Here is a 57671-nt window from a genome sequence, read left to right on the forward strand (position 1 = left end):
TAGTTGCGCTCGGGTGCGTCCGCTGCCATCCCTGCGGCATTTTCCTTCGCGAAACCGTCCCTGGCTTGCTGTAGGCGAGGGTGGACCTGCAAGGACAGGGGCTTGTCCGCTGCAAGGAGCTTGGTGAGGAACGGCAAGCGGGGACCGAATTCGGCCACGCTCGTTTCACCAAGGAAGTGCACCGGATCCACGCTGATCAGGGCGTCCAGGGCGACGGAGGACCCATCCGGACGGGTGGCTACGGACGGCGAATCCGGATGCGCTCCGATCCACAACTCCGCCTCCGGACCACCCGAGGCGGGCCTTCCCAGCAGAGCGGCGATCGCCGTCGTCGATCCCCATGCATAGGGGCGGAGAACATTCTCAAGCTGGTACACGGCAGGGGATCCTTGTCATTGCGGGACGGTTCATTCGAAAATGCCGGGGATGACCTCTTAGCGGCTGCCCGGGCTCCTAGCGGCTGCTCCGGGCGGAGACGTTCGCCGTGGAGAAGACTTCGGCGACCTTGTCGCGGAGCCTGGCGCCTTTTTCGGTGGCGGTGTTGTTGAGCTCCTGGGCGAATTCGAGCAGCTCGCCGCGAAGCCGGACGGCCAGCTCATCGGTTCCGGACGCCAGAATGCGCACCGCCAGGAGGCCTGCGTTGCGGGCGCCGCCGATGGAAACCGTGGCTACGGGAACGCCGGCGGGCATCTGCACGATGGACAATAGGGAATCCATGCCGTCCAGGGTCTTCAACGGGACCGGGACGCCGATGACGGGCAGCGGGGTGACGGAGGCGAGCATGCCCGGCAAGTGGGCTGCGCCGCCTGCTCCGGCGATGATGACGCGGAGGCCGCGCTCGTGGGCAGTCTGGCCGTAGCGGATCATTTCCGTGGGCATGCGGTGCGCGGAGACGACGTCGGCTTCGAAGGGGATGCCGAATTCGGCCAGGGCGTCCGCTGCGGCTTCCATGACGGGCCAGTCGGAGTCGGAGCCCATGACGAGGCCCACGATCGGGGCTGCGACAGCCGCGCCCGCGTTGTCGGCATCCATCGTTTCTGCGCTCATGCGGTCTCCTCGGAGGTGGTCTCGGCCGGCATGCGGCCGTCACGGATGATGTCGGCCACTACGGTGGCACGGTGTCGGATGGAATCGACGTCCGCCGTCGAGTTGCCGACGAGGTTGACGTGCCCGATCTTGCGGCCGGCCCGCACGGACTTGCCGTAGCAGTGGACCTTTGCGGCCGGTTCGTAGGCGAGGGCCTTCGGGTAGGCGCTGAAGAGATCCTCGTTGTCGCCGCCCAGGAAGTTCTTCATGACAACCACCGCGCCCAGGGCGTCGGTGGCACCGAGCGGGAGGTTGAGGACGGCGCGCAGGTGCTGTTCAAACTGGCTCGTGACGGAGCCGTCTTGCGTCCAGTGGCCGGTGTTGTGTGGCCGCATGGCGAGCTCGTTGACCAGGAACCCGACTCCGACGCCGGGCGTTTCGAAGAGTTCGGCCGCCATGACGCCCGTGACTCCGAGTTCATTGGCGATCCGCAGCGCAGCCTCTTCGGCCGCCGCAGCGACCTCCACGGGAATGTCTTGGGCCGGCGCAATCACTTCGTCGCAGACACCGTCCACCTGGACGGTGTGGACGACCGGCCAGGCGCGGGATTCGCCGTCGGGGGTCCTTGCAACGAGCGCGGAAAGCTCGCGGCTGAACTCAACCTTCTCTTCGGCCAATAGCGGGCTCATGGCTTCGAACCAATCCGAGGTGGTACGGGCTTCGTCGGCGGAGTGAATGATGCGCACACCCTTGCCGTCGTAGCCCCCACGGGGGGTCTTCAAGACGACCGGCCATCCGGTCTGCTCGCCGAAAGCGACCAGGTCTTCGACGCCGTGGACTGCAGCCCACGCTGGATTGGGGAGTCCCAGGCGGTCGATCGCGGCGCGCATCACGAGTTTGTCCTGCGCGTGCACCAAGGCATCAGGGCCAGGCTGGACGTTGACTCCGGCCTCGATCAGTGCCCTCAGGTGCCCGGTGGGGACGTGCTCGTGGTCGAACGTCATGACGTCCAAGCCTTCCGAGAACTCAAGGAGGGCAGCGAGGTCCTTGTAGTCGCCAACGGGAGCTGTTGCCACGGCCTGGACCGCGGAAACGTCCTCACCTTCGGCAAGGACGCGGAGTTCAAAGCCAAGGGCGGTTGCGGCCGGGGCCATCATTCGTGCGAGCTGGCCGCCGCCCACCACGCCAATTACAGGAAAAGTCACAAGGATCAGCCTACCGAACCAGCAGCTGGTTCTTAGATTCTGCTCCCTGCCCGGTCCCGTGCAGCGTCGGTGGGAGGCTGTCAGCGCGGAATGATTCGGCAAGCTCCTAGGAATCGGAGCTAAAATGGAACCTTCGGCCCATCGGCCCCCTAGAACAACGGCCATGGAGGGTCATGATCAACACACTTGCAGATCGCATGCGCGGGCTTGCCTCGCTCTTTTGGCGCGAAGTAGCGAAGTTCGGCGCTGTAGGCGGTGTTGCGTTCGTCATAGATAACGGCTTGACCTACTACCTCATGCACGGCCCGATGTCGGACAGTGAGGCCAAGGCCCGTTTCGTCGGCGCCACCGTAGCCACCGTGTTCTCTTGGATCGCCAACCGCTTCTGGACCTTCCGCCACCGCCGCCAGGCGAACGTGGTGCGTGAGTTCGTGATGTTCATCATCATCAACGGCATTGGCATCGGAATCTCCACGGGTCTGACCGCCATCGCGAAATACGGTATGAACATCCAGGACAAGAACGTCCTCTTCGCTGCCGGAGTCGTCGGCATCCTCGTGGCCACCGTGGTGCGCTTCTTCGCCTACCGCTTCCTGGTGTTCAACAAGGAGCTCGACGAAGAGCCGGCCTTCTCGCATGACCACGAGATCATCGAAGCCCACCACAGGGCCAAGGCCAAAGCCATGCATGCAGCCAGCGTTGAGACTGACTCAGATCAAGGCGAAGACGCGGTCAAGCGCCGCTGACGCGCTCGTTGTCCAGCAGGTGCCGGGTGACGTCGACGTCCGGGTGCACCAGGACTACTGAACCGTCTTTGTTCCACGCGCCCAGTGCGTCCGCGAGGGCCAACTCCAAACCGTCGGCCGCGCGGACCAGAAGGCGTACGCCGGCATCATGTTCCTTGGCAAAGCCGTCCAGCAGTTCGCCGTGCGAGTGTCCGGCTTCAGGGCGGCGCAGGGCCGGCAGCGCGGCGTCCGGTTCGGCGTGCGCCATGAACACGTCGCCGTGGGAGCGGACCTCAGCCGCGTAGTCCACGACGCCGACCGGCAGTTCTCCCGGCCAGCGCATCGCGAGTGCCGCGAGCGGCACGGCGACGACGGCGTCAAAGCCGGCTCCCGCACCGACGTCGGGGGTGTCTGTGACAAGCAGGTCGGCGCTTCCGCCGTCGAGCACCAACTCCATGCCCAGTTGCCATCCCGCCAGCGCCCACACGAGGGACTTCCAATGGGCCGGCAGGTCCAGGCGAAGGCTCATGCCTGGTTCAGCGTCGAACTCGTCCTGAAGCAGGTTGCTGGTCTTGGCCACCCAATTGTCCAGGACCCGGCCCGAGAGCTCCACCCGTTCGGCGTCCGGCCCGTACCAGGTCAGCCGGGGGGACGTGGCGTGTCCGGAACGCAGGGCTGCCATCAGGTTCATCGCTGGGGTGTTCATGGCTACATCTTGCCACGGGGCGCCCCGCCCGGCATTGGTCCGCATAAAACGTGTGAATTGCACCACATTGGGCTGTGGGGCGGCACTGCCGCGGTTCTTGAAGGGCTGGGCGATTTCCCTGAAATTCAATGAAAATGCATCTTAAGTGATGTCAGGCTTCCGTTTTTCGCGGTGTCGCGCGGGCGGGGCGAAAAAATCCCGGGCGTGGCGCGGCGGGAGTTAGTGCGGAAAGTTGATTATTATCCCGGCGCGGCTTGACGGCTTGGTAGTTACACGCGTGTAATTAGATATCGAACGCCGCTGCGGGAGTATCGGGTACATAACCGAGTACCGAATGAGCACGGCAGCAGCTGCAAACATCAGGAGGGACGCCATGGGGCAAGCGTTGCGTATCCAGGAAGATGCAGTCGTCGCGGAATATGCGTCGGTGAAGTACCGCTCGCGCGAAGTTCCGGGGGATTGGTATGTGGACCCGGCAGATCCGCAGGCGGCGGACCGCTATATCGAGACCACTCGGGAGTCGCTGGAAGATCAGGCAACAGCCTTTCTTGCTGCACACGAGGCTCTTGCGGGGGACACACCGGCAGATCCGGAGGACGATCTCGACGATCCTCCCATGGAGCTGCGCCGTCCGCTCGACAACCCGGCCCAGCCGGTGTGGATCGGGCTTCCGGGCCAAAGCGACTTCGATGACGAAGGCGAACTTGGTTGGCAGACGGACGCCTTGTGCGCCCAGACGGACCCGGAGGCGTTCTTCCCCGAGAAGGGCGGCTCCACGCGGGATGCCAAGAAGGTTTGCGGTGCGTGCAATGTCCGTTCGCAGTGCCTTGAATACGCACTCGCCAACGATGAACGTTTTGGTATCTGGGGCGGGCTCTCCGAGCGTGAACGCCGCAGGCTGAGGAAGCGAGCGGTCTGATTCTCAAGGCAGTACACGTTACCGCCGTCGTCGTCTCGCACGACGGCGGTAGCTATCTCCCCAGAACCCTGGCGGCTCTGCTGGACCAGACGCGTCCGGCAGATGCCGCCATTGGCATTGATACGGGCTCCCGCGACAAGTCAGCAGCGTTGCTGCAGCGGGCTCTTGGTAAGGCCAATGTCACCAGCACAGGCGAACACAAAATGGGTTTCGGCGCGGCCGTCATGGCTGGCCTGGCCCGTTCGACCCCCTCGCAGGAGCCGGGCACGGTCGAATGGATCTGGTTGTTGCACGACGACGCCGCTCCCGCCCCGGATGCCCTCGCCGAGTTGCTTCTGGCAGTCGAGCGCGCTCCTTCGGTCACTGTGGCCGGTTGCAAGCAGCTGGCCTGGGATGCGGAACGCAGGCTCATCGACGCCGGTCTGTCCACGAGCCGCTGGGCCGAACGGCTGACCCTCATTGAAGCCGACGAACTGGACCAGGGCCAGTACGACGGGCGCACAGACACTTTCGCGGTGAATTCCGCGGGCATGCTCATCCGCCGCGACGCCTGGGAACAGCTGGGCGGTTTCGACCCGGCGCTTCCCGGCGTGGGAGACGACGTCGATTTCTGCTGGCGCAACTGGCTCGCGGGCAACCGGGTTGTGGTGGTTCCGGCGGCGCGCATGTTCCACGTAGAGCACCGTCCCAACGGCTTGGCGACACCCGCCGCCGCACGCAAGAGCCAAATCCACTTGAGGCTCACACACGCTTCGCCGTGGAAGGTTCCGCTGCACGCGCTCGGCGCGTTGCTCGGGAGCACGGTCAGGCTCGTCTTGAGCATCCTCGTTAAGGAGCCGGGTTACGGGATCTCCCAACTTGGCGCCACCCTTGCGGCGATTGGCCGTCCCCGCGCGATCTGGCGTTCCAGGGAGAACGCCGCCCGGACGCGGCGCGTGCGACGTTCGATGGTCAAGGGCCTGCAGACTCCGCGGCGCGAGGTCTGGGCCCACCGCCGCTCCCTCGTCGAGGCGATTGGCGCGGACGAATTCCAGGAGACCGATTCCCTGGCTCCGGAACCGAGCGGTGACGCCGGTGACGATTTCGTGGCCCTCGAAACGAATGAACGAGGCTGGATAGGGACGGGCGCAGTCGCCGCCGGATTTGTTGCGCTAGCCGCTTCCATCGTCGGGTTGCTGGGGCTCCTGGGGGCAAGCGGGGTGACGGGCGGAGGCCTGTTGCCGTTGTCCGCCGCCGGGGACATTTGGCGGTCCGCGTCCAGTTGGTGGATCAGCTTAGGCGCTGGCTTGCCCGGACACGGGGATCCATTCGCCTACCTCCTGTGGCTTGTGTCATTGCTCGGGGGAGGCGACTCCAGCACAGCCGTCGTTTGGCTGTTGTTGCTGGCCATGCCACTGTCTGGCCTGGGCGCCTGGTTCGCCGCTGGCGCGATGACCACGCTGCGCCGTTACCGTTTTATTGCGGCCTTGGTCTGGGCCGGAGCACCAGCCCTCCAAGTCGCCTTGAACCAAGGAAGGGCCGGCGCCCTTCTCGCCCACGTCGCGATGCCCTTGCTGGTGCTGGCCCTCTTTCGAGCCACGGGATCGGCGCTGGGGCGGGGCACTACCTTGGACCAGATCCAGCCGTCCGGCCACGCCGCAGCCAAGCCGTTGCCGGGCAAGCCGGGCGTCAACGGCACTCCGTCGTGGACGGCTGCTGCCGCGGCGGGCCTGGCGCTGGCAGTCGTAGCGGCCTCTGCGCCATCCCTGCTTCCTCCCTTTGCCGTCCTCATTGTTTTTTGCGGCATCGCCTTGGGGCGGCGGGGGCGGACCATTTGGTGGTCACTGCTTCCGAGCGCTGCGCTCTTTGCGCCATATGTCCTCTCCGTCCTGGAACGGCCCCGCGCCATGCTGGCCGATCCGGGCCTGCCGCTGGGTTTCGAAGCCGCACCGTTGTGGCAGCAACTGCTTGGCCAACCCTTGAAATTCGATGCCAACGGCGGTTTGGCCGGCTTGGCGCTATTCGGCCCGTCGGGTATTCCGTGGGCGCTGGCGCTTGCCCTGCTGCTCGGCGCGCCGGTCCTGCTCCTGTCCATTGCCGCACTCTTTGTGCCCGGACGGCGGTCCCGCGTCACGCGTTTCCTCTGGGCCGGGGCCCTCTTGTTCCTCGCATGGGCATGGCTTGCCGGACACGTGGCAACCGGCGTCGACGGCAACGTGCTCGTCGCACCCTTCACCGGGCCGGCTGTTTCCGCCGCCGGGTTCGCCTTCCTGGGAGCGGCGATGATCGGCGCCGACAACCTCCTCCAGCTGAAGGCCAAGGCAGAAGACGGCCGCCCGGTCCAGCGCGCGGCAGTGCGGATCGTCTCCGCAGTAGCGACGCTTCTCCTCATTGCCGGACCCCTTGCAAGCATGGGCCTCTGGGCAACCCAGAATGTCCTGGCCAGCGCAGACACCTCGACTTCGAGCAGCGGCGCGCTTGGCACGCCGCGCCTGGTCCAGCCCTCAGGGCCGGGCACATTGCCGGCCACCGCCGTCGACCACGGCCAGGGGCCGGAACAGACCCGTACGCTGGTCATCACCGCCGGTGAGAACGGTGGCTACACGTCATCCCTCATGCGCGGAGCCGGAACTACATTGGACTCGCTCTCCACTGTCGCTGCGGGACGTTCCATCGTGGGATCACCCGGACAGGAACGCCTTGTGGCCGACGACGACGCCACCGCCTCCATCCGGAACGCCGTGGCCACGATTGTCGCGGGATCAGGCGTAGACCCCCGGCCCGGCCTTGAGCAGCTCGGCGCCGGATTCGTGGTTCTGAAGTCGGCCGACACCGCTGCCCAGTTGACGGCCAACCGGATCGATTCCGTTCCCGGCCTGGTGGCAGTGGGCAAGACCGATTCCGGGTGGCTGTGGCGGGTCACTCCGCTCAACCAGGCCGCCGCAGCCGACGCCGAGACGGCGCACCGTGTCAGGGTGGTGGATGCCAAGGGTGCCGTTGTTGCCCTCTTGCCCTCCCTTGGAACCACTGCCGCCGGCAACATCCCGGCAGGCGGGGACGGACGCCTTGTAGTGCTCGCCGAGCGGGCAGACGCCGGCTGGAGCGCTTGGTTGGATGGCCGCCCACTGAGCCCGACGACGTCCGGATGGGCCCAGGCATTCACGTTGCCTTCCGCAGGCGGCCAGATCGAGATCCGCTACACCACCGTCTGGGAGCCTTGGCTCAGCATCCTGCAGGCCGTCGTCATCGGATTGACCGCGGTGCTGGCCATCCCCATGCCCGCCCGCAGGCCGAAGGCCGGCCTCCTGAAGGAACAAAACTCTCTCCGTAAGGAGTACAGCAGTGTCTGACAACCAAGACCCGGCACCCAAGGTCAGCGCGGGGTCAAGGAAGCGCAGCCAGCGCAAAGCCGGAAACAAGAACAAGGCCGTCGTGTTGGGAGCACTTTCCGCAACGTTGCTCCTTGCTGCCGGGGCCGGGATGGTGTCGGCAGCATCGATCGTGCCGTCCCCGTCGGGAAGCAAAACGGTGGACATGTCCCTTGCGGATGTCCCCGCAGGCAGGACAACCGCGGTGTGTCCGGCTCCTCCCCGCCTCCCCGAAGGAATCGCCGCGGGCACCGACACCCAGTTCAACCCGGTTTCACGTTCGGCAAAGAGCTTCCTGGATGCCGTGGTGCTCAGCGACGCTAGCGGATCCGTTCCGGGGAGCAACCTGGCCTCGCTCGGTGGCTCCGCTATCGCAGACATTGCCAAGCCTCCCGCGACCACCCAAGCCCCTGCGTCCGGGCCGCCGGTGCTTAACGCCGGCGTCGTGGCCCAGAGGCCCGCGGGCGAGGTCACCGTCGTGGGCGCCGATCCCATCAGCGGCCAGAAGGCGGCGGTAGCGGGCTTGATGAGCTACACCGCCAGCGACGGCGATCTCCGCGGACTGGCGGCGGCACCCTGCCAGCAGCCGGTCAACGATGCATGGCTCCTGGGAGCGAACACCGCACTGGGGCGGACAGCGGTTTTGAACATCAGCAACGCCTCAGGCACGCCGGCCACCGTCAACCTTGAGCTGTTCGGTGCCCGTGGACAGATCCAAGCCCCGGACAGCCGTGGCTTGCTCGTTTCGCCGGGAGCGACGCGGTCCATCAACTTGGCCGGACTGGCCCCGAACGAGGGCCAGCTCTCGGTGCATCTGCGCAGCAGCGGCGGCCCGGTCGCGGCAACCATCCAGCAGAGCGTTCTCCGGGGCCTCACCGCAGGTGGCGTCGAGCTCATTACTCCCGGTGCCGGCGCCGCTGATTCCCAGGTCATGACCGGGGTGGACGTCCAGGATCCGGCCGCCGTGAAGTCACTCGCGGACAAGCCCGGGTTTGCCGACGTCGTTCCGGCCTTGCAGATTACCGTCCCCGGTCCTGTTGACGCCGTGGTGGATGTGCGCTTGTACGGGCCGAACGGCCAGCGCGCCTTGCCCGGTGGGGGAGCGGTGACTGCCAAAGCGGGTTCGGTTACCGAAGTGCCGCTCACCGGCATCCCGGCCGGCATGTATACCGTCAGTGCTACTTCGGATGTTTCCTTCGCCGCGTCCTCCCGCGTAACGCGTGGGCTCAAAGCCGGGGATCCTGTTGATTTCGCCTGGTCTCCGGCCGCGGTCCGTTTGGGCAGCCAGCATGTGATGGCGGTGCCCCAAGGCGGCACCCGTTTCCTGAGCTTCGGCGTGCCGACGGGCCGGGCCACGGTCAGTTACACGCCGGTCACTTCGGACGGCAAGGTCCACAAGACGGAAACCGTCGACATCGCCGGGGGGACCACCTCGGTCATCGGCGTGCCGGATAAGTCCGACGGCGCCACAGTCTCCGGCTACATCGTGTCGGCGGCAGGGGACGCGGCCTACGGCGCGCTCGTGCTTGGCGAGGCCGATCAGCCCGGGGTTTCGGTCCTGACCATCCAGGATGGCGCTGCGGGGCATGAAAAAGTACAGGTCACGCTGGGTTACTGATAACGACGGCGGTAAACGGGGTCCAGGGTCTCCGGAGGCACTCCAAGCATTTCGGCGGTGTACTCGACGACGACGTCGTGCACCAGGTCCTGGAGGTCCTCGCGTCCGCCGGTGGTGTGCTCGACGACGCGCCGATAGATGGTGATGACGGGTCCTGCGCCGCGGGCCGCCGGAGTGTATGAGCCCAGCGGGGCCGCGGTTCCCTCAGCCACCAGTTGCTCAAGGTTCGGCGGGATCTCGTCGACGGCGAACGCTACGCCGTCGAGCCGTTTGCCCCACATATCCTGCAGCCGTTCCGCGGAATCGAGCACGAGGTCGTCGAACCTTTCGGCGCGCGTCCGGTAGCCGGGAAGGTTGGGAAGGATGATTTCACCGCGCAAGCCCCGCCCGTGGCGGTTCCTGCGGCGCTCCCTGAAGCCGCGTGCGGACGTGCCCGCCGTCGTCGTTTCCGGGCTGTCCCCGGTGTCGGACAAATGGACTGTGAAGCCCGGAACGTGGTGCTGTGACTGCATATATCGACTCTAGACCCGTGATTCCGCCAACGCGACATAATGCCCGTAAAGAGGCAATGCACCGCGTCGCGGCCAAGTGCGGCTAATCTGGGATGTTGTGGGTGCCATTCGTCAGTGTTCCAGATCAGCCTGCCGCCAATCCGCGGTAGCTACTTTGACGTACGTCTACGCCGAATCCACGGCGGTGCTTGGTCCGTTGGCTACGTACGCCGAGCCGCATTCCTACGATCTGTGCGCCCAGCATGCCGAGTCGCTGACCGTACCGCGGGGCTGGGAAGTCATGCGGCTCGCCATGCCGTCCTCGCCCCCACAGCCCGGACCGGACGATCTCCTTGCCCTGGCCAACGCCGTGCGCGAAGCCGCGTCCGCCCCGGCCGCACCGGAACAGCGCACTGTCCGCGCACCCTTTGACGGACCGGCCCCCGTAGAAGGAACCAGGCGCCACCTGCGCATCCTGCGCGATCCCTCCTGACTCCCGGGGCAACGGGAACCGCGTCGTCTGACGCCGTGTGTCGACGCTCCCTGTGTGACAAGCTGTGTGACACCGTTCCCTGCGCCGCCGGGTTGTACTCTGGAAGCTGCCATATCTGTCCAAAGCGGCGTCCGCGAGATGCCATCCAGGGAGCTTCAACCATGCCAAAGGTCAGTCCTGAATTGTTGTCCATCCTGCGGTGCCCCGTCACCGGGTCCCCGCTGGAGCAGGACGGCGAGGAACTTGTCTCGACGGCCGCGGCTGCCTCGGGCGAAAAGCTCCGCTATGCCATCCAGGACGGAATCCCCTTGCTCCTGCCCCCGGAGCTGCTGGCCGCCGCCAACGCCGCTGCCCCAGACCAACATGACGGAGCCCAGCACGACGGCCCCCTCCACGCCTGAGCCCCACCTGACTTGACCATTCGGTACTTCCAAAGGACTTCCATGACTTTCGACTACAAGGTTGCAGACATCTCCCTGGCTGAAGCCGGCCGCCACCAGATTCGCCTGGCCGAGCACGAAATGCCGGGACTCATGTCGTTGCGCGCCGAGTTCGGTCCGAGCCAGCCGCTCAAGGGCGCGCGCATTGCGGGATCCCTGCACATGACCGTACAGACCGCGGTGCTCATCGAGACGCTGACAGCCCTCGGCGCCGAGGTGCGCTGGGCCTCGTGCAACATCTTCTCCACGCAGGACGAGGCCGCTGCCGCCGTCGTGGTCGGCAAGGGTACTGTCGAGGATCCCCAAGGCGTTCCGGTGTTCGCTTGGAAGGGCGAGACCCTCGACGAATACTGGTGGACTGCCGAGCAGATCCTCAGCTGGCCGGGCGCTGACGCCAACCCGGAGTTGGGTCCCAACATGATCCTCGACGACGGCGGCGACGCCACGCTGCTGGTCCACAAGGGCGTCGAGTTCGAAGCTGCGGGCGCGGTGCCGGCCGCCGCGGAAAACGATCCCGAAGAGTATGCACTCGTCCTTGACGTGCTGCGCAAGAGCCTTGCCGCCGATCCGAAGAAGTGGACCCGCATCGCCGCCGGCATCCGTGGCGTGAGCGAGGAAACCACCACGGGCGTGCACCGTCTCTACCAGCTCGCCGAACAGGGCAAGCTCCTTTTCCCGGCCATCAACGTCAACGACTCGGTGACCAAGAGCAAATTCGACAACAAGTACGGCATCCGCCACTCCCTGCCGGACGGCATCAACCGCGCGACGGATGTCCTCATGGGCGGCAAGGTTGCGGTCGTCTGCGGCTACGGCGACGTCGGCAAGGGCGCCGCCGAGGCGCTCCGCGGCCAGGGTTCGCGCGTGATCGTGACGGAGATCGACCCCATCTGCGCACTCCAGGCAGCCATGGACGGCTACCAGGTGGCCAAGCTGGAATCGGTGTTGGAACAGGGCGACATCTTCATCACCACTACGGGCAACAAGGACGTCATCATGGCCTCCGACATGCTCCGCATGAAGAACAAAGCGATCGTGGGCAATATCGGCCACTTCGACAATGAGATCGACATGGCCGGACTGGCAAAGATTCCCGGCGTTCGGAAGGTCGAAATCAAGCCGCAAGTGCACGAGTGGGTGTTCGCCGCAGCCGACGGCCGCGAAGAGCGATCGATCATCGTGCTTTCCGAAGGCCGCCTCCTGAACCTGGGCAACGCGACAGGCCACCCTTCGTTCGTCATGAGCAACTCCTTCGCCAACCAGACGATCGCCCAGATCGAGCTGTGGACCAAGAAGGACCAGCCCGAGGCCGAGCGCGAATACTCGAACCAGGTTTACGTGCTGCCCAAGATCCTCGACGAGAAGGTCGCCCGGCTGCACCTGGATGCTTTGGGCGTGGAATTGACCGAGCTCAGCAAGGAACAGGCGGAATACCTGGACCTTGACGTGGCCGGTCCATACAAGCCGGAACACTACCGGTACTGAGAGCACCGGCTGGGAGCACGCCTGCAGGCGTGCTCCCAGCCAATATCAAGCCGCACCCTCTAGGATGCGGCTGTGACATGAGTTTTTTGGGGGGCGTGGGTTTCTTGGGGGGCGTGAGTTTTGGAGAAAACAGGAATGGGTCTTAATCCCGACGGCGAGCAAGCGGACACTTTCGAGCATGTGGATGGTGCGCCGACGAAGCGAAGCAGGTTCCGCAAGGTCGCCTGGATCGTGGTTGTCTGCCTCATTGCCGCGCTCAGTGGCACGTTCGCCGCAGTGGCTCCGCATGCGGCCAGTGCGGCCATCGAGTCCGAGGGATCCTCAGGTGAACGCAGCGAGGCCGCAGCCGTGCTGCCCGTCGTGAAGCCCGCCACGGTGGTTGCCTCGCCTGCTAGCGGGGCCAAGCAAGTGAACCCGGCTGCGCCCGTCACCATCAGCGTCAAGGACGGAACCCTGGACAGGGTCTCCTTGACGAGTTCCCAAGGCAAGACTGTTGACGGTGCGTTGACCCCGGATGGGCTGAGCTGGACCGCGTCCACGCCCCTCGAATTCAACTCCTCCTACACCTTCAATTACACCGTCGCGGATGCTGCCGGCCGCGCAACGTCGAAGACCGGATCCTTCACGACGGTTTCCACCCAGAACGAGGCAGACGCCGCCATGTACCCCCTGGACGGGTCCAAGGTAGGCGTGGCGCAGCCCCTCCAGCTCACGTTCAGTGAACCCGTGGTCAACAAAGCAGCCGTCGAGAAGGCCATCAAGGTCACGTCCACCTCGGGCCAGGCCGGGGCCTTCCACTGGTTCAGCGACACCATGGTGCGCTACCGTCCGGAAAACTTCTGGGCAGCGAACAGCACTGTGACAGTGGACCTCAAGCTGTTCGGGGTGGACTTCGGCAACGGCCAGATCGGCAACTTCAACAAGACGAACACCTTCAAGATCGGCGATAAGAAGGTGGCGGTGGCCGACGCGGTTGCCCACACGTTCACGGTCAGTGTCAACGACCAGCAAGTGGGCCAGTGGCCGGACACTATGGGCGACACCAGGTTCCCTTCCGCGCGCGGCTACTTGGTGCTCATGGAAAAGTACCGGGTAGAACACATGGATGCCTCCACCATTGGCCTCAAGCCGGGGGATCCGGCCTACTACGGACAGCTTGATGTCAACTACGCCACGCGCCTGACGCCGAGCGGCGAGTTCATCCACCAGGCCACGGACACGGCTATGCCATACGTCGGTGTCACGAACCTCTCGCATGGTTGCATCGGTTTGGGAGCGGACGGGGCGAAATGGGTGTACGACAACATGACAACCGGAGACGTCGTCCAAGTGGTCAACACCGAGGGTGACTACGCCAACTACGACGACGGTTTTGGCGACTGGAACATCCCCTGGGCGCAATACGCCAACTGATAGGGCGCGCCTAGCCGCACGGCCCGGGACGCATCAGTACCCCGGTAGACTTGGCGGGTCAGTCTTGGGGGCTGGCGTTTTGCCGGGGGATGTGGAGTTGCACTATGGCGTCGCAAAGGAAACGCAAGACCGGGAAGATTCTCGGAATCATGGGGATGTTTACCGGCGTTGCGGCCGGAGGAATCGGTGTTGCAACCGCCCCGAATTGGCTGGGCACAGCTGTGGAGTCCGAATCGCGATCGCCGCAGCGCACCGACGCCGGGCTGGCGTCCGCGGTTGTGAAGGCAGTGGAACTGGGAATCACGCCCCTTGACGGTGCGCGCGAAGTGAATCCGGCCGTCGGGCCTTCCGTGAAAGCCGTACACGGCACGCTGAAGGACGTCGAACTCGTCCCGGCCAAGGGCGGCCAGGCCATCAGGGGAACCATGAGCGCTGACGGCAGCACCTGGTCCACGCTGGGTCCCTTGGCTTTCAACACTGAGTACCGTTACGGGTTTTCCGTTGTTGACGGCGCGGGCCGGGTAACCCGGAAGACACAATCCTTCACCACGGTGTCCACGCCCAATGAGGCCAATGCCGTAGTGTTCCCCAACGACGGTTCCATCATGGGTTCGGGGCAACCCATCGAAATCAACTTCAGCGAGCCTGTGGCGGATAAAGCCGCCATGGAACAGGCGGTGAAGATCAGTGTTTCCTCGGGCCAGGAAGTGGCCTGGCGCTGGTACTCGGACCGGAAAGTGCGGATCCGCCCGCAGGCATTCTGGGCCGCCGGCACGAGCGTCACAGTGGACATGCCCTTGTTCGGCAGGGACTTCGGCAACGGAATGATCGGCAACTCCAACACCAAGGCCACGTTCAAGACCGGTCCGCGGCGGATAGCCGTGGTGGACGACGCCACCAAGACCATGAACGTGTATTTCGACGGCGCACTCGTCAAGACCGCTCCTGTCACACTCGGCAGCCTGGACTGGCTCTCGCCCACCGGCTACGCCGTGATCATGGAGCAGGAACGCCACTCCAAGTTCAACGCCGGCAGCATCGGCCTCAAACCCGGTGACAAGGGCTACTACGCGCCGCTCGTCGTCGAGCACGCGAACCGGCTCACGAACTCCGGGGTGTATGTGCACCAAGCGCTTCCATCTGCCTATGGGGCCGTTGGCGTAGACAACGTCTCGCACGGCTGCGTTGGCTTGCTCCCGGCCGACGCCGCCTGGTTCTTCAACAACATGCGGACGGGGGATGTGGTCCAGGTCCTGAACACCGGAGCCCCCGCGGTGGAACCGCTTGAAGGCTTCGGCGACTGGAACATTGCCTGGGCCAGCTACGCGAAGCGCTGAGCGCTGCCGGGACTTGCCGCAGTGGTGCCCGATGGCGGCGCGCACCTCGCGTGCCGGCTGCTTGGCTAGCGGGTGAACGGGAGCCTGTTGAGTCGATCCCCGACGACGGCGCTGCGTTGTTCTGCGCGGCGCAGCCGTTCCAGGTCCCGGTTTCGCCGCTCACCCAATACTGCGTGCAGGTAGCCTTCCGGCGTCGTTCCCGGCGGCGGTGGTGGGGCGACGTAAGCCGCCAGTTCGGTCGCGAGGGCCGCGGCCAAGTGGGCGCGCGAGTCGGGAGCCATCCGCGAGGCCTGCTGGATGAACTGTGATGCCCGCCGCGCCGTGCCGTCCGGAACCCTGCCGATATCCGCGAGCCCCACCCACACCTGCAAATGCGGGGGCGCGAAGGGGAGGATTTTGGGTTCAGCAGGAACCCGCTGTCTGAGCGAATACGTTCCGGCCACGACGTCTCCGAGCCTCTTCGCCTTGTCGTTGAACAGCGCCACGGCGATCGCCAATCCGCCGAACGTCGCGTAGATCTCCAGGAAGCCGATCAACCCGCGGATCACCGCGTGCCGGAAACGGATGGATCCGCCGTCGTCGCGCACGATCCTGAGCCCGGTAGCCAGCTTGCCCAGCGAGCGGCCGCGGCTCAGCGTCTCCACCGCCACGGGGACCACCACGAGGCACAACACCACGCTGGACAAGGCCATGGCACGGCCCGCCGCCGGGTCCACATCCGGAGCCACCGCACTGAGCAGGAACAACAGACCCAACAGCAAAACAATCTGAACCAGGACGTCGAGCATGAGCCCAAGGGCCCTCGCCCCGAACGATGCCGGCCGCAGTTCAAGGACCACGGCCTCGCCGGTAATGATCGAACTCAAGCCCGCCCCCAAGCATTGCCACGATGTCTGCAGGACCGGACGGCTCCCGCTGGATCGAGTCTAGCCGCGGCCACGGATGCGGAGCAGGGGTTGCCCGGATGTCGGGACTGTTGGGGAGGGTTGGGATTAGGGTAGAGCCGTGGACATGGATGCCTTCTCTGTCGTGAACGGGACCAAATGGTCCCGCTTGCACGAGCTCGCGCACAAACGACGCCTTGACGGCGGCGAAGCCGACGAGCTTCTGCGTTTGTACCAAGTGGTGTCATCACACTTGTCCCTCATCCGCTCCGTGGCCCCGGAGAGCGCACTCTCCGCCTCGTTGTCGGCGGCCCTCGCCCAGGCCCGTACCCGCTTCACCGGGGCACGGTCGAATTTCATGGAAGACCTCGCCCGCTTTTTTGTGGTGTCCCTGCCGGCCGCGTTCTACCGCTTGCGGTGGCTCACGGTCTGCTGCGGGGTTTTCTTCTGCCTTGTGGCGGCGGCTTATACGCTCTGGATCGGATCGTCCCCGGACGCCCTGAGGGCCTTGGGAAGCAACGATGCCGTGAAGCAGTACGTCGAGCATGACTTCGTCGGCTACTACTCCGAGAACCCTGCTGCGTCCTTCGCAGGTGCTGTCTGGACCAACAATGCCTGGATCGGGGCGCAGGCCGTAGCCTTGGGCATCACCGGCTTCTGGGTGCCGTACATGCTGTTCTCGAATGCACAGGGCGTGGGAGTCGCTGCGGGAGTCTTTGCCGCCACCGGCAAGATGGATGTGTTTTTCAGCTACATCCTCCCGCACGGCCTCATGGAGCTGACGGCCGTCTTCATCGCCTCCGCCGGCGGTCTCCGCATTTTCTGGGCCCTGGTTTCCCCAGGCCCGCGCCGCAGGATGCAGGCAGTGGCGGACGAGGGGCGTTCGCTGATCACGGTGGCCCTCGGCCTGGTGCTTGTCCTGTTCGTTTCCGGACTCGTCGAGGCCTTTGTGACGCCCAGCCCGCTTCCGGTTTGGGCCAAGATCCTGATCGGTTCGCTCGTTCTCGCGGCATACTGGGTCTATGCCTTGGTGCTGGGCGGGCGGGCATTCCGTGCCGGCGCTACAGGCGACCTGGACGCAAACGACGCCGGTTATCGGGAGATCGCCGCCTGACGGCTCCCGGGTCCGGCCGCAATCCGGCGTTCGCCGGGGTGGCTCATCGTCTGTCTGCGAGGGCTGACGGTAGGCTCGAAGGCAGAGAAGATTGCCAGCGGACCGTTCCTGCTCAGGCATGTGAATCCTACGGAAGTGAAATCCAAGTGACCGAGAAGAGCCCCATCCCCAAAGACCCGGACGCGGATATCCACGACGACGGCGATGAGCCGGCCTTCGAATGGATGAAGCCTGCTCCCAAGTCCACGGCCGCTGACGCTCGCCCGGCACGGGCTGCTGACGGAGACCAGGACACTTCGGCGAAGCGGATGCCCCAAGAGGGCAGGCCGGGAGCCGGGTCCGCGTCAGGGGCAGTTGCAGGCGGGGCCGCACGGCCCCTGGCCGGACGGCCCGTGGATGGACAGCCTGCGGGAGGACAACAGCCGGAGAGCCGGGCAGACCGCAAAGCCGCTGAAGCAGCGGAGGCCGGGCCGGAACCGGCCCTCTTCGCGGAACCTCTGCCGACGTCGGCCCTTCAGGTCCGCCCGCCGGAGGCCGAGGTGGAACGTCGAAACCATGAGCGGGAGCAGGCCGCCAACGCCAAGCCTGTGGCGCCGCGTATTTTCCAAGTCCTGCTGGCCGTTTTCTACCCGGTGGTCCTCCTGGTGCTGGCAATCCGCGCCGTGGCTAGTCCGCTGTTTTTGTGGGTCGAGTATTACCGGCCGGGATTCCCCGGCGACGGCTATGGTTTCAACGCCGACGACCGGATGACCTATGGTTCCTATGCCCTGGACTATCTCAGCAACTGGTCCGGGCCACGCTACTTGGGGGACCTTGTCAACCAGAACGGCGAGAAGCTGTTCAAGGAGGGCGAAGTTTCGCACATGGCCGACGTCAAGACCGTGATGCTCTCCGCGTTCGGTGCCGGGGCCCTCATGATCATCATCGGCATCATCGCAATGATCTATCTGCGCAAGCGAAGCACGGGCGGGATCCGCCGCGGCCTGTTTGCCGGTTCGATCGTCACCTTGGTGCTCATCCTGGGACTGGGCACGCTTGCCGCACTGGGCTGGCAGCAGTTCTTCACGGACTTTCACCACATCTTCTTCGCCAACGGCACCTGGACATTCGCGCTCGACGACACGTTGATCCGATTGTTCCCGGGACAGTACTGGATGGACTCCGGGATTGCGATCGGTGCCCTGGTCTTCATCACTGCCCTGCTGACGCTCATCTTCACCTGGCCTACCCGCCGTCGTCGCGGACTTTCTCCGAAGAACGAGGCCGCAGCGGAAGGCGCCGCGAAGGCTGAGGATGCAGACGCAGAGGCCCGCGCGGAGGCCGGTGCGCCCGAGAAGTAACGCTTCGCCTACAACGGAAAAAGCGGCCCGTCTGGGAATTTCCAATTCCGAGGCGGGCCGCTTTTTGTGTGGGTGCTGTCCCGACCTTCCGGGCAGGCGCCTTAGATCCAGGACGGCATCCACATGCGCATGCGCCAGTCCTGGTAGCTGATCACTTCCGCTGTCCACACCGGATAGAAGAACGCCGACAGCAGGACGGCAAGGACCACCACAAGGCCGACCAGGTACAGGCCGGAGCGGCGGCGCCACGGCGGAGCGTCGCTCCTACCGAGCACTAGTCCCAATCCATAGACGAGAGCCAAGATCAGGAAGGGCTCGAAGGAAAGCGCATAGAAGTAGAACATGGTGCGTTCCGGATACATGAACCACGGCAAATACCCGGCGGCGACCCCGGCCAAGATTGCTCCTGCCCGCCAGTCGCGCCGTCCTGCCCACCAGAACAGCACCACGAAGAGCGCAATCGTGGCACCCCACCAGACCACCGGGTTGCCGACCGACAGGATCGCCGAAGTGCAGTTGGGCAGATCGCAGCCGGAAGTTCCCTGCTTGGGGGACTCATAGTAGAACGACGTGGGCCGCCCCATGATGAGCCAGGTCCACGGACTCGCCGAATACGGGTGCGGAGAGCTGAGGCCCTGATGGAAGTTGTAGGCCTGCACGTGGTAGTACGCCAGGGAGCGCAACGGCCCGGGAATCCATCCCCACGCGGCAGAGGGATTCGTATCGGCCCAATGCCGGTAATAGGCGTCCTTGGAAAGGAACCAGCCCGTCCACGTGGACAGATACACGGCACTTGCCACAGGGATCATGGTGAAGAACGCCGGAATGCCGTCCTTGATGACCGCGGCGCTGGGCCAACTCCGGATGCCCGCAATGCGCCTCGCGCTCATGTCCCAGAACACCGTCATAAGGCCGAAACCTGCCACGAAGAACAGTGCCGACCACTTGGTTCCAACCGCCAGGCCAAGGCAGACACCGGCCGCCAGCCGCCACCACCGGAATCCGAGCCACGGCCCTGAGGCGAGGTGCAACGCCGTCGGTCGGCCGTCCTTGGAGGCGCCAGCCAGGGCGGCAAGCCGTGCCGCCAGACGGCGCCGTCCGTCGTCGCGGTCCATCAGCAGGGCACCAAAGGCTGCGAGCAGCCAAAACATCAGGAAGATGTCCAGCAGGGAGGTCCGCGACAGGACCAAGTGGTGGCCGTCGACGGCGAGCAACAGACCCGCGGCCGCGCCCAGGATGTGGGAACGGAACAGCTTCAGGGCGATCAAGGCGATCAGGAAGATGGAAAGAGTGCCCGTCAGGGCCGCGGAAAACCTCCAGCCGAAGGAGTTGTCCGAACCGAAGAGCCACATCCCGAAGGCGATCATCCATTTCCCGACCGGGGGATGCACCACGTACTCGGGAGAGTTGAGCAGGACGTTGGGGTTGCCTGCATTGAAGGCATCGTTGGCCTTGTCCGGCCAGGCCCGCTCGTATCCGCTGACCAGGAACGAGTAGGCATCCTTGACGTAATACGTCTCGTCGAAGACGAGGCCATGAGGGTCATCGAGGCGGACAAAACGCAGGATCCCGCCGATGACCGCCGTGACGGTGGGGATCAGCCAGAACCACAGCCTCAAGGACGGCGGATAATCGCGCCAGCTTTGGATGCTGCCAATGAGCCGCGTCCGCAGGGCCTCGGCCGTGAAAGCCTCCCGGGGCCGTATCAGCCAGGTTTGCGGGGCGGGGCGCACGGAGGTATCGGTCACTCAGCCCATGCTACCTTTTGCCTCCGGGAGCTCCCTGAAAGCCCTAGCGGGGGCATTAGGCTTGTTGGGTGACTGAACAGCTGAGCTCCCCGGATGAAACCACCGTTACTGACTCGGCGGAGGCCCTTGAGGCGCAGGCGCTTCCTGCCCTGCCCGATGGCGTAGGCCGGATAGTGCTGGCTGCCACTCCCATCGGGAACGTAGGCGATGCCTCCAGCCGGCTCATCGAGTTGTTGCAGACAGCCGACATTGTTGCCGCGGAGGACACCCGGCGCCTGCATCGGCTGGTCCAGTCGCTCGGCATCACCGTGTCGGGCCGGGTCATCAGCTACCACGAGCACAACGAAGCCGCCAAGACCGAGGAACTGCTGGATCACGTCCGGGCCGGCAAGACCATCATCATGGTGAGCGACGCCGGCATGCCCGCAGTGTCCGACCCCGGCTTCCGCCTCGTGGAGGGAGCCGTGGCAGCAGGGCTCTTCGTCACCGCCTTCCCCGGCCCGTCCGCCGTGTTGACTGCCTTGGCGCTATCCGGGCTGCCCACGGACCGGTTCTGCTTCGAAGGATTCCTGCCCCGCAAGGCCGGAGAACGCAGCTCCCGGCTTGCGGATCTTGCCAATGAACGCCGGACGATGGTGTTCTTCGAGGCCCCGCACAGGCTTGAGCCAATGCTCCGTGCCTTGCACGAGCGGTTCGGCCCGGACCGCCGCATCGCCGTTTGCCGCGAATTGACGAAGACCTACGAGGAAGTCATCCGGGGAACCGTCCGGGAACTGCTCGAGTGGGCTGAAAACAACGAGGTTCGCGGCGAGATTGCCGTCGTCGTGGCGGGCGCCCCCGAGCAGGCGCCGGGCAAGCCCGAAGACCACGTTGCCGCTGTCAATGAACTCATCGCCAAGGGCGTCAGGCTCAAGGAAGCGGTGGCCGCAGTGGCCGAAGACGCCCGCATCAGCAAGCGCGAACTGTACTCTGCCGTGCTCGCGGCGCGGTAGGGCGGTGCCCTCCGCGCGGTAGGGCTGTGCTCGCATCGCGGTAGCTTCAGGCCCAACCCGGGGGCTGTGCAACTGCACAAACTCTTGCTCCCGCGGCAGTGCGTGAAGGCGTAGACACTGCTTCGCGGCGGGCAGTACCGTGACAGTAATTCCACAAAAATCAAGTGTTGGTGCATCTCTACAACGTGCACCGACTGACGAAGGAGTCACTGTGACTGTTACCGCCGATCGCGAAAGCGAACTTCTCGCCTCCGTTCCCACGGGGCTGCTCATCAACGGCCAGTGGCTGCCTGCGGCATCCGGCAAGACCTTCGACGTCGAGGACCCCGCCACGGGCAAGGTGCTAATGAGTATCGCCGACGCCGGAGCAGAGGACGGCGCCGCGGCACTGGACGCTGCTGCCGCCGCCCAGGCCTCCTGGGCCCGTACCGCTCCGCGCGAGCGTGGCGAAATCCTGCGCCGCGCGTTCGAACTCGTCACGGCACGCGCCGAAGACTTCGCGCTGCTCATGACCTTGGAAATGGGCAAGCCCCTGGCCGAAGCCCGCGGCGAAGTAGCCTACGGCGCCGAGTTCCTGCGTTGGTTCTCCGAGGAAGCCGTCCGCGTCAGCGGCCGCTACTCCGCAGCCCCGGACGGCAAGAACCGCATCCTGGTCCAGAAGAAGCCGGTTGGTCCGTGCCTTCTGATCACCCCGTGGAACTTCCCGCTGGCCATGGCTACCCGCAAGATTGCCCCCGCGGTTGCCGCCGGCTGCACCATGGTGCTCAAGCCCGCCAACCTGACCCCGCTGACCAGCTTGCTCTTCGCCCAGGTCATGCAGGAAGCCGGCCTGCCCGCGGGCGTGCTCAACGTCATCCAGACCTCCACGGCCGGAGCCGTCACCGGGCCCCTCATCAAGGACGACCGGCTGCGCAAGATCTCCTTCACGGGCTCCACCGCCGTCGGGCAGGCCCTCATGCGCGAAGCCGCGGACAAGGTCCTGCGCAGCTCCATGGAACTCGGCGGCAACGCACCGTTCGTGGTCTTCGAAGACGCCGATCTGGACAAAGCCGTCGAAGGCGCCGTCGCCGCCAAGATGCGCAACATGGGCGAGGCTTGCACCGCAGCCAACCGCTTCATCGTGCACGACTCCATCGCAGACGCCTTCGCAGACAAGTTCGCTGCCAAGATCTCGGCACTGAACACCGCGCGCGGCACCGAGCCGGACTCCACGGTCGGCCCGCTGATCGATGGCAAGGCCCGCAACGGCGTGCACGCCCTGGTGTCCGACGCCGTTGCCAACGGCGCGGTTGCCGTCACCGGCGGTGCCCCGGTGGACGGCCCGGGCTACTTCTACCAGCCCACCGTGCTCAAGAACGTATCCGCGGACGCCCGCATCCTGAAGGAAGAAATCTTCGGACCTGTGGCACCGATCATCACATTCAAGAGCGAAGATGAGGCCATTAACCTCGCCAACAACACCGAATACGGGCTGGTTGCCTATGTCTACACCAGGGACCTGAACCGCGGACTGCGCGTCAGCGAACGGATCGAGACCGGCATGCTCGGCCTCAACGCCGGCGTCATCTCCAACGCCGCAGCACCTTTCGGTGGGGTAAAGCAGTCCGGCCTGGGCCGTGAAGGCGGTTTCGAAGGCATCGAGGAATACCTCACCACGCAGTACGTCGGCATCGCGGACCCCTACGCCGACTAGCAGGACTTCGGCGGACCTCTCGCAACGGGGAACTGCCGTTGAGTGAAAGGCAGGGCACCGAACCTTCGGGTTCCGGTGCCCTGCCTTTGCCGTTCCAAGCCCAACTGATCCCCACCGCCACCCTCGCCTCGCGAGCTCGGCCAGGGAACCCTGGCGGCGTGGCCCCTCACTGTCGTTTTAGGCGCCCATAACGACAACAACTGCTAGTGAGTTGGGTCAGCGCCGCCAGCGGATGGCTTCGAAGAGTCTCTGGACGGATGTTGCCGCCCGGCGTGCTGCCGCCGCGAAAATGCCACCCAGCCGGCGGAAGGGCGACCATAGCAGCTGGAACCACCTGGACATCAAGGACGGCGGGAACCACTCAGCACGGAAGACCGCGAACCACGAGGCATTGTGCCGGAACGCGGCACGGACTGCGGCGATCCGGACTGAGGCCGCGTGCGTTTGCTCCGCCGCAGTATTTGCCGGGACTCCCGCCGGGGGACCATAACGCTGCCGTTCGAAGTCGCCGGTGAGTGAGGCGACCGCGCGCTGCCCGGCGTCGTCGTCGGCTCCCGACGGCGACGCTGCCGCCACCGGCGCTCCGAGTACAGCCGAGTTGCTCAACCGGCCCGCGAAATGCCGCGGGGTTTCGCTGGGCACGGGCGGTACACCGTAATCCGTGGCGAGGTCCTGGAGCTCAGCCCATGCAAGGACGGGACCACCCGGCCTCAGTCGCCGCGCCCGGATGCCGGAGCGGACCAGCCGCGGAGAGGCCGCCAACACTGCCAAAAGAAGCGCGGCTGCGGTGACGTAGAGAACGGTTGCGGAGACGGTGCCCGTGCCCGATCCAGCCCCCGGACCGGCAAGCGGAGGCACTGCAGCCGTGCTCGGTGCGGGAGTCGAGGAGCCCGGGACCAGGTTCTCGTCATGCAGGTTGGTGCTCGGGCCGCCCGCTGCAACAGGCTCGGCAGCATAGGGCGGAACCACACCGCGGGAAGGGGTTGGCTCGAAGGCGACCCAACCGACTCCCTCGAAATAGAGTTCGGGCCAGGCATGGGCGTCACGGGCATCCACCTGGTACTCCGGCAGGGGTTCTTGTCCCGCCACGGCAACTGTCGCCCCTGTGGCGTGACCCGGCGCGTAGCCGACGGCGATGCGGCTCGGGATTCCCTCGAGCCGCGCCATGACGGCCATCGCGGAGGCGAAGTGCACGCAATAGCCGCTCTTCTGCTGTAGGAAATCCGCCAGCACGGACATGCCGTTGCCGTCATAACCGCCCTGGACGGGAGCCTGCAGTGAGTAGCTGAACTGGGACGAGCGCAGGTAGTCCTGGATTGCCATCGCCTTGGCATAGTTTCCGTTGGCGCCGGCCGTCACTGTCTTGGCGGTGTTCTTCACGATGTCCGGAACATTGCTCGGCAGCTGGATGAAATCCTGCGAGATGGAGGTGGGCTTGGCGTTGTCCTGGCTCAACGTTGCGGTCGTCAGGGCGGGCAGCGCGGAATACACGGTGTACTGCTGGTTCCTCGTGGTGCCGTCCTCGCCGCGGATGCTAAGCGTCTCGGGATCCCACGACCAGCGTCCGCTCAGGCCGTTGACGGCGGTTGGGGCATACGGGACCGGCAGGTACGGACTGGTGAACTGCCCGGTGTCGATCACCGTCAATTGGCGCACCAGCTCAGAGGGGAGTGGGTAGTCCGGCGCCATGCGGCCCGGTCCTATGCGCCGGGAGGCTTCGCGGTCGTCCGGTGCCCAAGTATCGCCGTCGAACTTGTCAATGGTGACAGAGCGCAGGTACACCGGGGCCGTGGAGCTCGTGGCATAGGTGATGCTGCCATCGCCGGTGGGATTCCGCAGGCTGTTGCCGAGCGTGATCATGGGGTTCAGGCCGTTGGAGACGCCCCAGGGATTCAGCCGCGAACCCACCGGAAACGTCCCTCGCTCGAAGCCCGGGATCGCCAACGGCAAGAGGAGCCCCAGCACTAGGGCCACGCCACCGATCACCATCGACCGTTTGAGCTGACCCGTGCCGTGGGAGTTGTCGTTCTGCAGCCGCGAGTCCGGCGCGAACCACTGGCTGCAACCCAGGATCAGGATGAAGCCGACGGCGGCGGCGAGGAATCCGAGGAGCCCACCGCCTTGCGGCTTGATGGTTGCCGGGAAAACGAGGACCACCAGCAGGCCCAAGCCACTCGTCGCAGGCATGCCGAGCGGGACCGCCAGGGCATCGATGAGGACAGTTACCAGGCCCAGGCCCGCGCAGGCGACGAATACTATTCCGGCGTTCGGGGAGACGGGCGCAGTCTCCGAGACCACCGTTTCGCCGGCGCGTTTGAGGAATTGGCCCAGCGTGTCAAGGGTCGCTCCGGAGGGAATGAAGCCCGCGATGCTTTCCGGCCGGAAGAACGTGAAATCGAGGATGAACACCAAGGCGATCAAGCCGCCCAACGTCGTGGGCAACGGGTGCACCCTCAGGGCACGAAGGACAGCCAGGGTCAATCCGACGATAAACACCGTGGTGATAGCTGGAACCAGCCACACCCAGCCCCTGAAGACCCCGTTGAGCGAGAGGGAAGCTCCGAGCACGGCGACGGCGATGGCCGCGGACATTGCCCAAGGGTAGGCTCCCGGTCCTTGCTTTCGCGGGGCGCGGGGCGCCGTTCCCGGGCCGCCGGCACTTCCCCCACCGCTGGAGGAGGCGTCACCGCTCGCTGCCGGCCCCGGGAGCGGGGACCGTCCCGGAGTGCCGTTCCTGGAGGTAGTGGTCATCGTGGCACCGCCGCGCCACGGCGGACGTCCATCGCTGCGGCAGCGGCGGCGAGGATCTCTCCTTGATCGAAACCGGCCCATGCAGCTGGAAGGTCCGTTCTCGAACTTACGGCGACGGCACGCCAGCCGCCCAGCTTCAGGGCTTCGATGACGGGCTGGACATGGTGCGGGTGGTCGGTAACCACGAGGGCAAAAGCGTTGGCCCCGTAGCCGGCGGCCGGTGCCAACGCACGGGCCTCGGAGAGCGGCATATTGCCGAGCAGCGCGAGAACGGGACCACGCAGGCGGTGTGCCGCCAGTTTGTCCATCAGGTGGTCGTCGAAGGGCGCCTCAGTACCCTCGACTACGCTGGCGGCCTCTTTGCGGCCGCGCTCGCCATGGACATGCCGGGGGCCGCTGAGCTGAATGGCGGCGAGGCTTTCGGCGATGGATTGCAGGCCTCCCAAACCACTGAATTCCTCGGTTTCCGGATACGGCGCGGAGCGGGATGCGCGAAATGCGGGGTGACCTGCGGCATCGAGGAAACGCAGCGAATAGTTGCGATCGGCGAGGTGGGCGCTGATCGACATCGCTGCCGTCACGACCCATTCGAAGTTCTCGCTGCTCACCAGTTCAAAAGCGTCGTCGTGGGCAGGGCCGAAGACCGCGGCCGAGCCCGACACGAAAGCGGAATAGCGCTGGTCCAGGATGATGGTCGCCTCGGGCGTGGTGACGGATTCCTCCTGCCGCACCATGAGTTCGCCGTGCCGCGCTGTCGCGGCCCAGTGGACGCGTCGCATCGGGTCGCCGTGCCGGTATTCGCGGGTCATCACGTCGTCGTCGCTGGGATTGGCGCGGATCCGGGTGGCCGTCACACCGTCGTTTCCGCGTGCGCCGGCGAGGCCGGTGGCGGGGAGTTCGACGGCGGCAGGCGTCACGGTGAGGATGTCGCCGTCGTCGATCTCGTGCCGGTGCAGCGACAAGCCGAAGGGATCGCAGAACTCGGCAGTGACCGGACCGATCCTGAACTGGCCGCGCTTGCCCGAACGCAAATGGTATTCATAGCGGCTGGTGCCACCGGAAGCGGTCCGGGCAGGAAACCGAAAGGCCGGAGGTTCGCCGAAGCGCGGCGGCAACTGTTCCTCCATGATTACGGGCCCGGCGGCTGCTCCGGTCCGTGCCACCGCCAACCGCACCGTGGCCGTGGAGGAGGTTTCCACCGAAGAGGGATGGAATTCGCGGAACACCTGGAAGCGTGGTTTGAGGATGCGGACGCCGGCAAGCGATACCAGCGGCAGCACCAGCAGCAGGATCCCGAGGGCCAAAAGATCGCGCCTGCCCATGATCTGGGCAAGCAGCAAGGAGCCTACACCGCTGGCCAGCAAGCCCCACCCGCGGGTGGTGAACAGATGCTTCGGAAGTAGATCGATCAGCGCCATGCCTGCCCCCTCCCCCGATCTCCTAGCTACTGCGGCGTTCCGCGCCAGCGTCCTGGCTTACCGGGAGGGAAGCCAGGATCGCCCGGATGATGCTTTGCGGAGTGTCACCGGAACTCGCGGCCTTGCGGTCAAGGATGATGCGGTGTGCCAGGACGGATTCGGCGACGGATATGACGTCGTCCGGAAGGACGAAGTCCCTTCCGTCAAGGGCGGCCGTCGCTTTGGCCGCCCGTAGCAGTTGCAGCAGGGAGCGCGGGCTGGCGCCGAGACGCAGGCGGGCGCTGTCCCGGGTGGCCCGGCCCAAGGCAACCGTATATTCCTTGACGGATTGGGAGACGTAGACCTGCTGCACCGTGGCGATCATCGCGGCGACGTCCGCGGAAGTGACCACCGGGGTGACTTTGGCGAGGGGTGAGACCGCCTGATGCGTCTCGAGCATCTCGATCTCCGATAGCTTGTCAGGGTAGCCCATCGAGATGCGGGCCATGAAGCGGTCGCGCTGAGCCTCCGGCAGCGGATACGTGCCTTCCATCTCGATGGGGTTCTGCGTCGCGACAACCATGAACGGTTCGCCCAGCTGGTACGAATGGCCGTCCACCGTCACCTGGTGTTCCTCCATGCATTCGAGGAGGGCGGACTGCGTCTTGGCGGAGGCGCGATTGATTTCGTCCCCGATCACGATATTGGCGAACACCGCACCCATCCGGAACTCGAACTGCCGCGAGGACTGGTTGTAGATGGAGACGCCCGTGACATCCGAAGGAAGCAGGTCCGGGGTGAACTGGATGCGGCTGACCCTGCAATCGATGGTGCGGGCGAGGGTCTTGGCGAGCAATGTCTTGCCGACGCCCGGCACGTCCTCCACCAGCAGGTGGCCTTGGGCGAGGAGCACAGTGAGGGCAAGTTTGGCGGCCTCGGCTTTGCCGTCGATGACTTTGTTGATGGCCGCAAGGATCTTCTCGCTGGCAGCGTGGAATTGCTCAGGATCCATGACGGTCGGCTTGTACCCGTTGAGGGACTCGCGCTCAGGCGGCAAGGCAACCACGGCCTCGTCCCGCAGCAATTGTTCGTCAACGGTGCCGTGTCGCTTTGAGTCCATGGACAATCCCCTCAGCCATGACAGCATCCCAGCCGGGCCGCGGTGCCTTGGCCGGGATATATACCGCCTTTTGTACCAGACTACCCAGCCTAGGCCCGCCGCAGACAGAGGCATGTTCCGTAGGGAGGGATCAGTGCGCAGTCAGGAAGGGATCAGCAGAGAAAGATAGGGTGGATCCATGTGCAATTCCCTCCCACCGGCTTCCTACCGCGCGCCTGAAACCGGCGATTCCCGCAAGGAGTACCCGCCTGCTCCCGAGCCGCTGCCGGTCCCCGTGATGGACAACCACACGCACCTCGACTTCCGGCACGGCCTGCTCGAAGTCGCGGTGGCGGATGCTTTGGACGCGGCCGAAGCAGTGGGTGTCCAGGGCGCGGTGCAGGTAGGTTGCGATCTGGAGTCATCGCGGTTCACGGTCCAGGCGCTTGACGCGGACCGCCGGCTCCTCGGAGCTGTCGCGATCCACCCCAACGATGCCCCTGTGTACGCGGGCCGCGGAGAACTGGAATCGGCGCTCGCGGAAATCGAAGAACTGGCGGCCCATCCGAGGGTCCGGGCGATCGGTGAAACCGGGCTTGATTTCTACCGCACCCACGGCGACGGCTTGGTGCACCAGCGCCATTCGTTCCGCCGCCACATCGATATCGCGAAGAGGCTGGACCTCACCCTCCAGATCCACGACCGTGACGCCCATGACGACGTCGTCCAGGTTCTCCGGGAGGAGGGCGCCCCGGAGCGGGTGGTATTCCATTGCTTCTCGGGCGATGAAGAGCTGGCACGGATCTGTAACCTGAACGGCTGGTACATGTCCTTTGCAGGCACCATGACGTTCAAGAACGCCGCAAATCTGAGGGACGCGCTGGCCATCGCGGATCCGGAACTGGTGCTCGTCGAAACCGATTCCCCGTTCCTCACACCCCACCCCTACCGGGGCCGGCCGAACGCGAGCTACATGGTGCCGTACACCGTTCGTTCCATGGCTGAAGTGATCGGAACAGAGCTTTCCGCGCTGTGCTCGCAACTGGCCCAAAACACCGTGGCGACGTACGGATCCTGGGACTGAGCAGAAATCGTATTACATACCCGGTATGTAAATATCTTGGTCACTTTATAACGCTTCGGTTACAGTGGGTAACCAGTAGCCGGGGTCGGGGAAGGCCTTCGGACAACTAACTCCGTTCGCAATTGGTGTTCTCAGTTGAATTGAGTGTGGCGGCGCACAACTCCGCTGCAGTCCTCCTGCATGCTTCGGCACGCATCCCGGACCGCGGCTGGAGGCCCCTGTGCGCTTTTCCCCGTGCCCGGATGGTCCAAAAGTTACGGGCAAACATGGTCAAGTTCTTCACCACGGGCGGCAAGTTCAGTTTCGTCAAGGTCGGTGCACAGTTGCTGGTGCTTTCAGCACTGGTACTGGGAGTGGTTGCTTTCACGGGCAACAACAAATCAGTCACCCTCAACGTCGACGGCAAAGTGAGTTCCGTCCAGACCTTCGGCAATACCGTTGACCAAGTGGTCAAGGCTGCCAAGGTTGATCTGAAGGCTGAAGACCGGGTTTCCCCGGCTTTGGATGCCTCGGTGCAGAACGGTTCCATCATCAACGTCAACCTGGCCAAGGCCGTAACCGTGAGCCTTGACGGCGCCCAGCGGACGGTCAACACCACGGCTCCCAACGTCGAAGGCCTCGTCTCCGAACTGGGCGTCGCGAGCGCATCCGCTGTCTCCCAGCCCAAAGATACGCAACTCGCCGTCTCCGGATCCTACGTTTCGATCCTGACCCCCAAGACGATCAGCCTGATCGTGGACGGCCAGAGCTCCTCAAAGACCACGACGGCCCCCGACGTGGGCACCGTCCTCAGCGATGCCGGCGTCTCGCTTGGCGCGAACGACCGGGTTTCGCAACCCAACTCGGCTCCGGTAGTCCAGAACATGGTGATCAAGGTTTCCCGGGTGGACACAAGCAAGACCGCCACCGAGACGGAGAACGTCCCCTTCGACACTGTCACCACGGAAGACGCCACCCAGTTCAGTGACCAGAAGACGGTAACGCAGGAAGGGGTCCTCGGGCTGCTCAGCAAGACGTTCAAGCTCGTCCTGGTGGATGGTCGTGAGGCTTCCCGGACTTTGGTTTCCTCTGACGTCACCGTCCAGCCGGTCCCCGCGAAGGTAACGGTCGGCACCAAGGAGCGCCCCAAGCCTGCCGCGGCTGTTGCCTCCGGACCTACTGGCGCGCCGAACGAGGCCATGTGGGACAAGATTGCGCAGTGTGAGTCCGGTGGGAACTGGGCCATCAACACCGGCAACGGTTACTACGGTGGCCTGCAGTTCGACATCCAGACCTGGATCGGTTCCGGTGGTGGCGCCTACGCTCCCAACGCGGCCGCCGCCAGCAAGGCCCAGCAGATCGACATCGCCAACCGCGTCTACGCGCAGCGTGGCCTCTCGCCGTGGGGCTGCGGATGGGCAGCTTCCAGCTAGGCAGGAAATGAAATTGGCCGGGTCCGGATTCTTCGGGCCCGGCCATTTCGCGTAGTGAAGAGGGCGCGCGGGCGCCCCCGCCAGTGCTCAGACGATACGATACCTAGGTGACTGAACCGAATTCCGAACACGCCGCCGTCGCGCCCCTTCTGGGAGCTGCGGACATCCGACGGCTCGCCGAGGAAATCGGTGTCCGACCAACCAAAACCCTGGGGCAGAACTTCGTCATCGACGGCAACACGATCCGGAGGATCGTCTCTGCCGCCGGTATTGATCCCGAGGAAACCGTGCTGGAGGTAGGGCCGGGGCTGGGTTCGCTGACGCTCGGCCTGCTCGACGCCGCCAAAACCGTTGTAGCCGTCGAAATCGATCCCGTACTGGCCGGCAAGTTGCCGGAAACGGTCCGTACTTGGCGCCCGGAGTCGGTGGACGATTTCCACCTCGTCCTCTCCGACGCCATGAAGGTCACTGAGCTTCCTGTGCAGCCCACCGCGCTTGTGGCCAACCTGCCGTACAACGTGGCGGTCCCCGTGGTTCTTCACCTGCTCCAACATTTCCCGAGCCTGCAACACGGGCTGGTCATGGTCCAGGACGAGGTGGCGGACCGGTTGGCCGCGGGTCCCGGCTCCAAGATCTACGGAGTCCCGTCGGTCAAGGCCGCTTGGTACGGCCACATGCGCAAGGCCGGCGTGATCGGAATGAATGTCTTCTGGCCGGCGCCGAAGATCCACTCCGGACTCGTGTCCTTCACGCGCGGCGCGCCGCCGGCAACCCACGCCACGCGCGAACAGGTCTTCGCAGTCATTGACGCCGCGTTTGCCCAGCGCCGCAAGACGCTCCGCGCGGCCCTCGCAACGTGGGCCGGGAGCGCCGCGGAGGCCGAACGTTTCATCGTCGCTGCCGGAGTTGACCCGACTGCCCGCGGAGAAGTGCTCGATATCAACGCGTTTGTCCGGATCGCCGAGGCACGCCACCCGCTGGACGCATGAATCCGGCAATCAGCGGTGTGAACCGGGGGCGCTTCGTCGCCCGGACCGTACGCGTCCGGGCGCCCGGCAAGGTGAACGTTTCCCTCAACGTCGGCCCCTTGCGGCCCGACGGCTATCACTCTGTGGCCAGCGTGTATCTCGCGGTTTCCCTGTACGAGGAAGTAGCCGCCACAAGCACGGAGGGGACCGGGATCACTGTCAGCATCGCTCCCGCGAGCACGTTGGATCTCGACGATGTGGACATCCCGCTGGACGAGCGGAACCTCGCCTACAAGGCCGCCGCCATCATGAGGGATGTCTCGGAGAACGCCACGGGCGTGCACTTGGAAATCACCAAGCGCGTCCCCGTCGCCGGGGGCATGGGCGGTGGCTCGGCCGACGCCGCGGCGACGCTCCTGGCCTGCGATGCCCTCTGGAACAGCGGTTTGTCACGCGAAGAACTGGCCCATCTGGCCGCCGAGTTGGGTGCGGACGTGCCGTTCTCGCTTCTCGGAGGCACCGCCGTCGGGCTTGGCGTCGGCGACGAACTCTCACCCGCCCTCGCGAAAGCGCAGATGGACTGGGTCCTGGTCTGTGCCGACTACGGACTCTCCACACCCGAGGTCTTCCACACCTTGGACAGGCTTCGGAACACTGAGAAACTCGAGATCCCCGAGCCGCTTGAGGTCGACGCCAAGATCCTGCAGGCGCTGCGCGACGGGAATCCGGACGCCCTGAGCAAAGTCCTCATCAACGACCTCCAGCGCGCTTCGATCGAGCTGGCCCCGCAATTGCGTGACACCATCGGGATAGGGGAGTCGAACGGAGCCCTCGCCGGGATTGTTTCCGGTTCCGGCCCCACGGTGGCTTTGCTCGCCCACAACCCCCGGGCGGCCGAGGGGCTCGCCGAGGACCTTCGACACCTGGGACACAACGCCCTCGCTGTGCACGGCCCGGTTCCCGGTGCGCGGATCATCTCCGATACCCTCCTATGACAAGTCGCCAGTAGCGATTTCCTGATTATTCACACCAGAAAGTAGTACCCAGTGGCCCACCTGCTCGGCGGCGAAAACCTCACCGTTTCGTTCGCAACCCGCACCATCCTCGACGGCGTAACCCTTGGTTTGGAGGACGGCGACAGGATTGGCATGGTCGGGCGCAACGGTGACGGTAAATCGACGCTGATGCGCTTGCTGGCATTGCGCTCGACGCCGGACTCCGGCCGCGTCACCAAACGCGGCGACGTCAATGTCGGCTATCTCGACCAGTCCGACGTGCTCGACGGCGACCTCACGGTCGGCGTCGCGATCGTCGGCGACCAAGCCGACCACGAATGGGCCGCGAACCCCAAGATCCGGGAGATCATGGGCGGCCTCGTGGCCGACGTTGATTGGCACGCCAACGTGCACGCGCTCTCCGGCGGACAAAAGCGCAGGGTCGCGTTGGCCAAACTGCTCATCGAGGACCACGACGTGATCATGCTCGACGAGCCAACCAACCACCTCGACGTCGAAGGCGTCGCCTGGCTCTCGCGGCACTTGAAGACCCGCTGGCGGGCCAACCAGGGCGCGTTCCTCGTGGTGACCCACGACCGTTGGTTCCTGGACGAAGTCTGCAACCGGACATGGGAAGTGCACGACGCCATAGTGGACCCGTTCGACGGCGGTTACGCGGCCTACGTGTTGGCCCGCGCCGAGCGTGACCGCACCGCATCCGTCGTCGAAAGCAAGCGGCAACAGCTGGTCAAGAAGGAACTGGCGTGGCTGCGCCGGGGAGCCCCTGCGCGCACCTCGAAGCCGAAGTTCCGCATCGAAGCCGCCAACGAGCTAATCGCCGATGTTCCTGATCCGCGCGACTCGGTTGCCCTCAGCAAGATGGCAACCGCGCGGCTCGGCAAGGACGTGCTGGACCTTGAAGGCGTCTCCCTGGACTTTAAGGGCGACGACGCCGGCCGGAAGCTCTTCGACGACGTGACCTTGCGCTTGGCGCCGGGGCAGCGGCTTGGACTGGTGGGCGTCAACGGTGCCGGAAAGTCCACGCTCCTGAGGCTCCTCAACGGCGAGATCACGCCGAGTTCCGGCAAGGTCAAGCGCGGCAAGACTGTTGTCACCGCCGTGTTGAGCCAGGACGTCAAGGAGCTCGACGACGTGTCCGACCTTCGCGTGATCGAGGTCATCGAACGCGAGAAGCGTTCCTTCAGCGTTGGAGGCAAGGAATTCACGGCCGGCCAGCTCGTGGAGCAGCTTGGGTTCACGAAGGAAAAGCAGTGGACCCCCGTCACTGACCTTTCCGGTGGCGAACGGCGCCGTCTGCAACTCTTGCGCCTGCTGGTGGGCGAACCGAACGTCCTGATGCTCGACGAACCCACCAACGACCTCGATACCGACACCCTTGCCGCCGTCGAGGACGTCCTGGACGGTTGGCCCGGCACGCTCGTCGTAGTCAGCCACGACCGCTACCTGCTGGAACGCGTCACGGATTCCCAGATGGCACTCTTGGGCGACGGCAAGTTGCGCGGACTTCCCGGCGGTGTGGACCAGTACCTGGAATTGCGCGAAGCAGCGCTGGCGAGCGGCGCAGTGACCGGCGGCGCGTCGAGCGGGAGCGCCAGGCCGACGGCGGCAAGCGGGTCAGGCACCGACGCTTCCGGGCCGAGCGAAGCCGAAAAACGCGAGGCCCGTAAGGACCTGAACCGGATCGACCGGCAGCTCGGCAAGATCGCGCAACAAGAAGAGAAGCTGCACGTCCAAATGGCGGCGAAGTCCCAATCCGGCGACTTCGACGCCCTCGGCGAACTGAACACCAAGCTCCAGGAACTCCTCGAAGAAAAAGAAGGCCTGGAGCTCGAGTGGCTTGAGGCCGCGGAGATCCTGGGGGAGTAGGCGGGCAGGGACGGGCGGCGGCATCCTTTGCGCGGTCACCTTGGGTGCCGGAGCCGGCCCTTCCGCGTCGCTTAGACACGGCCCATATGTGGGCCTGCGGTCGCTGAGCGACCTCCGGCCCACGAAGGGCCGCGATGCGCTCCTTTCGGAAGAACCGCCCCCGGCGAGGAAAGTCACCTCGCGGGGCGGCGGACTTCCGGCGTCGTCCGCCAGCGGTGGGATGGATAGGGGGCCGTGGAACTCGAGGCACAAGGGAGACTGTAGGTCGTCGCGAACGAGCGAACCGACACCCAAATTTGCCCGCGACTCGGATCGAGGAATTCGATGCGCGGATTCCGGTGTCGATAGTGATTTCGCGCGTCGACGGGGGCACCTGCGTCGCGGAGGCAACTACGGACGCTACCGCGGAGGTGGCCACGGACGACGGCGAAGGGCCGTTGCGTCGCGGAGGCAACTACGGACGCTACCGCGGAGGTGGCCGCGGGCGACGGCGAAGGGCCGTTGCGTCGCGGAGGCAACTACGGAGGCGACCACGGACGAATCCCGAACCGCGAACACGGCAGCCGCGAAGGCGCCCACGGAAACGCGCCCACGGATGCGCCGGTAAACGCAACCGCAGAGCCAACCAGAGCCAACCAGAGCCCCTAGCCCTCGCTTCGCAGTTCCGGTTCCTTTTGCAGGCCTGTCAGGCCGTTCCATGCCAGGTTGACCAGGTGGGCGGCTACTGCGCGTTTGTCGGGCTCGCGGTGGTCCAACCACCATTGGCCGGTCATGGCCACCATGCCTACCAGCATCTGGGCGTACATGGCGCCGTCGGCTGCGCTGAATCCTCGCCGCGAGAATTCGTCGGCGAGCAGGTTTTCCACGCGATCGGCCACGTGGGAGAGCAGCGTGGAGAAGGCGCCTTCGGGCTGGGAGGGCGGAGCGTCGCGCATGAGGATCCGGAAGCCGTCGCTCCGCTCTTCGATGTAGCCAAGTAGGGCAAGGGCTGCCTGTTCAACGAGGACGCGTGGTTTGGCTTCGGCTGCGAGGGACTCGTTGATGGCGTCGAGCAGGATCCGGAATTCGAACTCCACAACCTGCGTGTAGAGGCCTTCCTTTGAGCCGAAGTGCTCGTAAATCACCGGTTTGGACACGCCTGCGGCGGCTGCGATTTCGTCAATGGTTGTGGCGTCTAGTCCCCGGACGGCGAAGAGGCCCCGGCCTATTTCGATGAGCTGGGAGCGCCGCTGGGAGCCCGTCATCCTGGCACGGGCAACCTGGCCTGCGGGTGGGTGGTTGATCACCCTGGAACCCGTCGACTGCCGGGGAAGTCCTGTGCTGTTGCTCACGCATCCATCATGCCTTATGCCAAGCGTGAAGCGGCCTCGGGAGGGCCTGCCAATACCGCTGGAAAGGACTCGGGGATGCGCCAAGTCGCGAACACCGCAATGGTCATGGCAAACTAGATTCTTGTGTGTGCGACCCGGTCAAACGGGAACCCCGCGGACCTCGCGTCCGCAAGGGCCACGTGCGCACGGTCCGCTCTGGTGTAATGGCAGCACCCCGGCCTTTGGAGCCGTGGAGTATAGGTTCGAATCCTATGGGCGGAACTTGTCGGTGGTCTGCCGGCACCGCCTCTGATGGCACTGCGTATCCCGAAGCTGTCCACTGGCTGCGCGGAAAGCTGTGAATCGGCAAGAGTAGGATAGAGCAGATGCCGCAGCCGGGTTCGCCCGGACGTAATCGAGCAAGGAGAGCGACTTCGTGAGCCCCGATACTACTGGCCCCGCCGCTGTTATTGTCCTAGCTGCCGGAGCCGGTACGCGCATGAAGTCGCGGACTCCCAAAATCCTTCACGAAATCGGCGGACGCTCCATGGTGGCGCACGCCATCCTCGCGGCGCGTTCCATCCATCCCCAGCAGCTGGCCCTGGTGGTCCGCCATGAACGGGACCTCGTCGCCGCGCACATTGAACTGATCGATCCCGACGCCGTCATCGTGGACCAGGACGATGTTCCGGGAACCGGACGCGCAGTGGAAGTAGCTCTTGACGCCTTGGACGCGAAGGCCGAACTCACTGGGACGGTAGTGGTCACGTATGGCGATGTGCCTCTGCTGACGGGTTCCCTTCTCTCCGAGCTTGTCGCCACGCATGAATCCGAGGGCAACGCCGTGACGGTGCTGACCGCTGTCCTCGACGACGCCAATGGTTACGGCCGTATCCTTCGTGCCGAGGACGGCACCGTGCTTGGCATCCGTGAACACAAAGACGCCAGTGACGCTGAGCGCTCCATCCGCGAGGTCAACTCCGGCATCTATGCCTTTGACGCAAAGGTGCTCCGCGCGCAGCTGCACAAGGTGACCACTGACAACATCCAGTGCGAAAAGTACCTCACTGACGTGCTCGGACTGGCGCGCGACGCCGGAGGCCGGGTTTCCGCCGTCGTCACCAAGGACCGGTGGCAAGTGGAAGGCGCTAACGACCGCGTCCAACTGGCCGCCCTCGGCGCCGAGCACAACCGCCGTACGGTCGAGGCCTGGATGCGTGCGGGTGTCACGGTCGTTGACCCGGCCACCACGTGGATCGATTCCACGGTCACCTTGGACGAAGACGTCCGGCTCCTGCCCAACACACAGCTCCACGGCACCACCACCGTGGCGCGCGACGCCGTCGTCGGGCCCGACACGACCCTCACCGATGTTTCGGTGGGCGAAGGCGCGAAGGTGACCCGCACCCACGGCTCCGGATCCACTATCGGCGCCAAGGCCACGGTAGGCCCGTTCACCTACCTGCGTCCCGGCACTGTCCTCGGGGAGACCGGCAAGATCGGCGCCTTCTACGAAACCAAGAACGTGACGATCGGCCGCGGTTCCAAGCTGTCCCACCTCGGCTACGCCGGCGACGCCGAGATCGGCGAGGACACCAACATCGGCTGCGGCAACATCACGGCCAACTACGACGGCGAGAAGAAGCACCGCACGGTGATCGGCTCCGGCGTGCGGACCGGTTCCAACACCGTCTTCGTGGCCCCCGTAACGATTGGCGACGGCGCGTACAGCGGCGCCGGCGCCATCATCCGCAAAGACGTTCCCGCCGGAGCCCTCACCTTGAGTGTCGCTCCCCAGCGCAATGCAGAAGGCTGGGTCATCGCCAACCGGCAGGGCAGCAACTCGGCCCAGCGGGCGCAGGCTGCGCAAGCCGCGCATGGCTCCACTGCCACCCCCGATTCCTCAAGTACTCCGGCAACCACAGAAGAGGGCACACAGGCATGAGCGAAATTACCGCACACGGCGAGAAGAAACTAGTTCTCGCCGCCGGACGGGCGCACCCCGAGCTGGCGCAGGAAATCGCCAAGGAGTTGGAAACTGAACTCCTGCCTATCGACGCCTACGACTTCGCGAACGGGGAGATCTACGTGCGCTCGGCGGAGAGCGTCCGTGGCACCGATGCCTTCGTCATCCAGGCGCACCCGGCTCCGCTGAACAACTGGCTCATGGAGCAGTTGATCATGATCGATTCCCTGAAGCGCGCTTCGGCGAAGCGGATCACGGTGGTTTCGCCGTTCTACCCGTACGCCCGGCAGGACAAGAAGGGCCGCGGCCGCGAGCCGATCTCCGCCCGCTTGGTGGCAGACCTCTACAAGACTGCCGGCGCGGACCGCATCATGTCCGTGGACCTGCACACGTCCCAGATCCAGGGGTTCTTTGACGGCCCCGTGGACCACCTCATGGCCATCCCGCTGCTTGCCGACTACATCCGCACCAGGGTCGAAGCGGACAACATCACCGTTGTCTCGCCGGACACCGGCCGTGTGCGCGTCGCAGAACAGTGGGCCGAGCGCCTGGGCGGTGCGCCTTTGGCGTTCGTCCACAAGAGCCGCGACCTCACGGTGCCGAACCAGGCTGTCTCGAAGACCGTCGTCGGGCAGATCGAAGGCCGCACCTGCGTCCTGATCGATGACATGATCGACACCGGTGGAACGATCTCCGGCGCAGTCCAGGTCCTCAAGAACGCCGGTGCCAAGGACGTCATCATCGCGTGCACCCACGCCGTGTTCTCCGAACCGGCGGCGCAGCGCCTGGCCGATTCCGGTGCCCGCGAGGTTGTCGTCACCAACACCCTGCCGATTCCGGCCGACAAGCGCTTCCCGCAGCTCACGGTCCTGTCGATCGCACCGTTGATTGCGCGCGCCATCCGTGAAGTGTTCGACGACGGTTCCGTCACCAGCCTCTTCGACGGCAACGCCTAACCCGCCAATCCGCGGGTCGGGGCCGTTTTCCCTTCGGTGGGACGCGGCTGCTAGACTCTTGGGGATACCTTGGCGAGGGAGAGCACATCCGGGTTAAAACCGGATTGCGGGTCTCCGTTATCGACTGGGTCTGAATCTCCTTCAACGAAGGCGGACTGAACCTGCTGCTCAGCGGCCGGCATTCCGTCGGGCGTGGAAGGTCACCACAGACCTCCGCCCTTGCTGATCGACTTGCCGGCAATTCGCCGGCGCCACAGTAATCAAGGAGTACACATGTCTGAGCAGAAGCTCGCAGCAGAACTGCGCACCGAATTCGGCAAGGGTTTCGCCCGCCGCGCCCGCGCAGCCGGCCAGATCCCCGCCGTCATCTACGGTCACGGCGCTGAGCCCATCCACATCAACCTGCCCGGCCGCGCCACCACCCTGGCCGTCCGCGTTTCCAACGCCCTGCTGGCCCTGGACGTCAACGGCGAAGAGCACCTGGCCCTCGTGAAGGACATCCAGCGCGACCCGATCAAGCAGATCATCGAGCACATCGACCTCCTGACCGTCCGCAAGGGCGAGAAGGTCACCGTTGACGTGGCCGTCCACGTTATCGGTGAAGCTGCCATTGGCGCAGTCGCAAACCAGGAAGCCACCACGGTTTCCCTCGAAGCCGAAGCCACGCACCTGCCGACCTTCGTCGAGATCAGCATCGAAGGCCGCAAGGCCGGCGAGCACGTCCACGCTTCGGACATCGTCCTGCCGAGCGGTTCGGAACTGCTCACCGATCCCGAGACCCTCATCATCAACATCTCGGAGGCCACTTCGGAGGCCGAGGAAGAAGCAGCTCCTGCCGCCGAGTAGTTTTTCGGTTTATTAGTCGTTCCGACTAATTGCGGCATGAGCCTTTGCGAGTGGCCGGGTCCCTGAGGGGTCCCGGCCACTTCTTTTCATTCCACACTCTTGATTCCCTAGGATGACTCCATGACAGACACCTGGCTGATCGTAGGCCTTGGCAATCCCGGCGCTGAGTACAGCCACAACCGCCACAATGTCGGCCAGATGGTCCTGGACGAACTTGCCTCACGCATCGGCGGAAGCTTCAAGGCCCACAAGGCCCGGGCCCAGGTGGTCGAGGGCAGGCTCGGGATCGGTGGCCCGCGCGTGGTGCTGGCGAAACCGATGAGCTATATGAACGTCTCCGGGGGACCCGTTTCCGGCTTGGCCAGGTTCTTCGACATCGCTCCCGATCACGTCATTGCCGTCCACGACGAAATTGATATTCCGTTCAATACCGTCAAGTTGAAGATCGGCGGCGGAGAAGGTGGGCATAACGGCCTGCGGGATATTTCCAAGGCATTGGCTACAAAGGACTACTTGCGGGTTCGCGTGGGCGTCGGCAGGCCGCCGGGGAGGATGGACACCGCGGATTACGTCCTCAGGGATTTTGGAGCCTCCGAGAAGAAGGAGCTTCCATTCCTCCTGGATGAAGCTGCCGATGCTGTCGAAGTATTGATGACTGAAGGTTTGCTCGCCGCCCAGCAGAAGTTCCACCCGGTCAAGGCCTGACCCCACTGCCTCCCTAACCTCGCTTCGCTCGGCCAGGGAACCCGAGCAGCGTGGGCCCATCCACTGCCTCCCTAACCTCGCTTCGCTCGGCCAGGGAACCTCCCCGCTACCTTCCCAAACTCGCACGCTCGTTTGGGGCCCCTCGGTAGCGTGGGCCCAGGCGGCGTGGGCCTGCCGTGCACTCAATTCAGTGGTTAACAAGTACCCTGATGGTTCGTCGTCTGGCTAATTGATTCGGGCGGATCGCTATGATACTTTGCAAATCACTGCTGGGGGTGAAGAGGAAATTCTAAAGCAAACGACCCGCTGAACGTCACGTCCGCCAGAGCTGCGAAGGTAGCGTGATCTAAATTGCGAGCAACACCGGAATCTGAAATAGGGCGACCCGCAACGGAGCGGCAAGCACTAGGCGCTGCTGAACGTCGAAAATGGTCGTCGCTTGTCCGGCAGGATCTTCAGAACACGGTTATTGAAGCGCTCGGCGAGCCGTCTTTGTATGGAGTGGTGGTGGTTGGCGCGCCGGGCGTCGGCAAAGCGACTTTTGCCCGTTCGGTTGAAGCCCGGCTCACTCCAAAGACCCACGTCCTCCACCTCCACGGCTCAACGGACGTCAACTCTCCGTTTGGGGCGTTGGCCCATCTTGTCGCGAGGCTTCCAGCAGATGCTGCAGATTCCCCTGGCGCGACCATCTATGGCATATCGCACTTGATAAGTGCGGACGCCGCGGGACGCGAAGTGCTGTTGGTCCTGTCGGAACTTCCCGCTTTGGACAGTATGAGCACGGCACTTCTGGTGCACTTGTTAATTAGCGGGACCGCGAAAGTCCTCGTCACCGTCCGCCAAGCGACGGATATGCCGGAAGACCTGATCAGGTTGTTGAAGGACGGCCTCCTGGAAGAAGTTCAGCTTCAGGTTTTTTCCCGCTCGGAAGTTGCCAAATTGCTGACCGGCGTCCTTGGAAAACGGGTGACCGCAACCGCGGCAAGTGCATTGCATGCGTCCAGCGGTGGAAACCCCTTGGTGCTCCAAGCCATCGTCACCGAGCAGCTCCGTTCAGGCAACCTGCATCTGGCCGGGCAGGTTTGGGCGATGAAAGGCGAAATCCACCTTTCATCCGCGGAAGTCCTGACCGACCTGGTCCGTTCCCGCCTTTCCCGGGAGAGCCCTGCCGTCCAGGAAGCGCTGGAGCTACTTGCCCTCATTCGAACGGCCCCGCTCGCCGTGCTGTTGGACGTCCTCGAACCTGAAGTGGTTGCGGAGATGGAGTGGTCCGGCTATCTCCGCATCGAACCGTCCGGCTCCCGCCGGGTGGCGCTGCGCGACGAGTACATGGGTGAGGTCATTCGAGGCTGGATGGACTTGCCACGGCGGAATGAACTGCGCCGGCTTGCCGCCGGGGTGATTGGCAGCATTTCCCGGGACCTGGATGCGGAGGCCCTCCTGGGCTTTGCTTCTTCGACGCTAAACGTCCGCGAAACCCTTGAACCCGGGGTGGCCTTGGCGGCTGCGACGGCAGCGAACAGGCAATTCGATCCTTGGTTCGCCTTGGAATGCGCCCGGCAGATCGGGCGCGAGGACAAGGAATGGGTGGCTGCGGCCCAGCAACGCTGCGTTTCCCACGTCATTCTGGCCGAACACGAGGCTGCGGTGGCCGCTTTGAAGGATGTGACTCCCGAGCAGCTCCGGCGGCTCCCGGCGTTCGACTATGCGGACTACGTCCAGGAGCTCTGCAGTGCGCTGTTGTGGATTCCAGGCGGGCACCTCCAGATACCAGACCTCATCGCCCAGGCCCAGGAGGATCTTTCCCGCCGATCGCAGGAAGTCGGAGCGGATGCCACGGAAATTGAACGGGCCTGCGGGATGCTCAGGCTTGCGAGTTTCGAGCTCCAGGTCCATCAGGGCGAGTATGCCGAAGTTGCCGAGGCCTTGGAGCAGGAGTACCGGGATGGCAATGATCTTCAACAAAGGTTGAGCTGCGGGAGCCTGCTGACCATGGCATGGGCGGTGCTTGGGCGGGAAATGGAAGCCATCGAGCTGGCGCGCGAGTTGAAGCACAAGATACAGCGCGCAAAGGCGCGGCCGCGCTTGCACAACTGGTTGTCCGAAGGCTTGTTTGCCGCACTCCTCTGCAGCGGACAGTGGGAAGAACTAGCCCGGATGCTGACGGCGACCCTCGATCAGCAACCAAAGAACATCCACTACCTTGGCGGAGCCGCCGAACTTGCCTTGGGCGTTTCCTACACCTATGCGGGACGGGCCGCAGTGGCGATCGACACCCTGCTGGGGGCCCAGGCGCAACTGGAGATCAGGCGCAACTACTATGGACCCGCGCTGGCCTACTCGGCGCTTGCCTTTGCCTATGCGCAGGCCGGCGACGTGAAGGAATCCCGGACGTTTCTCGAACTGGCGGAAAAGGGACAAGGGGAGACAGCATGGTTCCCCGCATGGATGGCCGAATTCTGCGTCAAGATGGCACGACGCTGGTTGAAGGATCCCGGGGCGAAGCAAAGCCTCATCGAGTCGGCCAACCGGGACTTGGCGAAAGGACGGATCACCACGGCATCCATCAGCCTCTTCGGCGCCACCGTCCACGGTACCGAGGAGGAGTTGCTGCTCCTGGAGCAGGTCTCCTCCCGCCGCCAAGGCAAGATGGCCGCAGTGAACCGGATGGTGGCCGAGGGAAGCCGCAAGAAGGACCCGAAGACCCTGCTTCTTGCCGCTTCAGTTGCCCAGGAACTGAAGTTGGACGCGGTGGAGTCGCGCTGTGCCGTCCTGGCCCTGGACATCGCCCGGGAAGCCGGCGATTCGGCGTCCGCCAGGCTTGCCCAGCAACGGCTGGACCGCCTGGTCGGCACCGTGCCTGTATTGCCCCTGACACCGCATACTTTCGGACCCGAACTGACGGAAAGGGAGCGTCAGGTTGCAAAGATGGCCAGTCAAGGGTTGAGTAACAAAGAGGTAGCCAACCAGTTGCAAGTTTCCGTCCGCACAGTCGAAGGCCACCTGTACCAAATCTTCACGAAAATGGGAATCTCATCGAGGAGCGAGCTTGAAGGAACCGCGCAGTCATGACAACGCTGCGGCGGTGCATGGTCATGTCGGAGAAAGCGGTACGAGGCCGGCTGAACCGTGGCTCGACTATGGGCATTTGCTTCCCGGAATTACCGCTGCAGTGCGTGCCGACGATTGTTCGGCCGTCTTCATCGTGGGCGATTCCGGTCTCGGCGCGTCATCTCTCCTGGCACAGCTGGGCAGTGTCTTCGGCGGGGACCTTGCGGTAGTCCCGATTCACGGGAGTCCTTCACTGACCGCTGTCCCATATGGGGTACTCGCTCCGTTTCTTGCCCATCTTTCGCTTGCCGACATATCCTCCCGGGTCGCTGTGCTCCGCTCACTTTGGGATCACCTCGAAAGCATCCGCGTAGGTACCGGGCCGGCTTTGCTGCTGGTCGACGACGCGCACTACCTGGACGATGCCACGTGCGCGATGCTGACGGAGCTTGTCCAGGCGGGTTGGGCCAAAATCGTGGCCGCATGCGTTCCGCGGCCGGGAGTTCCCGGGCCGCTCTTGCGCTTGTGGCACGAGGGAACTGCCGAGTGGTTTGACCTGGAGCCCCTGACGGCAGAGCAAGGCCACGAATTGTGCGAGGCATTGCTGGGCGGAATCGTCCTGAACAGCACGAGCCATGGGTTCTGGACAGAGGCAGGGGGCAACACCCTTCTGCTCAAGACCCTTGTCCGCGAAGCCGAGAGCTCGGGGACCCTCGTCCAGAGGCACGGTGTGTGGCTCAAAACGGCTGCAGCACCGGTCCACACGGTGAAGCTCGAGGCGGTTGTCAAACTTCAGCTGATGCGCATTTCGGCCGCTGGCAGGGAAGCCTTGAGCTTGATTGCATTGGCGGAGCCGGTGGACGAGACCCTGATTAGCGTTGTGGCCGGAGAATCGGCCGTCCAGGAGTTGGTGGACCAGCATTTGATCAAGCCCGGAGGCAATGGGTTGCCAACCCTGCGGCTCGTCAATCCGGTCTACGGCGAGGTGCTTCGTAGCATCGTCCCGGCCGCACAGAGCCTCCAACTGCATCGGCAGCTGATCTCACGGATGGATGTTCTGGAGGACAATCCGGATTCCTTGCTGCGGATGGTGACATGGTCTCTTGACTGCGGAGCGGACGTGCCCGACCGTCTCTTGATCCGGGCCGCGGTCCTTTCGGCAAGGCTCCTGCAGAGCGAGACGGCGCTGCGCATGGCGGCTGCGGTGCGGGACGCGCAGTGGCAATCGATTGCCCAGGCGGTTATGGCCCGCTCCTACTTCAATCTTGGCCGCCGGGAGGAGGCCGCGGCAGTCCTGGCCCAGGAAACAGTGGATACCGACGCCGGGCCGTCCCACGTAGTATCCGGCAGCCTCCTTCGCGCCGCTACGCGTGCCGCCGTCGGGCAGCCTGCTTCCTTGATCCGGTCAGAAGCCGAGGTCCTCCGCGAGTGGGGAGAACAGCAGCCAGGCCTGCAGGGCCAGCGGACGCCGGCGGCGAAAGCCGCAGTGCCGCTCGCAGCCGCCCTCATCGGGCTGCTTGCCGGCTCCGTGGACGGCGACTACGAGAGGATGGGCCCTGAACTGGAGCGCGTGCTTCTTCAGTCGGGAACCGTGGAAGGTTCCTCGGCGCCGCTATTCAGGGCCTTGGCGCTGGCCCTGAAGGCAGAGATGTTCTGCGCTCTCGGCTTGGGACGCCAGGCAAAGCTGCTGGTGCTGGAGGCCGCCGCCCTCGCGCAGCCCCAGGAGAACGACGTCTTCTTCGTCCCTGAGTTCATCTCTGCGCGCCTCGTCATTTGCGCGTTGGCTGTAGGTGACTGGGCCGACGCACAAAAGCTGCTCGACAGGTACTACGAATCGTCCGGCGTCTCGATGGCGTCCTTCGGCGGGGCGGCCTACGTGGTGGCCGGGTACATTGACATCAGGCAGGGAAAATCCGCCGACGCCTTGCCGTTGCTGACTGCGGGACTTGAAGCCCTGAGGGACAGCGACCCGCAGAATCTCTTCGGGCTGTGTGCTGCCATGGCTTTCTATGCCGCAGCGGGCGCAGGATTGCCTGAAGCCGAACGGTTCCGGGCGGACTACAAGTCCTGGGGACAACACAGCACCCACCTTCTCGCGGCACAGGCAAGCAGCTTTTTCGAGGCCGCAGTTGAACTCCTCAACGCTGACGGCTCCGGAGTGGAGGCGTTGCACCTCAACGCGGACAACGCAGCGAAGGAAAACGCCACCTACCTTGAACTTCATGCCCTGGAGCTTGCGCTTGGCCTGGGAGACACCAGCAGGCTGGACCGGTTTTGTGAAACCGCGGCCGCAACGGAGGGCGAATGGGCGCATGCGCTCGCTGAATACGGGCTCGCGCTCAAATTCGGAGGGGCCGCCCGGTATCTGTCCGCAGGAGAGAAGCTGCAGGCGGCCACCGCCTACCACCTGGCCGCGAAGGCTTATGGTTTGGCGCTGGGAGCAGCGGATCGCGGCCAGACCAAAGAGCTCAGCGCGGTTGCCCGCGCAGGGCTGGCCCGTTGCAACGAAGAACTCGGTCAGGGCAGCGAGGAAGCACAGAACGAGTCCGTGGTTCCGAGGCTGACCCGGAGGGAATGGGACATCGTCAACCTCGCGGTCCAGGGCCTCAGCGACCGGCAGATTGCAGATACGCTCCTTATCTCGGTCCGGACCGTCGAAGGGCATCTCTACAGGTGCTATTCGAAGTTGGGGATCACCGGCAGGGACGAACTTGCCGGAGCTGCCGCGGTCGCACAGGGGGCGTCGGGCACAGGCTGAAGCCGGAAACGGCCGCAGGGCAGTAGTAGTGCACTCTCGATTCGAACGAGTCCCACTGCCAGCGACGAGTACCCGCAAACCGGGGCAGGGGTACTCACACCCGCATACGAGTATCCGGCCGGATGAAAGTCGAGTACTCACTACTGGTGTGGGCCTGACGGCTAGCTGGTTAATTGGGGGGTGTCACCACTCGATCACTGGGGGTCTCGCTCATGTTGACAGCAGGCAGTGCATCTACGGTCCATGCCGTTCGGTCCGGGGGATCCCGGTACCAGGCATTCGACGCATCCTCGGCTTCATCCGCACCTGACGGAACCGAGGGCAAGCCGGCGATTTCGACGGCCTGGCCGCCGATTGGACCTAGAGCCGCTGTTGAGGACATCGCCCTTGCGTTGGCAGCATCCAAAGGCGGGGTGCTCGTCACGGGTCCGTCGGGCAGCGGCAAGAGCTACTTGACTACTCGGGCGGTCAACGAACTACGCGGAAACTCATTCGTCGTCGTCATCCGCGGCAGCGCAGCATTGGCGAGATCACCTTACGGCGCCCTCAATATCCTTTTGAGCGATCTTGACCCCGGATACCTGGCCCATCCCGTCCTGGTGCTGTCGGCGCTCACCAACTTGCTCCGTGAACGCGCCGAGGGAAAGCCGGTGTACCTGGTTATTGAAAACGCGGCCGAGCTTGACGAGTTGGCGGCCATGACAGTGGCCCAACTCGCGAGGAACGGCACCGCGCAGCTTGTCCTCACCTGCACGGACCCGCAGCGGCTCTGCGGCGAGATCACACGGCTTTGCGGCGATGGGTTCTTGCACCGGATTGACCTCAAACCACTGACTTTCCAGGAATCGCATGCCTGGCTCGAGGCCGGGCTGGGGGCACAAGTCTCTCCTTCCGGTGCCCATGCCCTGTGGACCGCCAGCGGGGGAAACCCGCACTACCTCAAGATGCTCGCGGCGGAGCTCGCCGAATCCGGTTCGCTTCTGAAAAGCGATGGTGTCTGGGTCCTGACATCCCGGAACGAACTGCACGGCAGGGCAATCACCGATCTCATCACCACGCGGCTTGGGCGGATGGGCGGCGGTGAGCGCAAAGTCCTGGAGATCCTTTCACTGGCCAGGGCGGTGCCCCTGGAATCCCTGCTGGCGCTCGCTTCGGCGGACGATGTGGATTCCCTTGAGAAAAGGAGCGTCCTCGTCGTCGACGATTCGCTGCCCAGGATGGCCCGCCTCCAAAGCCAGCTCGTGGGAGACGTGGTCCGGGCGAACGTTCCCCCCGGCCGTAGCAACGAACTACGGGGCCTGCTCCTTGAGTCGATGGATCCGGGCCTCGGCCAACGCTCCATGCTGCTGTCCATGGCCTCTTGGGCATTGGACTGCGGAGCCAAGCTGGGAAGGGAAGAAGCGCTTGAAGCTGCTGCAGTGGCGAATCGGCAACTTGATGCGCGGCTGGCCCTGCGCCTGGTCCGGTCCATTCCAGGCCACTCCACGGTGCCCGGGGCAGTAGCCGAGGAAGCCCGTGCGTTGATGACGCTGGGGGATGCCGCCGGGGCCCGGGACGTGCTGAGGCAACACCAGGACGGATCCGGCGATGAAGCCAGCCTTGCCGAATGGGTCCGGCTCAAGCTGGCCGAGGCCTCGGTCCTTCTGGCCCTTCCCGAAACCACGGCGCAAGCTTGCGAGACGCTGGCACACGTCCGCCGGCGGCTGGAAGACGAAACGATCACGGCGGGTGAAGGTCAGGACATCGCCACGCTTCGGGAGCAACTTGTCCTGGCCGAATCGCAGGCCGCCAGCTATTCGGGTTCCTACGCTGAGATGGCAGCAAGGCTGGAAGAGGTACTTCAAGATTTTGAATCGCACGGCACGGAGTTCCGCCTCCTCGCCGGAAGCTGGCTGTGCGAGGCATGGGCCCTGACGGGACGGCAATCCGAGGCGGCGGACATGGCAGAACAGCTGACGGCTGACTGCCATGACCCCGCTGTTTCGGTCGCCGCGGCCCGGCGCGCCACATCGCGGCTGCGGTTCGCCTTCGTGCTTGCCGGACGGTGGGACAAAGAGGCGGAAATGGTCCAGCCAGGCGATGAGCTCTTGGTCTCCGCGGCCGAGGTATTGCCCACGGCCATCGATCTTCCCAAAGCGATCTTCCGGTGCCTTCAGGGACGGGGCCAAGACGGCTTGGAGGCGCTCATTCCGGTGATTAGCCAGCTGCGGGTCCAGGACAATGAAGGCATGCTGGATGTCGCCTGCACGGCAGCGGCCTACGCCTCGGCCTTGCAAGGCGAGCACGAGCAGGCCCTGCGCTACCTGAAGGAAGCGTCCACCCAGCTGCGCCGGCCGACGTGGCGGAAGGAGCGGACGAAGAGGTATCTCGCGGCGTTGGCCCGGGATCGGATCAACGGCCCGGAGGCCGCCATCGAGGAGCTCCTCCGCTTGGCCGACGCCGACCGGGACGAGGGCGCCCCGGGTCACGAGATCTTTTGCCTCAGTTCGGCCGTCCGGCTTGGCGCGGTCGCAGCTGCTCCACGGCTGTTGGACTCGGCCCTCCGCTGCCAGGGACGATTCGCTGAACTGTGCGTTGCGTACGCACGGGCGACGATATCCGGTAGCGCCGAGCTTCTTCTCGAGGCAGCACGGTTGGCCGAAGACATGCAGAACGACAGGTTCGCCTTCGATATCGCCGAGACCGTGTTGCACCTGGACCAGGTTCAGCTGGACAAGACGGTCCTCAGGAAGGCGCGGCAACTCGCGGAGACGTGCAGGCAGCGCCTGCGCACACCGCAAAGCGGTAACCAAGAGGGACTGAAGTTGACTTCCCGCGAGTTGGAGATCGCCAAGTTGGCGGCGAACCGGGAGAGCAACAAAAGTATTGCCGCGAAGCTCCATGTTTCAGTACGCACGGTGGAGGGGCATCTCTACCAGATCTTCGGCAAGCTGAAAATCGTGGAACGCTCCGAGCTGAGCTTCGCCCTTGGCAACGTCGAAGGTGGTGCGAAATGACTGAGGTGGTTTCGACCGATGCGCTCGTCGGACGATTCAGCGTGATGGCAGCCGTTGTCGACTGCCTTCTCGATGTCAACGGCCCCGGGGTCCTGCTTTTCGGCGACGCGGGCATCGGCAAAACGGCACTGATTAATGAAGTGGTCCATGAATTGGGGCAACGTGTCCGCCCCTTCAGGGTCTTTGCCGGTCCCACCCTGGCCTCCGTGCCGTTTGCCGCCTTGGCGCCGCTGTTGACGGCTTTGACCCCAAGCCAGATCAATGAACCGTTGTCAGTCCTCAGGGCCGTGGTAGCGGCGTTGAACCCGGCAGGCCAGCCCCATCCAGCACCCGCCGTCCTGATCGTGGAGGACGCACACCACATCGATGACAGCAGCGTGGCTGTCCTGGCGCAGTTGGCGGCGGCGGAAGCCGCCAAAGTCGTCTTCTTGTGCCGTCCGTATCCTGCGCCGCCAGCCGAGGTTTTCTCGATGTGGTCCGAGGGGCTCGTGGACCGATTCGACTTGCAGCCGCTCAACGAGCAGGAAGTTAACCAACTTTGCGCCCAGGCCTTGGAAGCGCCCGTCGTCCAGGGCACCAGCGCCGTCCTCTGCAAGTACTCCGGCGGAAACCCGATGTTCCTGCTGGAACTCATCGAGCACGCAAAGTCGCTGGGCCAGTTGGTCTGCCGCAACGACGCCTGGATGCTTTCGGGCGAGCTGCGGGGAACCAGCGTGCGCTTGATGGACCTCGTGCGGAACCAGATCCTGATGCTGGGAGCCGCGCAGCGTGAGACCCTCGAGACCGTGGCATTGGCGGAGCCTGTCCCGCTGAACGTCGTACAACAGGCCTGCGACTCCAGTGCCGTGGATGAACTGCAGGAACTGCATTTCATCGAGATCGCGTCCGACCCCGCCCGGCACGTCCGGCTGGCGCAGCCGCTGGTTGGTGAAGTGATCCGCCAGCTGGTCCCGACCGCCCACAGCATGACCATCCGGCGGCGCATCGTGGAGCTCATGGGGGCCAAGCCGCAGACCATGGACGGACTGCTGCGCTTCGTCTCCTGGGGTTTGGAATCAGGCACCGAGGTTCCGGACTCCGACATCCTGGAAGCAGCCCAGCTGGCCAACCGCTTGTTCATCCCCAGCTACGTGGAACGGGTAGCCGGCGCGATCAAGGATCCTTCGCTGAGGCTGGCAGCCCAGGTGGAGGTGGCGCGGGCCAAATGGTACCGGGGCGACATCAGGGGATCGGTGTCCTCGCTTGCCGGAGTGGTGGACAGGACAAATGATCCGCGGACGGTCCGGCAGGCATCGATGTTGGCGGCCCAGCTTGCCGGGCGTCAAGGCGTCGGGCCGAACGCCATCAAACAAGCAGCATACGAATGGGAGGCGGCCCTGGCCAGGCTCGCCGAATCCCGTCAGGGGATCGACCCTGGTGAACTGGAACGCGGGAAGCTGGGAAGCAGGCTCCTCTCGCTGGAAGGCCTCCAAGCCGAAGGCCACTACGTCGAGACAGAGCGTGAGCTTCGCCAGATCTGGAAGGAAACGGACGACGACGAGTCCCGCCTCGTGGCGGGCACCCTCCTCGCCGAGGCCCTGGCTGTCACAGGACGCCCGGTTTCCGCCATCCAGATCCTGATGGAAATACAGGAGATGGTTTCCACAAGCGGCGACTGGAGCCTCCAGTACGCAGGAATGGTGATGCGCCGCTACATTCTGGCCTTGCACCAGGCAGGTGAGTTCGGCGTTCTTGAAACGTTCCTCAAGAACCATGTTTCGCAGGCACCGAACTCCCTGATCTATTCAGGCGGGATGCTGCACCTGGCCGCAGGAATGGTGGACCTGCGCAGGGGAGACCTGGGGGTGGCGCTGCCCCGGCTTCGCCAGGCGGTCAGCATGCTGCGGGTCTCCGACATGGGAAGCGACCTGCCCGACGCCGTTGCTGCCGCCGCCTACGCGGCGTCGATCCTGAAACGCCGGGACACGGCCATGACGTACTCAAGCGAGTACGACGCATTGATCCGGGAAGGCGTGCATCCGTCGCTGCTGGCGCAAGGTCATGCGGCCGTTGCGCGAGCCGAACATACCGGATCGCAGACGGCGATTGCGAGACTCATGTCCCTTGCCGATTCCGCGGCCGCGGACGGAGCGATCGGCGCCGAGATCGACATCCTGATGTTGATCCTGAGGCTGGGAGACACGGGTGTGGCGCGTCGGCTGATAGCAGTAGCCGAGGGCAGCGAAGGCCGGACGGCTGAGTTTGCCCTGAGCGTCGGGCTTGCCCTTGCGCACAAGGACGCGGACCGCCTCATTGAGCTGAGTGAATCGGCCGCCAGGGACGGACTGGAGTTGGCCGCAGCTGATTGCGCCGGCCACGCCCTGCGGATCCTGGAAAGCAGGGGTGACAAGGCGCGCCAGCTGGAGGGACAGCGACTCCTCAAGCGCCGCACCGCTGCCCTCGACAAGGCCGGCCCGGTCCTTGAGGGGGGTTCCCCGGATCTCCAGAAGCTGACCCGCCGCGAACAGGAAATTGCAACGCTCGTGCAGTCGGGTTCGAGCAACAAGGACATCGCGCTTAGCCTGGGCTTGTCATTGCGCACCGTTGAAGGTCATCTGTACCGAATGTTTGCCAAGCTTGGCATCAGCCACCGGGAAGATTTGATGAACGGTGCCCACGGCACGCAGGGCCTGGGCTAGCCGCACGCGCGGCTTCCTTGCCCACTGCTTGGGGTGACCGCTTCCCCGAAGCCTCCTTCCGCCGTCGTCCGCTGCAATGAAGGGCGCGAGGCCTTAAAGCGAGTACTAAATCGAGTGGTGAAAAGCGCCCGGACGGGTAGTCAATGGCCCCGGAAGGGGCCGCGCATCCAAAGACGGGTATAGCCCACTCGCGCCCGCCCTAGGGGTTCGTTAATACGCTTTTCCTGATGGCAACCGCCACTCATTTGGGGATAAGTGGGTCTCGAGATGAAACGCAGGAAGAATTCTTTGCTCCAGGAAAACCACCCGGTAATCCGGCGAGAAGTCAGCTCCAATGCGACCGGTCTCCCGCTTTCGGCGGGTACCCCCACAATCGAGCCGGCGGCGAGCGGTCATGTGCCCTCTGAGACCAGGGCACATCCCGTTTCGCCGCCGGCTTTCTTTCACACTGGAGACAACAGGCACCGGGAGGTCGACTGACCATGGCACCGAACACGAAGGTAAAGACCCTCAAGGCAGAGCCCAGCGGGAGCTCGCAGTCCTTGCACACGCAGGCCCCAGCTTGGCCGGAGGGCGCGGGAACACGGACAAGCACACAGGACCAGGCCTTTACTTTCGACGTGGCGATCGTGGGCATGGGCTATGTCGGCCTGCCCACGGCCTTGGCCATCAACGCCTCCGGCCGGCGCGTTCTGGGCCTCGACGTGTCCGATGCCCGCCTGGCCGTGATCCGCGAGCAACGGGCCGATCTCCTCGACTCGGACAAGGAGCGGCTCAGCAACGCACTCCTGGACCCGACCTTCATGCTGAGCAGCGATTTGTCGTTGCTTGCCCGCGCGGCGGCGGTGGTTGTGTGCGTTCCCACTCCCGTAGACGAGTACTTGGTCCCGGACCTTGGCATTCTCCGGGCGGCGTGTGCCTCGGTGGTCGATTTCGCCACCACTGGCCAGCTGCTGATGCTGACCTCTACAACGTACGTCGGATCCACCCGCGACCTTCTGGCTTTGCCCCTGGCTGCCAAGGGACTTATTCCGGGCCGCGATGTGTTCGTGGCCTTTTCACCCGAGCGCATCAACCCTGGCGTGGATTCGTTCTCCCACGAAGACGTTCCCCGGGTAGTCGGCGGCGTGACCCCGGCCTGCGGCGAAGTTGCCGAACGGCTTCTGAGCGCCAGCACCAAGCTGGTCCACGTTGTACCGTCGGCGGATGTCGCCGAAATGACCAAGCTGGTGGAGAACACCTTCCGGGCCGTCAATATCGCCTTGGCGAACGAATTCGCCGATATCTGCCACGAACTCAATATGGAGGTCATGGACGTTATCGATGCGGCTTCCACCAAGCCATATGGATTCATGGCGTTCACTCCCGGCCCTGGGGTCGGCGGACACTGCATACCGTGCGACCCCCACTACTTGCTGTGGCAATTACGCAAGGCCCGCTTGACGGCTCCGGTGATCGAGCAAGCGATGGCCGGGATTGCAGGCAGGCCGCACCAGGTGGTGGAGAAGGCCCGGCGCATCCTGTCGGACCGCAATCACGGTGTTGCCGGTGCCCGCGTCATGGTGCTCGGAGTCGCGTACAAGCCCGATGTCGAAGATCTCCGGGAATCCCCGGCACTGGAGATCATCTCCGCCTTGATCGCCGACGGAGCGGAAGTGGCATTCTCCGATCCTTGGTGCCGGACGGCTCCGGATGGCCACGGCGGGACGCTCGAATCCGAGCAATCGCCTGCTGACTGGGGCGCGGATCTGGTGATCCTGCACACGAGGCACAGCCGGATGGAACTTGACTGGCTGGCCGGGGCATCAGCAGTCCTGGACACGACGTACCGCTTGCCCAAAGCCGACAACGTAACCCGGCTCTAGATCCACCAGGTTTTCGACGGAAGCAGGAGTAATGAAAACAGCAATCACCGGCGGTGCCGGTTTCATAGGAAGCCACCTTGTTGAGCACTTGTTGGCAGCCGGGGACGAAGTCGCCGTGCTGGACAACTTGTCGACCGGACGCTTGGAGAATCTCAAGGGCGTCATCGGCCACAGGAACTTCCATTTCGTCGAGGGCACCATTCTCGACCGGGATGCGGTGGACAGGGTCGTGGCGGGTGCCGACAGGGTCTTCCATCTGGCCGCCGCTGTTGGGGTGAACTTGATTGTCGACCACCCGTTGGAGAGCCTCCGCACGAATATCCATGGCACCGAAGTGGTCCTGGACGCGGTCCTGGAATCAGGTGCCTCAATCTTGCTGGCGTCCACAAGCGAGATCTACGGCAAGAACACCTCGGACAGCCTCTCGGAGGAAGCGGACCGCATCCTGGGATCCGCGCTCAAATCCCGGTGGACCTACGCTGCGGCCAAGGGCATTGACGAGGCATTTGCCCATGCATACTGGCGCCAATTCGGGTTGCCGGTTGCCATCGTGCGGCTCTTCAACACAGTAGGCCCGCGGCAGACGGGCCGCTATGGAATGGTTGTTCCGCGACTTGTGCGGCAGGCGCTCCTCGGTGAGCCCCTGACGGTATACGGAGACGGCCACCAGACGAGGTGCTTCTCCTACGTGGGCGATATCGTTCCCGCCATCGTCCGCATTTCCGAGGAGCCGCTTGCCTACGGAAATGCCTACAACCTCGGCGGCAGTTACGAGATTTCAATCCTGACGTTGGCCGAAAGGATCGTTGAACTCCTTGGGAGCGGCAGCGCCATCACCTTGGTGCCCTATGAGCAGGCGTACTCGGAAGGCTACGAGGACATGCGCCGGCGGGTTCCGGACAACAGCAAGTCTTTCGGGCTTGTTGGCTTCGAGCCGAAGACCACCTTGGATGAAATCATCCTCAACGTCGCGGCCGACTACAAGCCGGCAAAAGTCCTGGATCCCGCACGTTGGAAGATCACCCTCGCGTCTTGATGCGGGCCAGAACAAGCCGTGCCGACTGAAGCGGCGTCGTTCGACTGAAGTCGTTCAAGTGAAGAAGTACCGTGAAGAGAAAGGCTGAGTGCAAATGAAACGAATCTGGGGGGCGTCTTTGTCTCAACCTCGCCACAGGGCCGAACGCTTGAGCCCCAAGGGAAAGTCGCGTTGGCTCGCAGGCGTTCTGAGCGTCCTGATGTCAACGTCTGTCTTTGGGATAGCGGTACCGGCCGCCCACGCGGCGCCGAACACCATCATTACCCTGACTTTCGACGACGCCAACGCAGATCAGATTCCCGCTGCGGCTATCCTCAAAAGCAACGGGCTCAAGGGCACGTTCTTTACGCCGTCGGGCTTCCTCAACGCTCCGGGCTACATGACAACCCAGGAAGCACTGGCGTTGCAGGCGGACGGAAACGAGATCGGCGGCCACACAGTCACCCACCCGGACCTGGCCCAAATGGGTGCGGACGAGGTCACACGCCAGATCTGCAATGACAGGGTCAATCTCACCAACATGGGATTCACCAACGTCACCAACTTCGCGTACCCCTTCGCTTCCCTGACCCCGGCAGTGGAAACCACCGTCGCCGCCTGCGGATACAACAGCGCCCGCGGGCTCGGTGACCTGGAAAGCAAGGTGCCCGGAAGCGCAGGGCTGGGATTCGCTGAGACCCTTCCTCCCGCTGATCCTTATGACACAAAGGCCCCGGACGAAGTGGACAACACCTGGACGTTGACCGACCTGCAGAACCTGGTCACCAAGGCCGAGCCCGGCGGCGGCTGGGTGCAGGTGACGTTCCACCACATCGGTACCGGTATCGATCCAACGTCAGGAATCGCGGATCCCCTGACGGTTTCCACCGCGCTCTTCACCCAGTATGTACAGTGGCTCGCCGCGGAGAAGGCCGCCGGGCGGATCGCCGTCCAGACGGTCCAGGAGACGCTTGGCGGAGCCGTCAAACCCGTTGTCGCCGGGCCGCCCGCACCGCCTCCCGTCACCGCGGGGAACCTCGTCAAGAATGCGAGCATGGAAACCGCTGGGCCGGTAGCTTCGGGACTGCCGCAATGCTGGGCCCAGGGCAACTACGGCAGCCACACTTCGGCCTTCACCACGGTAACCCCCGGGCATGGAGGCACCACCGGGACCCATGCCGAGCAGCTCGTGATGTCGGCCTATGTCAGCGGGGACGCCAAGCTAGTGCCAACCCTCGACCTGGGCGAGTGCGCGCCAAGTGCGACTCCCGGCCACACCTATGAGATGAAAGCCTGGTACACCTCGACGACGACGACCCAATTCGAACTGTATTACCGCACGGGGCTGGGAACGTGGACGTATTGGACCGCTAGCCCGTATTTCCCGGCGTCGACCGCATGGGCACACGCTACGTGGACCTCGCCCGCGCTTCCAGTGGGTGCTTCGGCCGTCAGCATGGGCTTGAACCTGCTCGGCAACGGCACCTTGATCACGGACGACTTTGAACTCTATGACAGTGCAGGTATAAAGCACTTCATAGACGTCACTCCTACCACGGCGTTCTATGAGGAAATCAGTTGGCTGTCGAACAACTTGATTTCGCAAGGTTGGCCTGACAACACCTACCGTCCCCTCACGTCAATCACCCGCGAAGCCATGGCAGCGTTCCTCTACCGTTTCTCCGGAAGCCCTGTAGTGCCGGCGAACGCGCCCACGTTCTCCGATGTGCCAGCCGGCGCTCCGTTCTACAACGAGATCCGTTGGCTGGCATCCACAGGCATCACCACGGGGTACCCGGACGGAACCTACCACCCAGGTGAGGCCGTCAGCCGGGCCGCGATGGCCGCGTTCCTCTATCGTCTCAAGGGCCGTCCCTCTGTGCCGGCGAACGCACCAACCTTCTCCGATGTGCCGGCCGGCGCTCCGTTCTACAACGAGATCCGTTGGCTGGCATCCACAGGCATCACTACCGGCTTCCCTGACGGCACGTACAGGCCAACCACCGCAATCAACCGTGACGCCATGGCTGCCTTCTTGTACCGCTACAACATTGATTTCCCGAAGGGTTGAGCGCGGCTCGTCCTGAGGGACAGTGGGTGGGATTTCCCAGCAAATTTCCGGTGTTCTCCCGCCCAAGGCCACGTACACTGCGAAAAGCACGTAAGACAGGTCCCAAGGGAGCGAATGGTGAATCCGGCGAAATCGACGGTGAAGCGTTGGAACCGCCCGGCCGTCTGCACTGCATTTTGCGTGGCCCTGCTGACGGCGGCCTGCACCGGACCAGGGCCGGCGCCGAGCCCGACCCAATCAGCCACGACGGCCGGGCGCTATCCCTGGCACACCGGGATAGTGTCCACGACCTTTTGGGTTGGCGAGATCTTTGATCCCAAGGCCGCAGATGGCAGCCAAGTAATGTCCACTTACGACTCCCAATGGATGCAGAGCTACGGAGGCTGCGACGGCGTCGTGAAGAACGGCTGCCAGACCGAGGCGAGAGCCCAGGCAAAAGGATACGCACCGACCAGCATGACTCCGAAGGAGAACCCGTTCTACCTCGATCTTCCTTTCGATGACATCAACGATCCCATCGCGTTTGCTGAACGGGCCAGCGTCATCCCATGGGCGAATGATCCCGGGTTCGCTGGCAATGCCCAGAACCGTTCCTTCAGCTACATGAAGAATCAATGGGTCAGGATCCGGATGGGCAACCGCGAATGCTACGGACAGATCGAAGATGCCGGTCCGGGCCAGTATCACGACAAGGACTACGTCTTCGGTTCGAATGATGCCCGTCCAGCCAACAAGAACTTCAACGGGGCCGGCATGGATGTGTCGCCTGCGCTCAACGGGTGCCTTGGTTTCTCCGAGCTCGATGGCGAGTCGGACAAAGTCGACTGGCAGTTCGTGCCACGGGACCAGGTTCCGGCTGGCCCCTGGCTGAACATCGTCACGGTC

41 protein-coding genes and 1 tRNA gene (2 of these 42 cut by a window edge) are annotated in these 57671 nt (G+C 64.4%); 31 read left to right on the forward strand and 11 right to left on the reverse strand.

Annotated elements, in window-relative coordinates:
• The 3 genes from manA to QRN52_RS09585 form a co-directional block, all read right to left on the reverse strand.
• On the reverse strand, positions 1-377 hold the 5' end (the start) of the coding sequence (manA, locus tag QRN52_RS09575; RefSeq protein ID WP_284752492.1) for a mannose-6-phosphate isomerase, class I. It extends 874 nt beyond the left edge of the window; 377 of the gene's 1251 nt are visible here — the first part of the coding sequence; its start codon is at positions 375-377; its stop codon lies beyond the left edge, outside the window.
• 76 nt (positions 378-453) lie between these two features.
• Positions 454-1047 carry a 5-(carboxyamino)imidazole ribonucleotide mutase gene (gene purE, locus QRN52_RS09580; RefSeq protein WP_284752493.1) on the reverse strand — a complete coding sequence of 198 codons (594 nt, stop codon included), beginning with the start codon at positions 1045-1047 and terminating at the stop codon, positions 454-456.
• The gene (locus QRN52_RS09585) at positions 1044-2231 is read right to left on the reverse strand and encodes a 5-(carboxyamino)imidazole ribonucleotide synthase (RefSeq protein WP_284752494.1); all 1188 of its coding nucleotides are present in this window, start codon (positions 2229-2231) and stop codon (positions 1044-1046) included. The genes purE and QRN52_RS09585 overlap by 4 nt, the downstream gene beginning before the upstream one ends.
• 173 nt (positions 2232-2404) lie before the next feature.
• Between QRN52_RS09585 and QRN52_RS09590 the strand changes: the two genes are divergently transcribed.
• On the forward strand, positions 2405-2977 hold the full coding sequence (locus tag QRN52_RS09590; protein ID WP_284752495.1) for a GtrA family protein: 573 nt from the start codon (positions 2405-2407) through the stop codon (positions 2975-2977).
• Here QRN52_RS09590 and QRN52_RS09595 read toward each other — a convergent pair.
• Positions 2964-3662: a TIGR03089 family protein gene (locus QRN52_RS09595; protein WP_284752496.1), complete on the reverse strand. Its 699-nt coding sequence runs from the start codon at positions 3660-3662 to the stop codon at positions 2964-2966. The two genes, QRN52_RS09590 and QRN52_RS09595, sit on opposite strands and share 14 nt — an antisense overlap.
• Before the next feature lie 373 nt (positions 3663-4035).
• On the opposite strand from QRN52_RS09595, the gene QRN52_RS09600 reads away from it, so the two are divergent.
• The 3 genes from QRN52_RS09600 to QRN52_RS09610 are packed head-to-tail and all read left to right on the forward strand — an operon-like array spanning position 4036 to position 9546.
• Positions 4036-4581 carry a WhiB family transcriptional regulator gene (locus QRN52_RS09600; protein ID WP_284752571.1) on the forward strand — a complete coding sequence of 182 codons (546 nt, stop codon included), beginning with the start codon at positions 4036-4038 and terminating at the stop codon, positions 4579-4581.
• Positions 4581-7910: a glycosyltransferase gene (locus tag QRN52_RS09605; protein WP_284752572.1), complete on the forward strand. Its 3330-nt coding sequence runs from the start codon at positions 4581-4583 to the stop codon at positions 7908-7910. The genes QRN52_RS09600 and QRN52_RS09605 overlap by 1 nt, the downstream gene beginning before the upstream one ends.
• A complete protein-coding gene (locus tag QRN52_RS09610; protein ID WP_284752497.1) occupies positions 7903-9546 on the forward strand; it encodes a DUF5719 family protein in 1644 nt (547 codons plus the stop codon). The genes QRN52_RS09605 and QRN52_RS09610 overlap by 8 nt, the downstream gene beginning before the upstream one ends.
• On the opposite strand, the gene QRN52_RS09615 is transcribed toward QRN52_RS09610, so the two are convergent.
• Entirely contained in the window at positions 9540-10058 is a 519-nt protein-coding gene (locus QRN52_RS09615; protein WP_284752498.1) for a metallopeptidase family protein, read from the reverse strand. The two genes, QRN52_RS09610 and QRN52_RS09615, sit on opposite strands and share 7 nt — an antisense overlap.
• A gap of 97 nt (positions 10059-10155) precedes the next feature.
• On the opposite strand from QRN52_RS09615, the gene QRN52_RS09620 reads away from it, so the two are divergent.
• The 5 genes from QRN52_RS09620 (at position 10156) to QRN52_RS09640 (ending at position 15205) form a co-directional block, all read left to right on the forward strand.
• Positions 10156-10530, forward strand: coding sequence for a DUF3499 domain-containing protein (locus tag QRN52_RS09620; RefSeq protein ID WP_284752499.1), 375 nt, complete (start codon positions 10156-10158; stop codon positions 10528-10530).
• 161 nt (positions 10531-10691) lie between these two features.
• On the forward strand, positions 10692-10931 hold the full coding sequence (locus QRN52_RS09625; RefSeq protein ID WP_284752500.1) for a Trm112 family protein: 240 nt from the start codon (positions 10692-10694) through the stop codon (positions 10929-10931).
• A gap of 42 nt (positions 10932-10973) precedes the next feature.
• The gene (gene ahcY, locus QRN52_RS09630; protein WP_284752501.1) at positions 10974-12455 is read left to right on the forward strand and encodes an adenosylhomocysteinase; all 1482 of its coding nucleotides are present in this window, start codon (positions 10974-10976) and stop codon (positions 12453-12455) included.
• A gap of 135 nt (positions 12456-12590) precedes the next feature.
• Positions 12591-13868 (forward strand): L,D-transpeptidase, encoded by a 1278-nt coding sequence (locus tag QRN52_RS09635; protein WP_284752502.1) that lies wholly within the window; start codon positions 12591-12593, stop codon positions 13866-13868.
• 104 nt (positions 13869-13972) lie between these two features.
• The gene (locus QRN52_RS09640) at positions 13973-15205 is read left to right on the forward strand and encodes a L,D-transpeptidase (RefSeq protein WP_284752503.1); all 1233 of its coding nucleotides are present in this window, start codon (positions 13973-13975) and stop codon (positions 15203-15205) included.
• A 65-nt stretch (positions 15206-15270) separates the two neighbouring features.
• On the opposite strand, the gene QRN52_RS09645 is transcribed toward QRN52_RS09640, so the two are convergent.
• Positions 15271-16071 carry an RDD family protein gene (locus tag QRN52_RS09645; protein ID WP_284752504.1) on the reverse strand — a complete coding sequence of 267 codons (801 nt, stop codon included), beginning with the start codon at positions 16069-16071 and terminating at the stop codon, positions 15271-15273.
• Between the two features lie 139 nt (positions 16072-16210).
• Between QRN52_RS09645 and QRN52_RS09650 the strand changes: the two genes are divergently transcribed.
• The gene (locus QRN52_RS09650; RefSeq protein ID WP_284752505.1) at positions 16211-17203 is read left to right on the forward strand and encodes a stage II sporulation protein M; all 993 of its coding nucleotides are present in this window, start codon (positions 16211-16213) and stop codon (positions 17201-17203) included.
• A 146-nt stretch (positions 17204-17349) separates the two neighbouring features.
• On the forward strand, positions 17350-18543 hold the full coding sequence (locus QRN52_RS09655; RefSeq protein WP_284752506.1) for a TIGR01906 family membrane protein: 1194 nt from the start codon (positions 17350-17352) through the stop codon (positions 18541-18543).
• Positions 18544-18644: 101 nt separating this feature from the next.
• Here the strand turns inward: QRN52_RS09655 and QRN52_RS09660 are convergent, their stop codons facing one another.
• Positions 18645-20291 carry a dolichyl-phosphate-mannose--protein mannosyltransferase gene (locus QRN52_RS09660; protein WP_284752507.1) on the reverse strand — a complete coding sequence of 549 codons (1647 nt, stop codon included), beginning with the start codon at positions 20289-20291 and terminating at the stop codon, positions 18645-18647.
• Positions 20292-20440: 149 nt separating this feature from the next.
• Here QRN52_RS09660 and rsmI point away from each other — a divergent pair, with 149 nt between their 5' ends.
• Together rsmI and QRN52_RS09670 are read left to right on the forward strand one after the other, a co-directional pair.
• Positions 20441-21283, forward strand: a complete 843-nt coding sequence (rsmI, locus tag QRN52_RS09665) for a 16S rRNA (cytidine(1402)-2'-O)-methyltransferase (RefSeq protein ID WP_284752573.1) — start codon at positions 20441-20443, stop codon at positions 21281-21283.
• A 211-nt stretch (positions 21284-21494) separates the two neighbouring features.
• Positions 21495-22976 carry an NAD-dependent succinate-semialdehyde dehydrogenase gene (locus QRN52_RS09670; RefSeq protein ID WP_284752508.1) on the forward strand — a complete coding sequence of 494 codons (1482 nt, stop codon included), beginning with the start codon at positions 21495-21497 and terminating at the stop codon, positions 22974-22976.
• Positions 22977-23192: 216 nt separating this feature from the next.
• Here the strand turns inward: QRN52_RS09670 and QRN52_RS09675 are convergent, their stop codons facing one another.
• The 3 genes from QRN52_RS09675 to QRN52_RS09685 form a co-directional block, all read right to left on the reverse strand.
• Positions 23193-25568 (reverse strand): transglutaminase TgpA family protein, encoded by a 2376-nt coding sequence (locus tag QRN52_RS09675; RefSeq protein WP_350225143.1) that lies wholly within the window; start codon positions 25566-25568, stop codon positions 23193-23195.
• Positions 25569-25723: 155 nt separating this feature from the next.
• Complete coding sequence (locus QRN52_RS09680) at positions 25724-27145, reverse strand: DUF58 domain-containing protein (protein ID WP_284752510.1); 1422 nt, start codon at positions 27143-27145, stop codon at positions 25724-25726.
• A 22-nt stretch (positions 27146-27167) separates the two neighbouring features.
• The gene (locus tag QRN52_RS09685) at positions 27168-28244 is read right to left on the reverse strand and encodes an AAA family ATPase (RefSeq protein WP_284752511.1); all 1077 of its coding nucleotides are present in this window, start codon (positions 28242-28244) and stop codon (positions 27168-27170) included.
• A gap of 178 nt (positions 28245-28422) precedes the next feature.
• On the opposite strand from QRN52_RS09685, the gene QRN52_RS09690 reads away from it, so the two are divergent.
• The 5 genes from QRN52_RS09690 to QRN52_RS09710 all read left to right on the forward strand — a co-directional run bounded on the left by QRN52_RS09690 (position 28423) and on the right by QRN52_RS09710 (position 34569).
• Positions 28423-29307 carry a TatD family hydrolase gene (locus QRN52_RS09690; protein WP_284752512.1) on the forward strand — a complete coding sequence of 295 codons (885 nt, stop codon included), beginning with the start codon at positions 28423-28425 and terminating at the stop codon, positions 29305-29307.
• 266 nt (positions 29308-29573) lie between these two features.
• A complete protein-coding gene (locus tag QRN52_RS09695) occupies positions 29574-30719 on the forward strand; it encodes a resuscitation-promoting factor (protein WP_284752513.1) in 1146 nt (381 codons plus the stop codon).
• Between the two features lie 107 nt (positions 30720-30826).
• Positions 30827-31708, forward strand: coding sequence for a 16S rRNA (adenine(1518)-N(6)/adenine(1519)-N(6))-dimethyltransferase RsmA (gene rsmA, locus QRN52_RS09700; RefSeq protein WP_284752514.1), 882 nt, complete (start codon positions 30827-30829; stop codon positions 31706-31708).
• A complete protein-coding gene (locus QRN52_RS09705) occupies positions 31705-32682 on the forward strand; it encodes a 4-(cytidine 5'-diphospho)-2-C-methyl-D-erythritol kinase (protein WP_284752515.1) in 978 nt (325 codons plus the stop codon). Before rsmA ends, QRN52_RS09705 begins: the two co-directional genes overlap by 4 nt.
• 51 nt (positions 32683-32733) lie before the next feature.
• Positions 32734-34569 (forward strand): ABC-F family ATP-binding cassette domain-containing protein, encoded by a 1836-nt coding sequence (locus QRN52_RS09710; protein ID WP_284752516.1) that lies wholly within the window; start codon positions 32734-32736, stop codon positions 34567-34569.
• A gap of 644 nt (positions 34570-35213) precedes the next feature.
• Here the strand turns inward: QRN52_RS09710 and QRN52_RS09715 are convergent.
• A complete protein-coding gene (locus tag QRN52_RS09715; RefSeq protein WP_284752574.1) occupies positions 35214-35813 on the reverse strand; it encodes a TetR/AcrR family transcriptional regulator in 600 nt (199 codons plus the stop codon).
• A 276-nt stretch (positions 35814-36089) separates the two neighbouring features.
• On the opposite strand from QRN52_RS09715, the gene QRN52_RS09720 reads away from it, so the two are divergent.
• From QRN52_RS09720 to QRN52_RS09780, 13 genes are all read left to right on the forward strand, one after another.
• Positions 36090-36161, forward strand: a tRNA-Gln gene (locus tag QRN52_RS09720).
• A 154-nt stretch (positions 36162-36315) separates the two neighbouring features.
• Positions 36316-37824, forward strand: a complete 1509-nt coding sequence (gene glmU, locus QRN52_RS09725; RefSeq protein ID WP_284752517.1) for a bifunctional UDP-N-acetylglucosamine diphosphorylase/glucosamine-1-phosphate N-acetyltransferase GlmU — start codon at positions 36316-36318, stop codon at positions 37822-37824.
• Positions 37821-38801 carry a ribose-phosphate diphosphokinase gene (locus QRN52_RS09730; protein ID WP_028266439.1) on the forward strand — a complete coding sequence of 327 codons (981 nt, stop codon included), beginning with the start codon at positions 37821-37823 and terminating at the stop codon, positions 38799-38801. The genes glmU and QRN52_RS09730 overlap by 4 nt, the downstream gene beginning before the upstream one ends.
• A 273-nt stretch (positions 38802-39074) precedes the next feature.
• A complete protein-coding gene (locus QRN52_RS09735; protein WP_284752518.1) occupies positions 39075-39647 on the forward strand; it encodes a 50S ribosomal protein L25/general stress protein Ctc in 573 nt (190 codons plus the stop codon).
• Positions 39648-39767: 120 nt separating this feature from the next.
• The gene (gene pth, locus QRN52_RS09740; protein WP_284752519.1) at positions 39768-40352 is read left to right on the forward strand and encodes an aminoacyl-tRNA hydrolase; all 585 of its coding nucleotides are present in this window, start codon (positions 39768-39770) and stop codon (positions 40350-40352) included.
• Positions 40353-40859: 507 nt separating this feature from the next.
• Positions 40860-43424: a helix-turn-helix transcriptional regulator gene (locus tag QRN52_RS09745; protein ID WP_284752520.1), complete on the forward strand. Its 2565-nt coding sequence runs from the start codon at positions 40860-40862 to the stop codon at positions 43422-43424.
• Entirely contained in the window at positions 43402-46161 is a 2760-nt protein-coding gene (locus QRN52_RS09750) for a LuxR C-terminal-related transcriptional regulator (RefSeq protein WP_284752521.1), read from the forward strand. Before QRN52_RS09745 ends, QRN52_RS09750 begins: the two co-directional genes overlap by 23 nt.
• Positions 46162-46373: 212 nt before the next feature.
• The gene (locus tag QRN52_RS09755) at positions 46374-49157 is read left to right on the forward strand and encodes a LuxR C-terminal-related transcriptional regulator (RefSeq protein ID WP_284752522.1); all 2784 of its coding nucleotides are present in this window, start codon (positions 46374-46376) and stop codon (positions 49155-49157) included.
• On the forward strand, positions 49154-51835 hold the full coding sequence (locus tag QRN52_RS09760; RefSeq protein ID WP_284752523.1) for a helix-turn-helix transcriptional regulator: 2682 nt from the start codon (positions 49154-49156) through the stop codon (positions 51833-51835). The genes QRN52_RS09755 and QRN52_RS09760 overlap by 4 nt, the downstream gene beginning before the upstream one ends.
• A gap of 482 nt (positions 51836-52317) precedes the next feature.
• Positions 52318-53700: a nucleotide sugar dehydrogenase gene (locus QRN52_RS09765; protein ID WP_284752524.1), complete on the forward strand. Its 1383-nt coding sequence runs from the start codon at positions 52318-52320 to the stop codon at positions 53698-53700.
• 31 nt (positions 53701-53731) lie between these two features.
• Positions 53732-54736: a dTDP-glucose 4,6-dehydratase gene (locus tag QRN52_RS09770; protein WP_284752525.1), complete on the forward strand. Its 1005-nt coding sequence runs from the start codon at positions 53732-53734 to the stop codon at positions 54734-54736.
• 199 nt (positions 54737-54935) lie between these two features.
• The gene (locus QRN52_RS09775; RefSeq protein WP_284752526.1) at positions 54936-56786 is read left to right on the forward strand and encodes an S-layer homology domain-containing protein; all 1851 of its coding nucleotides are present in this window, start codon (positions 54936-54938) and stop codon (positions 56784-56786) included.
• A 279-nt stretch (positions 56787-57065) separates the two neighbouring features.
• A protein-coding gene (locus QRN52_RS09780) for a hypothetical protein (protein WP_284752527.1) crosses the window boundary here: on the forward strand, positions 57066-57671 show its 5' portion. The gene runs 15 nt beyond the window's last position; the window shows 606 of its 621 coding nt (coding positions 1-606); its start codon is at positions 57066-57068; its stop codon lies off the right edge, out of view.

Origin of the sequence: Arthrobacter sp. efr-133-R2A-120 (assembly GCF_030209835.1) — a bacterium.
Classification (GTDB): domain Bacteria; phylum Actinomycetota; class Actinomycetes; order Actinomycetales; family Micrococcaceae; genus Arthrobacter.

Bases quoted from the DNA above. Each gene is read 5' to 3' on its own strand.
- purE (WP_284752493.1), bottom strand. From the start codon at position 1,047: ATGAGCGCAGAAACGATGGATGCCGACAACGCGGGCGCGGCTGTCGCA.
- QRN52_RS09590 (WP_284752495.1), top strand. From the start codon at position 2,405: ATGATCAACACACTTGCAGATCGCATGCGCGGGCTTGCCTCGCTCTTT.
- QRN52_RS09595 (WP_284752496.1), bottom strand. From the start codon at position 3,662: ATGAACACCCCAGCGATGAACCTGATGGCAGCCCTGCGTTCCGGACAC.
- QRN52_RS09600 (WP_284752571.1), top strand. From the start codon at position 4,036: ATGGGGCAAGCGTTGCGTATCCAGGAAGATGCAGTCGTCGCGGAATAT.
- QRN52_RS09615 (WP_284752498.1), bottom strand. From the start codon at position 10,058: ATGCAGTCACAGCACCACGTTCCGGGCTTCACAGTCCATTTGTCCGAC.
- QRN52_RS09625 (WP_284752500.1), top strand. From the start codon at position 10,692: ATGCCAAAGGTCAGTCCTGAATTGTTGTCCATCCTGCGGTGCCCCGTC.
- ahcY (WP_284752501.1), top strand. From the start codon at position 10,974: ATGACTTTCGACTACAAGGTTGCAGACATCTCCCTGGCTGAAGCCGGC.
- QRN52_RS09635 (WP_284752502.1), top strand. From the start codon at position 12,591: ATGGGTCTTAATCCCGACGGCGAGCAAGCGGACACTTTCGAGCATGTG.
- QRN52_RS09640 (WP_284752503.1), top strand. From the start codon at position 13,973: ATGGCGTCGCAAAGGAAACGCAAGACCGGGAAGATTCTCGGAATCATG.
- QRN52_RS09675 (WP_350225143.1), bottom strand. From the start codon at position 25,568: ATGTCCGCGGCCATCGCCGTCGCCGTGCTCGGAGCTTCCCTCTCGCTC.
- QRN52_RS09680 (WP_284752510.1), bottom strand. From the start codon at position 27,145: ATGGCGCTGATCGATCTACTTCCGAAGCATCTGTTCACCACCCGCGGG.
- QRN52_RS09685 (WP_284752511.1), bottom strand. From the start codon at position 28,244: ATGGACTCAAAGCGACACGGCACCGTTGACGAACAATTGCTGCGGGAC.
- QRN52_RS09690 (WP_284752512.1), top strand. From the start codon at position 28,423: ATGTGCAATTCCCTCCCACCGGCTTCCTACCGCGCGCCTGAAACCGGC.
- QRN52_RS09695 (WP_284752513.1), top strand. From the start codon at position 29,574: ATGGTCAAGTTCTTCACCACGGGCGGCAAGTTCAGTTTCGTCAAGGTC.
- QRN52_RS09705 (WP_284752515.1), top strand. From the start codon at position 31,705: ATGAATCCGGCAATCAGCGGTGTGAACCGGGGGCGCTTCGTCGCCCGG.
- QRN52_RS09715 (WP_284752574.1), bottom strand. From the start codon at position 35,813: ATGACGGGCTCCCAGCGGCGCTCCCAGCTCATCGAAATAGGCCGGGGC.
- QRN52_RS09730 (WP_028266439.1), top strand. From the start codon at position 37,821: ATGAGCGAAATTACCGCACACGGCGAGAAGAAACTAGTTCTCGCCGCC.
- QRN52_RS09735 (WP_284752518.1), top strand. From the start codon at position 39,075: ATGTCTGAGCAGAAGCTCGCAGCAGAACTGCGCACCGAATTCGGCAAG.
- pth (WP_284752519.1), top strand. From the start codon at position 39,768: ATGACAGACACCTGGCTGATCGTAGGCCTTGGCAATCCCGGCGCTGAG.
- QRN52_RS09755 (WP_284752522.1), top strand. From the start codon at position 46,374: ATGTTGACAGCAGGCAGTGCATCTACGGTCCATGCCGTTCGGTCCGGG.
- QRN52_RS09760 (WP_284752523.1), top strand. From the start codon at position 49,154: ATGACTGAGGTGGTTTCGACCGATGCGCTCGTCGGACGATTCAGCGTG.
- QRN52_RS09765 (WP_284752524.1), top strand. From the start codon at position 52,318: ATGGCACCGAACACGAAGGTAAAGACCCTCAAGGCAGAGCCCAGCGGG.
- QRN52_RS09770 (WP_284752525.1), top strand. From the start codon at position 53,732: ATGAAAACAGCAATCACCGGCGGTGCCGGTTTCATAGGAAGCCACCTT.
- QRN52_RS09775 (WP_284752526.1), top strand. From the start codon at position 54,936: ATGTCAACGTCTGTCTTTGGGATAGCGGTACCGGCCGCCCACGCGGCG.